At 52.1% G+C, this 57,671-nt stretch carries 46 protein-coding genes and 4 pseudogenes (1 of these 50 only partly in view); 38 read left to right on the plus strand and 12 right to left on the minus strand.

The window, feature by feature from the left end; translation table 11 throughout:
• Positions 1-88 precede the first annotated feature (88 nt).
• The 4 genes from I6G90_RS01000 to tesB all read left to right on the plus strand — a co-directional run bounded on the left by I6G90_RS01000 (position 89) and on the right by tesB (position 4,243).
• Positions 89-1,069 (plus strand): TRAP transporter substrate-binding protein, encoded by a 981-nt coding sequence (locus I6G90_RS01000; protein ID WP_197929310.1) that lies wholly within the window; start codon positions 89-91, stop codon positions 1,067-1,069.
• Between the two features lie 116 nt (positions 1,070-1,185).
• The gene (locus I6G90_RS01005; RefSeq protein WP_197929312.1) at positions 1,186-1,956 is read left to right on the plus strand and encodes an FCD domain-containing protein; all 771 of its coding nucleotides are present in this window, start codon (positions 1,186-1,188) and stop codon (positions 1,954-1,956) included.
• A gap of 84 nt (positions 1,957-2,040) precedes the next feature.
• Positions 2,041-3,228 carry a mannonate dehydratase gene (gene uxuA, locus I6G90_RS01010; protein WP_197929314.1) on the plus strand — a complete coding sequence of 396 codons (1,188 nt, stop codon included), beginning with the start codon at positions 2,041-2,043 and terminating at the stop codon, positions 3,226-3,228.
• Positions 3,229-3,376: 148 nt separating this feature from the next.
• Positions 3,377-4,243 carry an acyl-CoA thioesterase II gene (gene tesB / locus I6G90_RS01015; protein WP_058053101.1) on the plus strand — a complete coding sequence of 289 codons (867 nt, stop codon included), beginning with the start codon at positions 3,377-3,379 and terminating at the stop codon, positions 4,241-4,243.
• Positions 4,244-4,333: 90 nt separating this feature from the next.
• On the opposite strand, the gene aceK is transcribed toward tesB, so the two are convergent.
• Positions 4,334-6,061 carry a bifunctional isocitrate dehydrogenase kinase/phosphatase gene (gene aceK, locus I6G90_RS01020; RefSeq protein WP_058053100.1) on the minus strand — a complete coding sequence of 576 codons (1,728 nt, stop codon included), beginning with the start codon at positions 6,059-6,061 and terminating at the stop codon, positions 4,334-4,336.
• A gap of 184 nt (positions 6,062-6,245) precedes the next feature.
• Here aceK and I6G90_RS01025 point away from each other — a divergent pair, with 184 nt between their 5' ends.
• The 6 genes and pseudogenes from I6G90_RS01025 to I6G90_RS01050 all read left to right on the plus strand — a co-directional run.
• Positions 6,246-6,950, plus strand: coding sequence for a tRNA/rRNA methyltransferase (locus I6G90_RS01025; RefSeq protein WP_197929316.1), 705 nt, complete (start codon positions 6,246-6,248; stop codon positions 6,948-6,950).
• Positions 6,951-7,213: 263 nt separating this feature from the next.
• The gene (gene thrA, locus I6G90_RS01030) at positions 7,214-9,673 is read left to right on the plus strand and encodes a bifunctional aspartate kinase/homoserine dehydrogenase I (RefSeq protein ID WP_197929318.1); all 2,460 of its coding nucleotides are present in this window, start codon (positions 7,214-7,216) and stop codon (positions 9,671-9,673) included.
• A gap of 2 nt (positions 9,674-9,675) precedes the next feature.
• Entirely contained in the window at positions 9,676-10,671 is a 996-nt protein-coding gene (gene thrB / locus I6G90_RS01035; protein ID WP_197929320.1) for a homoserine kinase, read from the plus strand.
• Positions 10,668-11,942: a threonine synthase gene (gene thrC, locus I6G90_RS01040; RefSeq protein ID WP_197929321.1), complete on the plus strand. Its 1,275-nt coding sequence runs from the start codon at positions 10,668-10,670 to the stop codon at positions 11,940-11,942. The genes thrB and thrC overlap by 4 nt, the downstream gene beginning before the upstream one ends.
• A 337-nt stretch (positions 11,943-12,279) precedes the next feature.
• Positions 12,280-13,848 carry an ATP-binding cassette domain-containing protein gene (locus tag I6G90_RS01045; RefSeq protein WP_197929322.1) on the plus strand — a complete coding sequence of 523 codons (1,569 nt, stop codon included), beginning with the start codon at positions 12,280-12,282 and terminating at the stop codon, positions 13,846-13,848.
• A gap of 55 nt (positions 13,849-13,903) precedes the next feature.
• Positions 13,904-14,311 (plus strand): annotated as a pseudogene (locus I6G90_RS01050) (threonine synthase); the annotation flags it as partial.
• Between the two features lie 400 nt (positions 14,312-14,711).
• On the opposite strand, the gene I6G90_RS01055 reads toward I6G90_RS01050, so the two are convergent.
• Positions 14,712-15,902 carry a C40 family peptidase gene (locus I6G90_RS01055; protein WP_197929323.1) on the minus strand — a complete coding sequence of 397 codons (1,191 nt, stop codon included), beginning with the start codon at positions 15,900-15,902 and terminating at the stop codon, positions 14,712-14,714.
• Positions 15,903-16,862: 960 nt separating this feature from the next.
• Between I6G90_RS01055 and I6G90_RS01060 the strand changes: the two genes are divergently transcribed.
• The 5 genes from I6G90_RS01060 to tsgA all read left to right on the plus strand — a co-directional run bounded on the left by I6G90_RS01060 (position 16,863) and on the right by tsgA (position 21,547).
• Positions 16,863-17,813, plus strand: coding sequence for a LysR family transcriptional regulator (locus tag I6G90_RS01060; protein ID WP_139709032.1), 951 nt, complete (start codon positions 16,863-16,865; stop codon positions 17,811-17,813).
• A gap of 317 nt (positions 17,814-18,130) precedes the next feature.
• Positions 18,131-18,469 carry a YcgJ family protein gene (locus I6G90_RS01065; protein WP_197929324.1) on the plus strand — a complete coding sequence of 113 codons (339 nt, stop codon included), beginning with the start codon at positions 18,131-18,133 and terminating at the stop codon, positions 18,467-18,469.
• Between the two features lie 245 nt (positions 18,470-18,714).
• Positions 18,715-19,296, plus strand: coding sequence for a DUF1349 domain-containing protein (locus I6G90_RS01070; protein WP_197929325.1), 582 nt, complete (start codon positions 18,715-18,717; stop codon positions 19,294-19,296).
• A 331-nt stretch (positions 19,297-19,627) separates the two neighbouring features.
• On the plus strand, positions 19,628-20,329 hold the full coding sequence (gene deoD, locus I6G90_RS01075; RefSeq protein WP_197929326.1) for a purine-nucleoside phosphorylase: 702 nt from the start codon (positions 19,628-19,630) through the stop codon (positions 20,327-20,329).
• Between the two features lie 54 nt (positions 20,330-20,383).
• Positions 20,384-21,547, plus strand: a complete 1,164-nt coding sequence (gene tsgA / locus I6G90_RS01080; RefSeq protein WP_197929327.1) for an MFS transporter TsgA — start codon at positions 20,384-20,386, stop codon at positions 21,545-21,547.
• 78 nt (positions 21,548-21,625) lie between these two features.
• Here the strand turns inward: tsgA and I6G90_RS01085 are convergent, their stop codons facing one another.
• On the minus strand, positions 21,626-22,303 hold the full coding sequence (locus tag I6G90_RS01085) for a Crp/Fnr family transcriptional regulator (RefSeq protein ID WP_197929328.1): 678 nt from the start codon (positions 22,301-22,303) through the stop codon (positions 21,626-21,628).
• Positions 22,304-22,489: 186 nt separating this feature from the next.
• Complete coding sequence (gene rimO, locus I6G90_RS01090; RefSeq protein ID WP_197929330.1) at positions 22,490-23,818, minus strand: 30S ribosomal protein S12 methylthiotransferase RimO; 1,329 nt, start codon at positions 23,816-23,818, stop codon at positions 22,490-22,492.
• A gap of 292 nt (positions 23,819-24,110) precedes the next feature.
• On the opposite strand from rimO, the gene I6G90_RS01095 reads away from it, so the two are divergent.
• Positions 24,111-25,235: an HD domain-containing phosphohydrolase gene (locus tag I6G90_RS01095; protein ID WP_197929332.1), complete on the plus strand. Its 1,125-nt coding sequence runs from the start codon at positions 24,111-24,113 to the stop codon at positions 25,233-25,235.
• 161 nt (positions 25,236-25,396) lie between these two features.
• On the opposite strand, the gene I6G90_RS01100 is transcribed toward I6G90_RS01095, so the two are convergent.
• The 6 genes from I6G90_RS01100 to I6G90_RS01125 form a co-directional block, all read right to left on the minus strand.
• Complete coding sequence (locus I6G90_RS01100) at positions 25,397-25,582, minus strand: hypothetical protein (RefSeq protein WP_127008414.1); 186 nt, start codon at positions 25,580-25,582, stop codon at positions 25,397-25,399.
• Positions 25,583-25,624: 42 nt separating this feature from the next.
• A complete protein-coding gene (locus I6G90_RS01105) occupies positions 25,625-26,197 on the minus strand; it encodes a NifB/NifX family molybdenum-iron cluster-binding protein (protein WP_197929334.1) in 573 nt (190 codons plus the stop codon).
• Complete coding sequence (locus tag I6G90_RS01110; protein WP_111807368.1) at positions 26,194-26,508, minus strand: DUF134 domain-containing protein; 315 nt, start codon at positions 26,506-26,508, stop codon at positions 26,194-26,196. The genes I6G90_RS01105 and I6G90_RS01110 overlap by 4 nt, the downstream gene beginning before the upstream one ends.
• 235 nt (positions 26,509-26,743) lie before the next feature.
• A complete protein-coding gene (locus I6G90_RS01115; protein WP_197929336.1) occupies positions 26,744-27,934 on the minus strand; it encodes a dicarboxylate/amino acid:cation symporter in 1,191 nt (396 codons plus the stop codon).
• Between the two features lie 192 nt (positions 27,935-28,126).
• Positions 28,127-28,678 carry a methyltransferase domain-containing protein gene (locus I6G90_RS01120; protein ID WP_197929338.1) on the minus strand — a complete coding sequence of 184 codons (552 nt, stop codon included), beginning with the start codon at positions 28,676-28,678 and terminating at the stop codon, positions 28,127-28,129.
• A 108-nt stretch (positions 28,679-28,786) separates the two neighbouring features.
• Positions 28,787-29,425: a TetR family transcriptional regulator gene (locus I6G90_RS01125; RefSeq protein ID WP_197929340.1), complete on the minus strand. Its 639-nt coding sequence runs from the start codon at positions 29,423-29,425 to the stop codon at positions 28,787-28,789.
• A 140-nt stretch (positions 29,426-29,565) separates the two neighbouring features.
• On the opposite strand from I6G90_RS01125, the gene I6G90_RS01130 reads away from it, so the two are divergent.
• The 14 genes from I6G90_RS01130 (at position 29,566) to I6G90_RS01195 (ending at position 45,829) form a co-directional block, all read left to right on the plus strand.
• A complete protein-coding gene (locus I6G90_RS01130; protein WP_197929342.1) occupies positions 29,566-30,759 on the plus strand; it encodes an efflux RND transporter periplasmic adaptor subunit in 1,194 nt (397 codons plus the stop codon).
• Between the two features lie 17 nt (positions 30,760-30,776).
• Complete coding sequence (locus I6G90_RS01135) at positions 30,777-33,926, plus strand: efflux RND transporter permease subunit (RefSeq protein WP_197929344.1); 3,150 nt, start codon at positions 30,777-30,779, stop codon at positions 33,924-33,926.
• A gap of 582 nt (positions 33,927-34,508) precedes the next feature.
• A complete protein-coding gene (gene rfbB / locus I6G90_RS01140) occupies positions 34,509-35,594 on the plus strand; it encodes a dTDP-glucose 4,6-dehydratase (protein WP_197929346.1) in 1,086 nt (361 codons plus the stop codon).
• Positions 35,594-36,481 (plus strand): dTDP-4-dehydrorhamnose reductase, encoded by an 888-nt coding sequence (gene rfbD, locus I6G90_RS01145; RefSeq protein WP_197929348.1) that lies wholly within the window; start codon positions 35,594-35,596, stop codon positions 36,479-36,481. The genes rfbB and rfbD overlap by 1 nt, the downstream gene beginning before the upstream one ends.
• A gap of 117 nt (positions 36,482-36,598) precedes the next feature.
• The gene (gene rfbA / locus I6G90_RS01150; RefSeq protein ID WP_197929350.1) at positions 36,599-37,477 is read left to right on the plus strand and encodes a glucose-1-phosphate thymidylyltransferase RfbA; all 879 of its coding nucleotides are present in this window, start codon (positions 36,599-36,601) and stop codon (positions 37,475-37,477) included.
• Positions 37,478-37,539: 62 nt separating this feature from the next.
• Positions 37,540-38,082: a dTDP-4-dehydrorhamnose 3,5-epimerase gene (gene rfbC, locus I6G90_RS01155; RefSeq protein ID WP_197929352.1), complete on the plus strand. Its 543-nt coding sequence runs from the start codon at positions 37,540-37,542 to the stop codon at positions 38,080-38,082.
• Positions 38,083-38,085: 3 nt separating this feature from the next.
• Complete coding sequence (locus tag I6G90_RS01160) at positions 38,086-38,496, plus strand: sugar 3,4-ketoisomerase (protein ID WP_197929354.1); 411 nt, start codon at positions 38,086-38,088, stop codon at positions 38,494-38,496.
• Positions 38,483-39,328 carry a formyltransferase family protein gene (locus I6G90_RS01165; protein ID WP_113738826.1) on the plus strand — a complete coding sequence of 282 codons (846 nt, stop codon included), beginning with the start codon at positions 38,483-38,485 and terminating at the stop codon, positions 39,326-39,328. Before I6G90_RS01160 ends, I6G90_RS01165 begins: the two co-directional genes overlap by 14 nt.
• Positions 39,325-40,266 (plus strand): GNAT family N-acetyltransferase, encoded by a 942-nt coding sequence (locus I6G90_RS01170; protein ID WP_197929356.1) that lies wholly within the window; start codon positions 39,325-39,327, stop codon positions 40,264-40,266. The genes I6G90_RS01165 and I6G90_RS01170 overlap by 4 nt, the downstream gene beginning before the upstream one ends.
• Positions 40,244-41,362, plus strand: a complete 1,119-nt coding sequence (locus I6G90_RS01175) for a DegT/DnrJ/EryC1/StrS family aminotransferase (protein ID WP_232254395.1) — start codon at positions 40,244-40,246, stop codon at positions 41,360-41,362. Before I6G90_RS01170 ends, I6G90_RS01175 begins: the two co-directional genes overlap by 23 nt.
• Positions 41,359-42,609: an O-antigen translocase gene (locus I6G90_RS01180; RefSeq protein WP_197929358.1), complete on the plus strand. Its 1,251-nt coding sequence runs from the start codon at positions 41,359-41,361 to the stop codon at positions 42,607-42,609. The genes I6G90_RS01175 and I6G90_RS01180 overlap by 4 nt, the downstream gene beginning before the upstream one ends.
• A 78-nt stretch (positions 42,610-42,687) precedes the next feature.
• Positions 42,688-44,220, plus strand: a complete 1,533-nt coding sequence (locus I6G90_RS01185; protein WP_197929360.1) for a glycosyltransferase family 4 protein — start codon at positions 42,688-42,690, stop codon at positions 44,218-44,220.
• On the plus strand, positions 44,210-44,857 hold the full coding sequence (locus tag I6G90_RS21370; protein ID WP_197929361.1) for a CatB-related O-acetyltransferase: 648 nt from the start codon (positions 44,210-44,212) through the stop codon (positions 44,855-44,857). Before I6G90_RS01185 ends, I6G90_RS21370 begins: the two co-directional genes overlap by 11 nt.
• 39 nt (positions 44,858-44,896) lie before the next feature.
• Entirely contained in the window at positions 44,897-45,829 is a 933-nt protein-coding gene (locus I6G90_RS01195) for a glycosyltransferase family 2 protein (protein WP_197929362.1), read from the plus strand.
• 243 nt (positions 45,830-46,072) lie between these two features.
• Here I6G90_RS01195 and I6G90_RS01200 read toward each other — a convergent pair.
• Positions 46,073-46,867 (minus strand): annotated as a pseudogene (locus I6G90_RS01200) (IS630 family transposase); the annotation flags it as partial.
• 105 nt (positions 46,868-46,972) lie between these two features.
• Between I6G90_RS01200 and I6G90_RS01205 the strand changes: the two are divergent.
• Positions 46,973-48,391, plus strand: a complete 1,419-nt coding sequence (locus tag I6G90_RS01205) for an IS66-like element ISAs21 family transposase (RefSeq protein ID WP_004576012.1) — start codon at positions 46,973-46,975, stop codon at positions 48,389-48,391.
• 8 nt (positions 48,392-48,399) lie between these two features.
• On the opposite strand, the pseudogene I6G90_RS01210 reads toward I6G90_RS01205, so the two are convergent.
• A pseudogene (locus tag I6G90_RS01210) lies at positions 48,400-48,639 on the minus strand (helix-turn-helix domain-containing protein); the annotation flags it as partial.
• Between the two features lie 201 nt (positions 48,640-48,840).
• Here I6G90_RS01210 and I6G90_RS01215 point away from each other — a divergent pair.
• From I6G90_RS01215 to I6G90_RS01245, 7 genes and pseudogenes are all read left to right on the plus strand, one after another.
• Positions 48,841-49,890 carry a glycosyltransferase family 4 protein gene (locus I6G90_RS01215; protein WP_197929363.1) on the plus strand — a complete coding sequence of 350 codons (1,050 nt, stop codon included), beginning with the start codon at positions 48,841-48,843 and terminating at the stop codon, positions 49,888-49,890.
• Positions 49,891-49,900: 10 nt separating this feature from the next.
• Positions 49,901-50,950 carry an EpsG family protein gene (locus I6G90_RS21465; protein WP_197929364.1) on the plus strand — a complete coding sequence of 350 codons (1,050 nt, stop codon included), beginning with the start codon at positions 49,901-49,903 and terminating at the stop codon, positions 50,948-50,950.
• A 2-nt stretch (positions 50,951-50,952) separates the two neighbouring features.
• Positions 50,953-52,068: a glycosyltransferase family 4 protein gene (locus I6G90_RS01225; RefSeq protein ID WP_197929365.1), complete on the plus strand. Its 1,116-nt coding sequence runs from the start codon at positions 50,953-50,955 to the stop codon at positions 52,066-52,068.
• A 15-nt stretch (positions 52,069-52,083) separates the two neighbouring features.
• A complete protein-coding gene (gene wecA / locus I6G90_RS01230) occupies positions 52,084-53,136 on the plus strand; it encodes a UDP-N-acetylglucosamine--undecaprenyl-phosphate N-acetylglucosaminephosphotransferase (RefSeq protein ID WP_197929366.1) in 1,053 nt (350 codons plus the stop codon).
• Between the two features lie 491 nt (positions 53,137-53,627).
• The gene (locus I6G90_RS01235) at positions 53,628-55,361 is read left to right on the plus strand and encodes a PglL family O-oligosaccharyltransferase (protein WP_197929367.1); all 1,734 of its coding nucleotides are present in this window, start codon (positions 53,628-53,630) and stop codon (positions 55,359-55,361) included.
• Positions 55,362-55,537: 176 nt separating this feature from the next.
• Positions 55,538-56,256, plus strand: a pseudogene (locus tag I6G90_RS01240) (IS3 family transposase); the annotation flags it as partial.
• Positions 56,257-56,359: 103 nt separating this feature from the next.
• Positions 56,360-57,671: the 5' portion of an IS66-like element ISAs21 family transposase gene (locus I6G90_RS01245; protein WP_004576012.1), read on the plus strand. Its footprint extends 107 nt past the window's final position; 1,312 of the gene's 1,419 nt are visible here — the first part of the coding sequence; the start codon lies at positions 56,360-56,362; its stop codon lies beyond the right edge, outside the window.

The following is a 57,671-nucleotide window of genomic DNA, read 5'->3' on the forward strand; positions in this document are numbered from 1 at the left end:
CCGATAAACCTGAAACCCACTATTTGGTCAACCAGTCAGGGATGCGAGCAAACACAGGTTTGCTCTCTGGCTAATGGGAGAGTCACCTATGAATGCTGCTAAAACGTTGCTCGGTACTGTGATTGGAACTCTGCTCTTGTTTGGGCCATCACAAGCTATGGCTGTGACCACTTTGAAATTGAGTCACAACCATAACCGTGATCATGCTGTGCACAAGGCAATGTCTGATATGGCAAAAGAGGTTCGCGAAAAGACCAGTGGAGAGGTGGTGATCCGAATTTATCCAGATGCTCAGTTAGGGTCGCAACGTGAATCGATGGAGCTGATGCAAAATGGTGCCCTTGACATGGTCAAGAGCAATGCCGCTGAGCTTGAGTCTTTCGGGGCTGCTTATTCGGTATTTAATCTGCCATATCTGTTTCGAGATAAAGAACATCTATTCAAGGTCGAAGAGGGAGATATTGGTCGTGAAATACTGAATTCTACCAAGGGATCAGGTTTCGTTGGCTTGACATATTATGATGCTGGTGCTCGTAGCCTATATGCCAAGAAACCGATCACTTCGCCAAGCGATCTGAAGGGCATGAAGATAAGGGTTCAACCTAGTCCATCAGCCATTGCTATGGTAAAGGCCTTGGGCGGAAATCCAACCCCCTTGGCGTATGGTGAGTTGTACACTGCATTGCAGCAAGGTGTTGTTGATGCGGCAGAAAACAACATCCCATCATTTAGCTTGAGCCGTCACAGTGAAGTTGCAAAATTTTTCAGCCTTGATGAACACACCATGGTACCAGATGTGCTGGTTGTTTCGACAAAGACACTAGATAAATTGACTCCAGAGCAGCAACAAGTTTTATATAAGGCTGCTGCTAACTCTTCTGAGTTGATGAAAAAACTGTGGGTACAGTCAGAGGAAAAGGAACGAGCTGTTGCAGAAAAATCCGGGGTTATTTTTAACAATGTGGATAAAGCACCTTTCGTGCAGGCTGTTCAGCCAATATATACTGAAATACAGAAAAACGACCCTGAATTAAATGTCATGGTGGAGCGAATCAAAAACTTTAAATGATTATGAGTAGGGATGGGTACGTTCCAGCCATCCCTTCCTCGAACAATTGGTTGACCAGTTTGTTACGGTTGCTATGATAGCTACTATCACATCTATTATTGCTGGGCTTTATTCTAATGACTATTGAAATCAAACGACCATATCAAGAGGTTGGACAGTTTCTCCGTAACCAATTGTTGGATGAACAATACCAGGTTGGTGATCGTCTACCACCAGAACGTGACATTGCTGAGCAACTTGGCGTTGGTAGAACGGTGGTTAGAGAAGCATTGATCATGCTGGAGTTGGAAAATTTGGTTGAGGTCCGTAAAGGTTCTGGCGTCTATGTTATCCAGTTGCCGCAGCCAAAAAACAATGAATCTCTAAATGTGCCTCAAAGTATCGCTGGTCCATTTGAGATGTTACAAGCAAGACAATTATTGGAAAGTAATATCGCTGAGTTTGCTGCTTTGCAGGCTACACCTCATGACATATCTAAAATGCGAAAAGCGTTGGAAATAGAGCGGCAAGATTTGATTTCAGGGGAAGGTGAAGAAGGTGATCATATATTTCATCTAGCTATCGCCGAGGCTACTCAAAATAGTGTGTTGGTTGAGTTATTTAAACAGTCGTGGGATATTCGTGAAACCAATTCCATGTGGCAAAAACTGCATGCAAGAATTACCGATTTGACATATCGACAAGAGTGGTTTGTCGATCATCAAGCAATCCTATCGGCTATGATAAAAAAAGATCCGGAAGCAGCTAAAAAAGCAATGTGGCAGCATCTTGAGAATGTAAAAAACAGATTGATGGAGCTTTCTGATAGTGATGACCCAAACTTTGATGGGTATCTATTCAGCTCTTATCCAGTATTTCCATCAAGAAGATATGACATTTCACAGTAAATGAATTTTTTAAATTTTTGATGATATATCTAGTTTTTTATTAAAAGTAACTCGAGTCGCCACATATAAATTATAGGTGAGTGTATGGAACAAACATGGCGCTGGTATGGGCCTAATGACCCGGTAACCTTGAATGATATAAAACAGGCGGGGGCAACAGGCATTGTGACTGCCCTGCATCATATACCAAATGGTCAAATCTGGAGTAAAGGCGAGATCCTGGCTCGCAAAGCATTAATTGAAGAAAAGGGTTTAACTTGGTCGGTAGTTGAAAGTGTACCAGTACATGAAGAGATTAAGACACATTCTGGCCAGTATCAGCAATGGATAGATAACTATAAAGAGTCGATCCGTAATCTGGCTGCATGTGGCATTGACACGATATGCTATAACTTTATGCCGGTGCTGGATTGGACCCGAACCGATCTTGAATACGAGATGCCGGATGGTTCCCGCGCCCTGCGTTTTGACCATATTGCGTTTGCTGCCTTTGAGCTCTACATCCTCAAGCGTCCGGGTGCCTTGCAGGAATATTCACAGGAAGAGCAGCAACAGGCACTCAACTATTTTAATGAAATGAGCCAGGAGCAAATAGAGACACTTACCCGGAATATCATTGCAGGCTTACCTGGTGCCGAAGAGGGTTATACCCTAGAAGCATTCCAGGCGCAGTTGGACAAATACAAGGATATTGACAAGGAGTGTTTGCGGGAACACATGGCCTATTTTCTCGATGAACTCGTGCCGGTGTGCGAAGAGTCCGGAGTACGTTTGGCTGTTCACCCTGATGATCCTCCCCGTCCGATCCTGGGATTGCCGCGTATTGTTTCCACCATTGAAGATATCGAATGGCTGGTTAACCGGGTCCCTAGTCAAACTAATGGCATCACCATGTGCACCGGCTCTTATGGTGTTCGTGGCGATAATGATCTGGTTGATATGATTAAGCGTTACGGGGATCGTATCTATTTCACTCATCTACGCTCCACCAAACGTGAGGACAATCCCAAAACATTCCACGAGGCCGCTCACCTTGATGGTGATGTAGACATGTATAATGTGGTATTGGAAATTGTGCGTGAAGAGCAGCGTCGGTTGAAGCATGGCGATCATCGGTTGATCCCCATGCGACCAGATCATGGTCATCAGATGATTGATGACCTGCAAAAGAAAACCAATCCTGGATATTCATGTATCGGTCGACTGAAAGGACTGGCGGAAGTGAGAGGGTTGGAAATGGGCATCACCAAGGCACTTTTCAACAATAACTGATACCGATTACGTTTGAGTGAGTTGTAGATAAACAGGGGAGGCCATTGAGCCTCCTTTTTACATTCGACGCAGATTTTCGTACCAGCCAAAAGATTGCGCCCTGGATGAGCTCTTGTTAGCCTGTGCGGCTCTGACAGAGGAGTGAACAATGAGCAAGGTACTTGATGAGCTGCTGGCGTTGCTGGCGCTGGAAAAAATCGAGGAGGGCCTGTTTCGGGGCCAGAGCCAGGATCTCGGTCTGCGGGCCGTGTTTGGCGGACAGGTAATGGGGCAGGCCTTGTCAGCCGCCAAGCAGACGGTCGAGACCGGCCGTCAGGTTCACAGTTTTCACTCCTACTTCCTGCGTCCGGGGGATGTGACCCGTCCCATCGTCTATGACGTGGAGAATATCCGCGACGGCCAGACCGTCTCCACCCGTCGGGTCAAGGCGATTCAGGGTGGCAAGCCGATCTTCTATCTCAACGCCTCGTTTCAGGTGCCGGCCGACGGCTTCGAGCATCAGGCACAGATGCCCACCGGCATCACCCCGCCGGAAGAGCTCAAGAGCGAGCTGGAGCTGGTGCGCCCCTACGAGAACCTGATCCCGGCATCCTTGCGCGACAAGATCCTCTGCGAGCAGCCCATCGAGATGCATCCGGTGACCCTGGTCGATCCCATTCGCCCGACGGTGCAGGATCCGGTGCGTCACGTCTGGTTCAAGGCCAACGGCCAGATGCCGGACGATCTGCGGATCCACAAATACCTGCTGGCTTACGCCTCCGACTTCAACTTCCTGCTCACCTCGCTGCAGCCCCACGGGGTGTCGTACTGGGAGCCGGATATGCAGGTGGCCACCATCGACCACTCCATGTGGTTCCACCGGGATTTCCGCTTCGATGACTGGCTGCTCTACGTGGTAGACAGCCCGAGCGCCAGCGGCGGTCGCGGTCTGGTGCGTGGCCAATTCTTTACCCGTGATGGCATGCTGGTGGCGAGCACCATGCAGGAGGGGGTGATCCGCCGTCGCGGCAGTTAAGTTGCGCAGCGGAGTCAAAACGGGGTGGCTTGGGCCACCCCGTTTTCGTTGCTGCGATGTGCACGGGCTCTTTGTGCGGGCTCTGCGGGATCAGCCGCCACGCTGGTACTTGAAGCGCTTCTTGCGCCGGTAGGGATAGACATCCTCGAACACCCCCACCTTGATGTTGCTCTGCAGCATCTTCCAGTAGTTGGCGTCGAACATCTCTTTGTGAAGTTGCAACATGATCTCCCGTACCTGCGGCTTTTGCAGCAGGAAGGTGGCGAACTCCTCGGGGAAGATGTCGTTGGGGGCCACCGAGTACCAGGGCTCTGCGCTCCACTCATCCTCGGGGTAGCGCGGCGGCGGGATCTGGCGGAAGTTGCACTCCGTCATGTAGCAGATCTCGTCGTAGTCGTAGAACACCACCCGGCCGTGACGGGTGACACCGAAGTTCTTGAACAGCATGTCCCCCGGGAAGATGTTGGCCGCCGCCAGCTGCTTGATGGCGTTGCCGTACTCCTCCAGCGCGAGCCGTGTCTGCTGCTCGTCCGCCTTGTCCAGATAGAGGTTGAGCGGGATCATCTTGCGCTCGGTATAGAGGTGCTTGATCACCAGCTTGTCGTCGCTGATGGTGAGGGCCGAGGGCGCCACCGTTTTGAGTTCGGCAAGGAGCTCGGGTGAGATGCGATCCAGCGGAAACTCGAAGTTGGTGAACTCCTGGGTATCGGCCATGCGGCCCACCCGATCGTGCTGTTTAACCAGCCGGTACTTGGCCTTCACCTGCTCGTGGCTCACATCCTTGGGCGGGGTGAACTCGTCCTTGATCACCTTGAACACCACATCGTAGGAGGGGAGGGTGAACACACTCATCACCATCCCCTTGATGCCGGGGGCGATGATGAACTGATCCCGACTCTGGGCCAGATGGTGGCGGTAGTGGCGATAGAGCTCGGTCTTGCCGTGCTTCTGGCAGCCGATGGCGTTGTAGATCTCGTAATCGGGCTTGTGGGGCATGATCTGGCGCAGGAAGGCGACAAACAGCGCCGGTTCACGGGCATAAACCATAAAGTAGGCGCGGGCGAAGCCAAACACGATGGAGGCGAGATCCGGCTCGAAGATTACGGTGTCCACATAGATGCTGTGACCGGTGCTGAGCAGGGGCAGGATAAAGGGGAAGACCTGATCTCGGGCCCGGATCAGCCCCACCAGATAGGCCCCCTTGTTGCGGTAAAACACCTCTTTGAGCAGCTCGATGGCAAAGGGCTCGTCATGGAGGATTTGCGGGCCGTTCTCGGCAAGATGTCGGTGGATGTCGACAATATCCCGCTGCTTGTCCTCGTAGGGAAGGGTGAAGCTGTAATCCCCCAGCAGCTGGCTCAGGGTCTGTGGCAAATGGGCCAGATCGGTGCGATAGACCCGCAGCAGGGCGCTTAAATCCGGTTTTTCGCCACGGCTGACAAAGGGGTGGATATAGAGGTTCTCGTCGCGGATATTGCGATGACGAAAGATCCGGCGATAGACGGAGTTGAAGAAGGACTCCGCCACCTCGAAGTTTTCGCATTTTGGCAGCAGATCACTGAAGGCACTCTTGACCTGTTTGAGCAGCGCCTGGGTGGCGTGGTGCTCCCCCATCATCTGGCGGATGGAGCTGGCGGTGGCCCCCACATGGTGGTCATAGAGGCGAATCCGTTCCCGTCCGGCAAGTTGCACCCCCAGCCAGTCACTGTTCTCGAAGCGGCTCTTGCTGCCCTGGGTGATTTCGAGAAACCGGCTGTAAAACGACTCGAAGCGTTGCAGAATCGTCTCGGCGACGGCCTGTTCCAATGGCTGCTGCATCTCTCTCTTCCTTGTGATCTGTCGGGCCGATAGCGCGAAGGATTGGGTGTAATTTGTTCACACGTCAGGCCACTATCGCAACATTGAAACGTCTGTTCAAGTGGCAATTTTCGGGGATAAACGGTAGATTGCGCCCCTGTTTTTGCGACTGTTCAAGAGGCCGTCCGGCCTGTGAGGAAACCCGATGAAGCTCTATTTTGTCCTGGTGGCACCTGCCCGTCCTGCGAATGTGGGGGCGGCTGCCCGCGCCATGAAAACCATGGGATTCGATGCCATGCGACTGGTAGCGAGCCGGGTACACGAAGAGGAGGAGGCGAGCTGGGTGGCCCACGGCGCGCAGGAGATCCTGACTCAGGCCGAGGCGTTCGACACCCTGCCCGAGGCGCTGGCGGACATGGATCTGGTGATCGCCACCACCGCCCGTGAGCGCGGTCGCTACCAGCACTACCTCACGCCGGGGGAGATCCGCGAGCAGATCCGCGCCAAGCCATCGCTCGGCAAGGTCGCCATCGTCTTTGGCTGCGAGGAGTCGGGGCTCTCCAACGAGCAGTTGGCCGAGGTCGATCTCATCAGCTATCTGCCGCTCAAGGTGAGCTACCCGTCCCTCAATCTGGGGCAGGCGATCATGCTCTACGCCTACGAGATGAGTCAGCTGGTGGATGAGCTGAACGCCGACGGCGCCGCCGCGGTAGCAGAAAATTTTGATAACGCCGGGCAGGTTCGGGTGCTGAAAAGCAAAACAGCCGAATTGCTGGGTGAACTCGGGGTTTCGCAGGATGAAAAACTGCACCAATGGGTGATGGACCGGGTGCCCATGCTGCCGCAGCGGGATTTGAACATGCTTCACCTGCTCTGCAAAGACCTTGCACGCCGCTTTGGGCGCAAGTAGCAAAGAGGTTTAAGTTGACAGCCCGCTGCCCGCCGCGGTATTGCTAAAAGCCAGCTTCGTCAACGAGTGTTCGTCATGCAGTTATTCACCAACGTCATCACCACCACCATTATTACCGGTACCACCACAGGTGGCACTGGGGCCGGTTGATGCGCTGACGAACAAGCACAGAAATCAAAAAAGGCCCGTACCCACCCAGTACGGGCCTTTTTGTTGGATTGGTTTTTAGATTGAATTTCATAGATTTACAGGGAGAGAAAGCGATGAGAGTGTTGAAATTTGGCGGGTCTTCACTGGCCGATGCGATGCGTTTTTTACGGGTGGCCGATATCGCGGTCAACACCCACGGCCAATCTCAGGTAGCCCTGGTGCTCTCTGCACCTGCCAAGGTGACCAATCATCTGGTGGCGCTGGTGGAACAGACCAGCCGTGGCATGGATGCCAGTTCCACCCTGTTTGAAGTCAACGGCATCTTCTCCCGCCTCTTGGCCGGGTTGAAGGCGGCCTATCCGGCGCTCGATGACAAGGCGCTGCTGGCCCGTCTCACCGCCGAGCTGGATCAGGTGGAGCGGCTGATGCAGGGCATCCGTCTGCTGGGCCTCTGCCCGGACAACGTGCAAGCGCGCATTCTGAGCCGTGGCGAGAACCTCTCCATCGCCTTTATGCACGAGCTGCTGCGGGTGCGCGGTCTGGATCTGGAGCTGATCGTACCGGAAGAGTTGCTGGTCACCGACGGCGGTTATCTGGAAGCCCATGTCGACATCGAAGCCTCCCGCCTGCGCTTTGCCGCCAAGGGGCTGCGTAGCGATTGCCTCTACCTGATGCCGGGCTTTACCGGTGGCAGCGACAAGGGCGAAACCGTGCTGCTGGGCCGCAATGGCTCCGACTACTCTGCTGCCGTGCTGGCCGCCTGTGTCGATGCCGAGTGCTGCGAGATCTGGACTGATGTCGAGGGCTGCTACAGCTGTGACCCCCGTCTGGTGCCGGATGCTTACCTGCTGAAAACCCTCTCCTACAAGGAGGCGATGGAGCTCTCCTACTTCGGCGCCAAGGTGCTGCACCCGAAAACCATCGCGCCGGTGGCCCAGTTCCATATTCCCTGCCTGATCAAGAACAGCTTCAACCCGCAGGGGCCGGGCACCCTGATCGGCCCCGAGAGCGGCAACGATGACCTGAAAGTGAAGGCCATCTCCGACTTGTCCGGCATGTGCATGTTCAACGTCTCCGGCCCCGGCATGAAGGGGATGGTCGGCATGGCTGGTCGCATCTTCTCCGCCGTCTCCCGCGCAGGGGTCAGCATCGTGCTGATCACCCAGTCATCCTCCGAGTACAGCGTCAGCTTCTGTATCCACAGCTACGACAGCGAGAAGACCCGCAAGGTGCTGGAGCGCGAGTTCGAGCTGGAGTTCAAAAACCAGCTGCTGGAGCCGCTGGATATCATCAGCGATCTGGCCATCATCTCCCTGATCGGTGACGGCATGCGCACCAGCAAGGGGATGGCCGCCCGCTTCTTCACCTCGCTGGCACAAGCCTCCATCAATATCGTCGCCATTGCGCAGGGGTCGAGCGAACGCTCCATCTCGGCGGTGGTGCGGGATCGCAAGGTGGCGGAAGCCATCAAGGCGTGCCACCAGAACTTCTTTGGCAGCCAGCACTTTATCGATCTGTTCGTGGTCGGGGTCGGTGGCGTCGGTGCTGCGCTGGTGGATCAGATCGCCCGCCAGCAACCGGTGCTGGCCGAGCAGGGCACTGGCCTGCGGGTCGTTGCCATCGCCAACAGCCGCCAGATGGCGGTCAACAAGGATGGTCTGAACCTCGCCAACTGGCGCGAACAGCTGGTCGAAGCCCGCGACAGCTTCTCGCTGGAAGGGGTGAAAAAGCTGGTGGAAGACAGCCACATCATCAACCCGGTGATCGTCGACTGCACCTCCTCCGAGGCGGTGGCCGTCCAGTATGCCGACTTCCTCGCCGCCGGTTTCCACGTGGTTACCCCGAACAAGAAGGCCAACACCGGCTCGCTTGATTACTACAAGGCGCTGCGCCGCACCGCCCGCCAGACTCGCCGCAAGTTCCTCTATGAAACCAACGTCGGCGCCGGTCTGCCGGTTATCGAGAACCTGCAAAACCTGATCAAAGCCGGTGACAAGCTGCGCGCCTTCGACGGCATCCTGTCGGGGTCGCTCTCCTTTATCTTCGGCAAGCTGGACGAGGGGATGGCCTTCTCCGAGGCGACCCAAATCGCCCGCAGCAACGGCTTTACCGAGCCGGATCCCCGCGACGATCTCAACGGCATGGATGTGGCGCGCAAGCTGCTCATTCTGGCCCGCGAAGCCGGCATGGCGCTGGAGCTCGCCGATGTCGAGGTCGAGCAGGCGCTGCCGCCGGGCTTTGACGTCAGTGGCGACGTGGAAGCCTTTATGGCCCGTCTGCCCGAAGCCGACGGCTGGTTCCGCGACCAGTTTGCCGCGGCGCAAGCTCAGGGCAAGGTGCTGCGCTATGTGGGCTCCATCGAAGGTGGCAAGTGTAAGGTCGCCATCAAGGCGGTCGGTGGCGACGAGCCGCTGTTCAAGGTGAAAGACGGGGAGAACGCGCTCGCCTTCTTCTCCACCTACTACCAGCCGATCCCGCTGGTGCTGCGCGGTTACGGCGCCGGTACCGAAGTGACCGCGGCGGGCGTCTTTGCCGACGTGCTGCGCACCCAGAACTGGAAGCAGGAGCTATAAGCATGAGTTCAGAGATGTACCCCTCTTATATGACGGAAGGCGGCAGCGTGGTCGCCTACGCGCCCGCCTCCAGCGCCAACCTGAGCGTGGGATTCGATGTACTGGGGGCGGCGCTCGCCCCCGTGGATGGCTCCCTCTTGGGCGATCGGGTGCAGGTGAAAGCGGCTGACGTACCGTTCGCCCTCTCATCCGTGGGCCGCTACGCCCACAAGCTGCCGGATGATCCGAAAAAGAATATCTTGTTCGACTGCTGGGTTGCCTATGGCGAGGCGCTGGAGAAGCGCGGCCTGACACTCAAGCCGCTCGAAATGGTGCTGGAGAAGAACCTGCCGGTCGGCTCGGGTCTGGGTTCCAGCGCCTGTAGCGTGGTGGCGGCGCTGGAAGGGCTCAACGCCTTCCACGGCGAGCCGCTCAATGAGCACGACATGCTGCTGCTGATGGGGGAGATGGAAGGCAAGATCTCCGGCTCCGTCCACTACGACAACGTCGCCCCCTGTTATCTCGGTGGCATGCAGCTGGTGCTGGAAGAGCACGGCGTCATCAGCCAGGGCATTCCGGTGTTCGACGAATGGTACTGGGTGGTCTGCTATCCGGGCACAGTGGTCTCGACCGCTGCCGCCCGCGCCATCCTGCCCGCCCAATATCGCCGTCAGGATTGCCTCACCTACGGTCGTCGGCTGGCTGCCTTTGTCCACGCCAGCTACACCGGGCAGGAGGGGCTGGCCGCCAGCGTGCTGAAAGACGTGATTGCCGAACCCTACCGCGCGGCGCTGATCGAAGGCTTTGCCGAGGTGCGGGCGCAGGCGGCCCAGAACGGGGCGCTCGCCACCGGCATCTCCGGCTCCGGTCCCACCGTGTTTGTGGTGATGAAGGAGCTGGCGCAGGCCGAGCGGATGAAGGATTGGATGGAAGCACATTTCGTGCAGAACGAAGATGGATTTGCCCGGGTCTGCAAACTGGACATGGCCGGGGCACGGGTAACAGGAAGCGAGCTATGAATCTCTACAACATCAAGGACAACAGCGAACAGGTGAGCTTCGCGCAGGCGGTGCGTCAGGGCTTGGGTCGCGAACAGGGGCTCTTCTTCCCCGAACAACTCGAACCGCTCGCCGATGTGGATGCCCTGCTCGATCTGCCGCTGGCCGAACGCTCTGCCCGCATCATCAGCCACCTGTTGGGGGATGAAGTGCCCGCCGCCAAGGTCAGCGAGCTGATCAATGCCGCTTTCACCTTCCCGGCGCCGCTAGTGAAGCTCAAGGATGGCACTTATGCCCTCGAGCTTTTCCACGGCCCGACTCTGGCGTTCAAGGATTTCGGCGGCCGCTTTATGGCCCAGTGCCTCGCCACCTTTAGAACAAATGACAAGATCACTATCCTCACCGCCACCTCCGGCGACACCGGCGCCGCCGTGGCCCACGCCTTCTACGGGCTGGAGGGGATTGAAGTGGTGATCCTCTATCCCAAGGGCAAGATCAGCCCCTTGCAGGAGAAGCTCTTCTGCACCCTCGGCGGCAATATCCGCACCATCGCCATCGACGGCGACTTCGATGCCTGTCAGGCACTGGTGAAACAGGCCTTTGACGACGAGGCGCTGAAAAAGGCCATTGGCCTCAACTCCGCCAACTCCATCAATATCAGCCGTCTGCTGGCGCAGGTTTGCTACTACTTCGAGGCGCTGGCCCAGCTGCCCAAAGCCGACCGCGCCAAGGCGGTGATCAGCGTGCCGTCCGGCAACTTCGGCAACCTGACCGCAGGTCTGATTGCCAAGGCGCTGGGGCTGCCGGTGAAGCGCTTTATCGCCGCCACCAACGCCAACGACACCGTGCCGCGCTATCTCAAGACCGGTCAGTGGGAGCCGCACCAGACGGTCGCGACCCTCTCCAACGCCATGGACGTGAGCCGCCCCAACAACTGGCCACGGGTAGAAGAGCTCTGTTGTCGCAAGGGCTGGGCACTGGAAACTCTGGGTTCCGGCATGCGTGACGATGCCCAGACTCGCGATGCGCTCAAACGCCTGCACCAGCTGGATTACCTCTGTGAGCCCCACGGGGCGATTGCCTGGGATCTGCTGGGGGAACAGCTGGCAGAGGATGAAGTGGGAGTGTTCCTCTGCACCGCCCATCCCGCCAAGTTCAAGGAGTCGGTGGATGAGATCTTGCATCTCGATGTGCCGCTGCCCGGCCCGCTGGCCAAGCACGCCGAGCTACCGCTGCTCTCTCATAACCTGCCAGCCGAGTTTGCCCGGTTAAGGGCGTTTTTGGTGGGTTAAGCTGCGGCGGTGAGATAACAGATGTGAATGAAATCCCCCGATATCGGGGGATTTTTTATTCAGGAAGTCAGCCTTGCCCATCTGCGGACAAGTTGACAGCGCCTCGTGCGCTGGATTACCGTCATGGCTCGTTTGTTTAGAGAGTACCTCCTCCGATGCGCATTTAACCTGTCCGCACCCCGCTTTTGATTCCTCTCCCGCTCGGGAGATCGGGTGCGTCTTACCGTGACAGGTTGATGCTGATTCCTCTTTGTTTTTCCAATCCGTGGACACGTGTCCCTGTCATTTGGCTATGGCTCTTGGTCTGTTGCTCCGGCATCGGCCCAAAGGAGTTCAGATGACCCATATTGCATGTCATATCAAACAGTTGCAGCTGCCCTTCGGTGGATGTACTCAGCCCCTTACCTTTTCTCTGCCCACTGCGGGTGCAATCCTGCTTGGTCGCAACGGCATCGGCAAGAGCCTGCTGCTTGAACTGCTGGCGGGCCAGCGCCGTCCGGTCGCAGGCAAGATTGAGTGGCACCGGCCCATCGGCTGGTTGTCCCAGTTTGTGCCAGAAGGGGAGCGCAGCGTTGGCGACTTTATCGGTTGGGGAGAGCCGCTACGCGCCCTTGAGCGGATTGAGCAGGGCAGCACGGATGAGCGTGATTTCGATCTGCTGGCGGAGCGCTGGTCCTTGCGCAGTGATCTTGCCGCCCTGTTGGCTCAGGCCGGTCTGGCGCTGGATGCTCACCAGCCGCTCGACCGGTTAAGCGGGGGCCAGCTTGGTCGTTTGCGCTTGTTGGCCCTGTTCGCTAATCCGGATCACTTTCTGTTGCTCGATGAGCCGGACAACCACCTTGATGCCGCTGGCATCGACTGGCTGAGCCAGCAATTGGCCAGCCATCGCGGTGGCTATCTGCTGGTGAGCCACGATCGGCGTCTGCTTAATCAGGCGAGCCAGATCTTTGAGCTCGGTGAGGCGGGGCTGCAACGTGCCGAACTGTCGTTTGCGGATTATCTCGCCCAGCAGGCCCACGAGCAGGCGGCCCGCTCGGCCCGGTTGACACAGGCCGTGCGCAATGAAAAGGCTGCGGCGCGCAGCTTGCAAAAGGTGCGCGAGCAAGCGGCCAGACGGGCCGGTCAGGGGCGGCGCGAGCGCGGCTCCCAGGCCAAGGTGGTGCTTGATTTTAAAAAGGATCAGGCAGGCAAATCCCTTGGCAAGGTGCTGGAGCGCCACGAGCGGGGCCACAGTGCGCAGGCGGATGCCAGAGCCGAGGCGACCGCTGCGTTGGCTGCGGTGCAACCACTGGTTATGCAGTGGCCTGCGGGGAGCGAGAGCAAGGGGGCGGCCCAGCCGCTGGTGATCACGGATGCCTGTCACCCGCGTTGGCATGGTCAGCCAGTCACGCTGGTACTGCAACGGGGTGAACGCTGCCTGCTGAGCGGTTGCAGCGGCAGCGGCAAATCGAGTCTGCTGCAGATGCTGCGCGGGGAGCTGGTGCCCGATTTCGGTACTTTTCGTATCAATGGCCGGATGGCCTGCCTCGATCAGGGGCTCGGCCTTATTGCGCGTGATCTCAGCCCGCTTGCCAACCTGCTGGCAGTGGCGCCCAAGCTGGCCGAAAGCGACGCAAGAACCCGGTTGGCAGGGATTGCCCTGCGTGGCGATCGCGCCTTAAAGCCCTGTCATGGTCTGAGCGGTGGCGAGCGGCTAAAACTGGGTTTGCTGATGGTGTTGGCGCAACAGCCCGACCTGTTGTTGCTCGATGAACCGGACAACCATCTGGATCATGCCTCGCGTCAGCTGCTCACACAGGTACTGGCCGACTACCCGGGCACTCTGCTGTTGGTCTCCCACGATCCCGACTTTGTTGCGGGTGTGGGGATTGAGCGGGAGTATTGGTTGGTGGGGGAGGGGAGCTAACCTGTGAACCAGCAACGGCGCGTCAAGTGAGGTGGGTGTCCTCGATTTGCTGTTCCAGACTGTGGCAACCCTCTCTAACGCCATGGATGTCAGCCGCCCCAACAACTGGCCTAGGGTAGAGGAGCTGTGTCGCCGCAACGGCTGGGCGCTGGAGACCTTGGGCTCCGGCATGCGTGACGACGCCCAGACCCGCGCTGCCCTTAAACGCCTGCACCAGCTGGATTACCTCTGCGAACCCCACGGCGCCATCGCCTGGGATCTGCTGGGCGAGCAGCTGGCCGAGGACGAGGTAGGGGTGTTCCTCTGCACCGCCCATCCCGCCAAGTTCAAGGAGTCGGTGGACGAGATCCTGAATCTGGATGTGCCGCTGCCCGGCCCGCTTGCCAAACACGCCGAGCTGCCGCTGCTCTCTCATAACCTGCCAGCAGAGTTTGCCCGGTTAAGGGCGTTTTTGGTGGGTTAAGCTGCTGAGCTGAGATAACCGATAGAAATAAAAATCCCCCGTTAGCGGGGGATTATTGTATGGGTAAAGTTGATTCACGTTCGGTCTGCTGTGCAATAAGGCGGATAACTATCTGGGTTACCCCTCACATTAGCTGCTAAGTGACTGATCTTAATAGAGCTATATCTTGCCGGACGCTCTGTGGTGTCAGGCATTTGTGCTATCTGGTGACAAAGCCTGAAGTGAAAGGGCTTCAGCGCATGATGCGTACTCCATGTCACATGTAAAAGCTTCACGAACGCAATGACATACTATTCGGAATAATGGAATGGACCCGTACGGTTTTTTCGACTGAGGTGGGGATTAAACTTGAGCCAGCCAAGTAATTGCTGGCTCAGAAAAATGGATATTCCAGATTTTTTCACGAAAATGGTGGAGTTTGTGAAAAAAGGTTGTCTCCACACTGTATGACACGATCAAGTGACTGAATCATGATCATTTCATCGGATGTCATTGGTAGTTTTACACTCGCATAGATGCAGTACTCAATCAAAACCTTTAGTCTTTCATTGAGTGCTTTTATCATGTTTAGGTCTATTTCAAAGCAAACTTTGAATGTTGGACTATTCAAGTTATCCTTTAGATTATTATATGAGGCAAAATAATTATGAGGTCTGTGTTTAAGCTCATGTTTCTCTCTGGTATATTCTTTATTTAAATTGAACTCACGCTCGTCTAATGGTATGTCGTTATAAACAGAATGGAATTTTGGAATTGAATATCTATAAGGGTTCCTTTCGATATCATCAAATGGCCCAAGATTATACCCCGTAGATATCATGGCGGCTGCTATTTGTTCATCTATAGTTCTATTTGCTTTATTTTGATAAACAGCCATTAATATATCATTGATTGTGGCTATGTCGCTATTTTTATTTGATTTTTGATCAAAAACTGTTTTAATTTTTTCTTTTGAGAGGATTTTTTTAGATTTTCTAACCCATTTCACCGCTCTTTTTTGATGTTGTTCATGGGTGCTGTTCTCATAAGCAAAGTCAGCTTGCTCCTTTGTGCCTTTATAGATAAGGCCTGTAATCTCCTCTAAAAAAGAGCTTTTTTCTATATCGGCAGGTGAGCAGAAATCTATGTTTGAGGATAAATTTATACCAATAGATGCATACGCCTGCGCAACCAATCGAGAACAAAATTGACCTCGTGTCAGAGAATATTGAGGTTTATTGTCATTCGTAACAATCAATGCTTCTCGGATGCTATATGCGCTCCCACACATATTTCTGGCATATGTACATAAATTCTTTTTAGATTCATCATCTAAGTATGCTTTTGGGCGGAGAACTCGTAGATAATTTTCATTAGGCACTACAATTCTATTTGGGACTCGACTGTAGACGCCTCCTTGTACGGTAGCTTCAATGAGGGTGCCCCCTACATATATCATTGCATGAGAAAAACTACCCTGTGTTTTTTCCATGATTAACTTTGAGTGAATACCTAGCCCGCGTTCAAGGATTATATCACCAGGGATTAGTTTTAGTTCGTTTAAAAAATAATACTCATCATCGTTTTTATCTTTTCTATTTAATATGTTCATAAGTTACGTGGCTGTTAATGGTGGGAATTAGCCTGTCGAGCTAAAGAGGAATTAATCCCCTGAAATAAAACAGGTGCTATGAAAAAATTGATGATGCAACATCCTCCTAAACAAGGCGTGTTTTATCCATTACGTATGTTGGGCTGTGCTCAGCACCAACCTACGAATTGCATTAATTACTGTGCAAAGACCACGGTACTACCCGTGGATTAAAGCTTCCAAAATGCTCCATTAACCAGCGGGGGCAGCAACCCATCGCAGCAATAGGCACCGGATGGCTATGATAAGCCAATCGAATCTGGCCGCACCAGTCAGAAAGTGGCGTAACTGTCAGTAATGATTGGTTTTTTGCGCTGGCTCAACAAATCGCCCTGACCGGGCACCGGATTCCCATGGCCCTTGATTTTATTGGGGTTGGCGGGTGGGACGGGGAAGAGGGTGGTTGGTTTGCCGTTAGGGAAGGGTTGGCCGGGGGCAACCCCGCTCTGCCAATCGGCGCTATAGTGCGGGCGATGGTTGCCCAGCTTCCGGTTGTTCTTGCTGGCGATGCACTGTCATTGTGGTGAAAACCGGTATGTTTTGAGCCTCTCTTCAGGCTGCATCACACCCGAGATGGAGTCTTTGTGTGGTGTCGTTGCAGGGTTTTGAACGAATGAGCCCGATCTGTGATGAACAATATTGTTCATCCCCACGGTAATGCCGTGCTTCCGGCTTTCAACGTGAATGGTCGCACTGAAAGCGCATAACCCCTCCACGACAAGAGGAACCCACGCCACACAACAGCGCACCTTGTCGGTTGCCGATGTCAGCCGGGTTGCTTTAATGCCACTTCTTTCCTATTGCTTGACCAGAATATAAAAATACAGAGCGTCATATCTAAAACCGCAGCCTTGCCAGGGGGCTATATTCGCCGGGCATCTATCTGTCACAAGAATTGGCATCTGACCGGAGCAAGTGGGCATGAATGTATCACTGAGGCATCTGAGGGCGTTTGTTGCTGTCGCAAAAACCGAGAGTTTCACTGCTGCGGCGGGGATCCTTCATCTGACCCAACCAAGTTTGACCAAGGCGATCAGGGAGCTGGAAGAGGAGTTGGGGCTCTCGCTGTTTGAACGCACGACCAGAAAGGTGTTGTTGACCCCCTACGGGATGGCCTTTTTGCCCAGCGCCCAGCAGTTGCTTAACAAGCTGGATCTGGCACTGAAAAACCTGCAGGAGCAGGCCAATGGTTTAAGAGGCACCATCAGGGTGGCCGCTGGTGCCGCCATCTCCACGACATTGTTGCCCGTCGTTATCTCTACGTTTGCACGCCGTTACCCCAATATCACCATCCATCTGTTCAATGACACCAGTGGTGGCGTTATGCGTCGGGTGGGGGCTGGTGAAGTCGATCTCGGTATCGGTTCTTACACGGGGAGTGCGGCGGCTCATGATGTTGCTGCCCGCTATTTGCTGAGTGCCCGCTTGGGGGTGCTGTTTCCCCCTGGCTATCCTGTCGATGATGCCCTCATCGCTGAAAACGATCTGAAAAAAATCCCGCTACTGCGTGACGAGGGCGACACCAGTATTATGTCGGTATTGCACCAAGGGAGTCCTAATTTGTGGGCCGCCCACAATTACCAACTGGTCGTGACAGACTTGATCAGTCAATTCGCCATGGTAAAAGCCGGGGTGGGGGCCTGTATCTTGTCGGCCCTTGCCGCATCTCATCCCTTGTCAGAAGATCTGGTATACAAGTTGATTGATTCCACTCGTCTACGCAGAGAGCTTTATCTTTTCTCCAGAAAAAATGCGGTACCTTCTGCAGCGTTATCACTGTTTATTGATGTGATATATGAAGTATTACCCTCGGTCTATTTCAGGGAGGGCGTTACTATCGAGTCTGGATTGAAGAGCGAAATGTTTATCTAAGCCACATAAAATATTGCCCGATTAATTCTTGCCATGCGCCGAGTGGGGCATACATGGGGCCCTGGCGGTTCAAGAGGATGTATCCAAGCCGTGACAGCGGTTTTATTGACCGCATATTCTGGCGCTGGCGATAGTGGGTGGGTGATGTGTGGATATGACTTCTGCATGGGATCGTAAATAGAGATGGGTGTATCATTCCTCCCCTTATCTGGGGATATTAATTTACTGAGATATCAGCAGTGATGTCACCTCGTATATTCGGAAACGAAAACCGGTGATGGAATTGTCTAATCATCTGGGGCTATGAAATGCAAAAGATGTCAGTTGTGTTTGCTGTGCTGTTTTTTTCCGGGCTGGCTCAGGCTGCGCCCGCGATCTTCTCCCCCGAGGCGGGTGTGTTGTGCGACAAGAAGGCGGGGTTTTGTGCCGACAGTCAGGGGATCTCCATGGGGTTGACCCAGGTCCATCTGGGCGACAAGGCGCAGGCCAAACTGCTGAAAGTGTTCGGCTCGGCCGACGGGGTTGATATGGGCAGCTACACCCTGAGCAATGGTGTGCACTGCGAGAGCAGCGAAAAGCAGTGTTACAAGGATCGCTACTTTCCGCGCACCAAAGAGAGCAAATACAGCGCCATGCTATTCAAGCAGGGCAAGTAATCGTAGCAAGGTTGGCAACGGGGGAGCATGGCTCCCTTTTTTCTTGTCCGATTGCCAAGCCGATCGCAAGGCTGGCGTAAACGGCTTGCCCGTGAGCCATGATGGCGACACTATTGACTCCCTTTGATAAACAGGCTGGTCGCAGCGGTTCGTGACAGCACGGCCAGAGACAAGGTGGGCGTGACCGACCCGGTGCATGCTGGCGATGGCGGGATCATTCGCGGGATAAGAGGAGTAAAGCAGGAATGATGGAAGGGACGGAATGGCGCTGGCTCAATGAACCGGCCGAATGGCACCAGACAGACGGCGGTTTGCAGGTGGTAACGGACAAGCAGACCGATTTTTGGCGCAGCACCTGGTATGGCTTCGAGCGCCACAGCGGGCATCTCTATGGTTGTGAGGTGGCGGGGGAGTTTACTTTTCAGGTCTGCGTCGAGGGGGAATTCACCACCCTCTACGATCAGGCGGGATTGATGCTGCTGCAAGACGAGGTGCACTGGCTCAAGGCGGGGATCGAATATAACGATGCCCAGCCGATGATCGGCAGCGTGCTGACCAATCCGCGCTCTGACTGGGCCACCGGCATTTTCAGCGGCAATCCGCGCCGCTTCTGGCTGCGGCTGACCCGGCTGGCAGACTGTCTGCGCCTGCAATACTCCACCGATGGCAAGGTGTGGCCGCTGTTGCGCCTCGCCCCGTTCCCGCCAAGCGAGCGCTGCTTTATCGGGGTGATGTGCTGCACGCCGGAGCGGCAGGGGCTGGCGGTGCGCTTCTCTGACTTGCGCCTCACGCCGCCCCTTGGCAAGGCGCTCCATGATTTGAGCTAGGCCAGCGTTTGTTGGCGCAGTGAAAGCGTTAACCGGCAGAACCAACAATGTCATCGGCCCGTTGCGCCAGTGGCAGGGTCTATCGAGCGGGAGGGCAGTCGCCCTCCTGCTTTTTTATGCCGGTTGTCCGGTAGGTCAGGAGTGGCGGGTGACTGTGATGGGCAAGCCGTAACAAGCCACGTTGAAAAGCATGCGGTACGAGATGTGGCAGACAACAAGTTGCCGGAACTGGGATCTCGATCGGGGCAACAGGACTTTTGTCCTGCAAGGGGAGGCTAGGCGGGGGCTAGGATGCGCTCATCCACACGAGTCAAACTGGAGCACAACAATAATGACCGCTCATATCAATGCCAACCCGGGCGATTTCGCCGAGACCGTCATCATGCCGGGGGATCCGCTGCGGGCCCGCTATATCGCCGAGACCTTTCTGACCGACGCGCGCGAGGTGACCAATGTGCGCAACATGCTGGGCTACACCGGCTACTACAACGGCCAGCGTATCTCGGTGATGGGCCACGGCATGGGGATCCCCTCCATGGTGCTCTACGCCCACGAGCTGGTGAACGACTTCGGGGTCAAGCGCATCATCCGCATCGGCAGTCTGGGGGCGACCCAGCGCCACGTGCAGATGCGCGACGTGATCCTGGCCCAGGCGGCGGGCACCGACTCCCCGACCAACGCCAAGCGCAGCGCCGGTTACCAGATGGCTACCTCGGCCAACTTCGCCCTGTTGCACAAGGCGTTTACCAAGGCGCAGGAGAAGGCCATTCCGGTCAAGGTGGGCAATATCTTCACCGGCGATCTCTATTACGATCCGGACGACAACCTCATTCCGGCGCTGGAGAAGTTCGGCGTGCTCGGCATCGACATGGAGGTGGCAGGTCTCTATGGGCTGGCCCATCAGCAGGGGATCGAGGCGCTCGCCATCCTGACTGTCTCCGACCACTGCCTGACCGGTGAAGAGACCACTGCCGAAGAGCGACAACTCTCCTTCAACCAGATGATCGAGCTGGCGCTGCACACCGCGCTGTAAGCGCCGCAGCCCGCCCAACCCTGCACGCACCCTGACCCCTATGAGAGATCCAATATGAACAATAAGCTCTCCCTCACTGCCATCAGCTTCCTGGCCAACTTTGTGATGGCCGGTTTTGCGACCCAGTTCGGCATGCTGATCGAACCCATCGCCGCCAAGTTTGGTGCCGACGTCAATCAGGTGGCCTCCATCTTCTCCCTGCTCAATGGCGGGGCGCTGGCGGGCACCATTGCCGCCTTCTTCCTCATCGAGAAGGTGGGTCTCAAGCGGATGACGCTGCTCTGCTATGGCCTGATCGCGCTGGCGGCGGCATCGCTCCATCTGACCGGCTCGCTCTATGTGGTGATGGCGGCCATGACGGTGATTGGCCTGTGCGGCGGGGTGGGGCTCTGTATTGCGGGAACCCTGGTGGTCAGTGTCTGGAAGGCGCGGATGCAAAGCACCATGCTGGTGGTGCAGGATGCCACCTTCAACGTGGCCGGGGTGGTTTTCCCGCTCATCACCACCTACACCCTGACCCACGCCATGGCGTGGAGCTGGAGCTATCTGGCGGTGGGCGTGGTTGCGCTGGCCACCATGCTGGTGGCTGTGCTGACCAACTTCCGCAGTTGCGAGGCGGGCGGCGAGAGCGCCGGTAACGAGCACTCCGAGTGGAACCTTGGCATCATCAGCGGCGGGCTGGGGCTCTTTCTCGGCATGCTGGCGCTCTACACCTTCCTCACCTGGGCGCCCATGTTCGTGAAGAACAAGTTCGGCATCCCCTTCGAGGAGGCGGGTAACATCATCACCCAGTACTGGACGGCGGCCCTGCTCGGCGCGCTGGTCTCCACCGCCATCGTGACCCGCATTGCGATCCGCACCTTCCTGCTGGTGATCATCACCCTGGCGATGGGGATGACGGCGTTTATCGTCACCACCGACAACCTGAGCCAGCTGCCTTACCTCACCTACGGTTACGGCTTTGTCTGCGCGGCGCTCTACAACGCTTTTATCGCCTACGGGGTGTCATTTGTGCGCCAGGCATCGAGCAAGAACGTCTCCTACATCCTGATCAGCGGCAGCGCGGGGGCCATGTTCAGCCCGGCCATCAGCGCCATGTTCGAGCAGGTGATCGGCTTGCAGGCTGTGATGTACGCCATCCCGATGATCTATGGCGTGATCCTCGCCATGCTGGTGGCGTCGCTGCGCATGGCTCGTCCTCAGCCCTGTCTCGCCTGAGCGGGAGAATAAACAGCAAGAGGGGCGGTATCGACCACCCCTCTTTTTTGTCTTTAACCGGCAACTGATGCCTGCGACTTATGGCTGCTCCAGAAACGCCTTGAGCCCCGCCAGATCGCGGATCCGCAACCCCTCTTCGCCGCGCTCCACCAGTCCCTTTTCCATCAGCTCCTTCACCGCCCGCCGGTAGACCCGGTCCGTGGTGCCGAAACGCTCTGCCTCCTGATACCCCTTGCGAAAGCCGCTCACCGGATTGTCATGACAGTGGCTGTGATAGAGGTCGAGGGCAATGTTGTAGCTGATGGGGTAGAGCATGCGGCAGGTGAAGATATCTACCGTATCCTGATAGTCGATGGCAATGGCGGTGGCAAAGAAGAGCGCCACCTTGGGGTGGGCGACCAGCGCCTGCTCCAGCTGCTCGCCGTCGATGCGGGCCACCTCAAGGTGCTCCTCGGCGATGATGTCGAGCTGGCAGCGATAGCCGGTGAAGAACTCCATCTCGCCAAACAGCTGGTTATCGCACTCCAGCGTGCCGAGCTGAAAGCGGCGGCCATTCATGGCGGTGTGGCCCATGGCGATGCGGCCGCTTGGCACCAGCACCAGATCCCGCAATAGCTCCCCCTGACGCATCAGGGGTTCCCCTTCCGGGATAAGGCGCCGCTCCGTGATGCAGGATTCTACTACTTGCACGATAAGATCGTGGCTGGCCTGCCAGTGGGGCTGAAAGCGCCCCTTGAGAAGGGGTTTTAGTTGCATGGAGTGTGCGCACCTGCTGAAAACAAACGGCTATTACACACCCTTGCATCGGGATATGCCAGCCCTGCACTGCGCAGTGGCGCGCCCCGATATCGGGAGGTCACATAGAGAGCAAAAGTGAGACATAAAAAAAGCGCCCGCAGGCGCTTTCATTTGGCTGTTTCAGCCTGGGTTGGCCAAACAGGCTTAGCCGATCAGGCTGGCCCACAGGTCATATTCGTCGGATTCGTCGATCCGTACCTTGACCATGTCGCCCGGCTTGAGGCCGGTTTCGCCGTTGAGGTAGACCAGACCGTCGATCTCCGGCGCATCGGCGAAGGCGCGGCCAGTTGCGCCCTCTTCGTCCACTTCGTCGATGATGACAGTCATCTCCTGACCCACTTTGCGGGCCAGCTTGCGGATTGAGACCTGCTGTTGCAGCTCCATAAAGCGCTGGAAGCGCTCTTCCTGTACCTCTTCTGGCACTGGATCCGGCAGCTCGTTGGCCAGCGCCCCTTCGACCGGGCTGTATTTGAAGCAGCCGACGCGATCCAGCTCCGCCTTGTCGATGAAGTCCAGCAGCATCTGGAACTCTTCCTCGGTCTCGCCCGGGAAGCCGACGATAAAGGTGGAGCGCAGGGTGATCTGCGGGCAGATCTCGCGCCACTTCTGGATCCGCTCCAGGGTACGCTCGACCGTACCCGGGCGCTTCATCAGTTTCAGGATGCGCGGGCTGGCGTGCTGCAACGGAATGTCGAGGTAGGGCAGCACCTTGCCGTCGCGCATCAGCGGGATGACGTCATCCACGTGCGGATAAGGGTAGACGTAGTGCAGACGTACCCAGATATCGAGCTTGGCCAGCTCTTCGCACAGGGCGACCATGCTGGTCTTGACTGGCATGCCGTCGTAGAAACCGGTGCGGTGCTTCACATCGACGCCGTAGGCGGAGGTGTCCTGAGAGATCACCAGGATCTCCTTCACGCCGGCTTCTTTCAGGCGCTTGGCTTCCGCCAGCACTTCGCCGATGGGGCGGCTCACCAGATCCCCGCGCATGGAGGGGATGATGCAGAAGGTGCAGCGGTGGTTGCAGCCTTCGGAAATCTTCAGATAGGCGTAGTGGCGCGGGGTCAGTTTGACGCCGTGGGCCGGCACCAGGCTGGTGAAGGGGTTGTGTTCCGGTTTGGCCACATATTTGTGGACGTGACCCAGCACCTCTTCGTAGGCGTGGGGGCCGGTGATCTCGAGCACCTTGGGGTGGATCTCGCGGATCTGGTTCTCTTTGGCGCCGAGGCAACCGGTGACGATCACCTTGCCGTTCTCGGCCAGCGCTTCGCCGATCGCTTCCAGCGACTCTTGCACCGCGCTGTCGATAAAGCCGCAGGTGTTGACGACGACCAGCTCGGCATCGTCATAGCTGGGCACCACATCGTACCCTTCGGTACGCAGCTGGGTCAGGATGCGTTCTGAATCGACCAGGTTTTTGGGGCAACCCAAGGAGACGAATCCTACTTTGGGGGCCTGTTTTGTGTTGGACATCGCTCAATCACTCTTAGGTGGCTCTTATTCAAGGGCGCGGATTTTACCGGAATGGTTAACCAAAAACTATACAGCCAGCATGGCAGAACCGAACAATATCTCCGGGCAGGCAGGATTGGGTCGTACCAATGGCCGGAAGTGACGCGTCCTTGATGAGGCTATTGCCCCTGTCGCGCGGGCCTGTTACGGGGATCCCGCTTTGTTGGCTTTCCTGTCATTTTCGGCTCAATGGCAGGGAGGGTTGCAACGGGAGTCACTATACTCCCACCACGGGGATACGGTGGAGAAGACGATGGAAAGTTCATTTGGCGAGAGAATGCAGAGCGTGCATGCCACGCTGCGCGAGCGTTTTGACAAGCTGAGCCGGGTGGCCATCGCGATTTATGATCCCCATACGGATCAGCTCAAGACCTTCGCTCACAGCACCGAGGGGCACTCGCCGCTGGTGCAGTATGAGGTGAAGCTGAGCGATGTTCCCTCCCTGCGCTATCTGGCGGAGCACAAGCAGCCCCGGGTGCTCGGCAATCTCGACGCCCTGCGTGGCTCGGCGTCGGAGCACAGCCGCAAGCTGCTGGAGGCGGGCTATGCCTCCAGCTATACCGAGCCGCTGTTGTTCAATAGCAAGCTGTTTGGTTTTCTGTTTTGCGATGCCATGGAGCCGGGCTACTTCAACGAGCCGATCCGCAGCGAGCTGTCGGCCTATGCCCAGGTGTTGTCGGCCATCATTGCGGTGGAGTTTTTCTCCATCCAGACCCTCGGCGGTGCGCTAACTACGGCGCGGGAGTTCAGCCGTTATCGGGATGAGGAGACCGCCAACCACCTGCACCGGATGTCGGCCTACTCCCGGCTGATCGCCAGGACACTGGCACCGAGTTGCGGCTTGAGCGATGAGGAGGTGGAGTTTATCTATCTCTTCTCGGAGCTGCACGACATCGGCAAGATCGCGGTGCCGGATGCCATTTTGCTCAAGCCGGGCAAGTTGGCGCCGGAAGAGTTTGAGGTGATGAAGAGCCACCCCGGCAAGGGGCAGGAGATGATCAACCTGATGATCAACGAGTTTGGTCTCGATGGCATTCACCACACTGACATGCTGACCAATATTATTGCCTATCATCACGAGCGTTTTGACGGCACTGGTTACCCGCAAGGATTGGCGGGGGAGGCAATTCCGCTGGCAGCCCGCATCGTGACGGTGGCCGATGTGTTTGATGCCCTGACCAGCGAGCGCCCCTACAAGCAGGCCTGGCCGTTCGAGACGGCGTTTGCCTATCTGGAAGAGCATGCCGGCAGCCAGTTTGATCCCGCCTGTGTTGCCGCGGCCCTGCACAACAAGGCCGAATTTTATGCCATCTATCAGCAGTATCAGGATCCAGCCCGTTCGGCGGGAGAGGCGGCCAGCGGTGCTGAGCCGGGTTGAGCGGTCGTGGTGAGTGCGGGGGCAAGCGGCGGTTCAAGCATGGCGAGGAACAACAAGAGAGGGGGCACCAGCAGGTGCCCCCTCTCTTTTAGGCGCCTTTCTATTCCATGCGCCTTCATTTTGCCGACCTTGTATCTGCGGCTATGGCGGCCGCGGCCAGGTTACTTTTTGGGCGTCGGCTCGCTGATCTGGTGGAGGTGATCGGCGCAGGCGCTGGAGCAGCCACAGGGGCGCACCTCTTTATCCTCTCGCTTCTGGGCAAGCTGGTATTGGCGCCACCAGATGATGGTGCCCATGGCCAGGATCAGCACGAACGAGGCGAGCAGGCTCAACAACCAGATGGACATGATCTCTTCTCCTTGATGGTGATGACATGCACGGCGATGGCATCAGTGATGATGGCAGCAACCGCCCTGTTGGCCTGCGCCCTCACTGTCGTGACAACAAGTATGGCCTTGCCGTGGGCTATCTGCCTGATGGCCACCACTGGCGCAACAGTGACCTGAGCTGCTGTTGCAACCACCATGACAATGGGCATGGCTGTGGCCAGCGCCAACAGGCTGGATGGCACGGATCGCCGCCTTGCTCTGATGACGGCGAGACGGGCGGCCCTGACTGGCCTCGGTGAGAGGTTGCAGATTGGCAGGGGCCAGCAGCGCGGGTAGCGGCAGGCGGGTAGAGCGGCACTGCAGTACCCGGATATTGGCTGCCAGCAGGCGGCCCAGCATCCGCTCGCCGATATTGCGCACCACCACCTGACCCACCTGATGATGGGCGAGGGCGTCGAGCAGCCCCTGCTTGCCGTGGCAGCCTTCGGCTGCGGCCGGGTTGGCCAGGGTGGCGATGACGCTCCCTTCGGGGCTGAGGATCTGCAACTGCTCGGCACGGGTAAAGTGGCCGGCCAGCAGGCCCTGACTCAGCATCAGGGCGCTGTTACAGGGGATGTTTGTGACAGCATTCATTTCGGATCTTCTCCACTGGTTTGGTGGTCGGGCTCGGCGGGTTGCATCATCAATGCCTTGCCCAGACTCAGACACTCCACCACCTTGTAGCGCCCTTTTTTCAGGATATTGGCCAGGGTCTGACGGGAGACCCCCATCACCAGAGCGGCCTCCTGCTGCTGCATTCCTTGAAGGTCGACGAGGCGCAGCGCCTCGAACTCGTCAGGGGCCAGGGTGACCTGCTCCAGCTGTTGCATGGGGCGGCCATTGGGTTTGAAGCAGCTGTTGGCGGGGCGGCCACAGATCTGGCGGGCAATCTTGGGTCTTGGCATGGTGGCTCCTAATTGGCATACGCCACTTATACGCTTGTATGTGGCATATGCCAATAATTTTGTCGGGTGCAGCGGGCAGCGCCAGTGCGGTTTACGGTAGAGAGAGGTAAAGGGGGAAAGAGAAAAACAGAGAAGAACAGGGAAGAGGAGAAAAGGTGGCAGAAACGACGCAGGCCCGAACATGGTTCAGGCCTGCGGTTTTTTACAGCGGATGGCGGTTGCCTTCCCAGCGCGCTTACGCCTGTTCGGCCTCGGCCACAGGGGCTGCACCTTCTGTGCTCTCGCTGCCGTTGGCGAAGCGATCGGCCCACAGGGCGATCACGCCGTCACCGGTGACGTTGCAGGCGGTGCCGAAGCTGTCCTGCGCCAGATAGAGGGCGATCATCAGGGCGATGGAGGCTTCACCGAAGCCCAGCATGGAGGTGAGCAGGCCCAGTGCCGACATCACGCCACCACCCGGCGCGCCCGGGGCGGCTATCATGATCACCCCCAGCATCATGATGAAGGGGAGCATGGTCTCGATGCCCGGAATGGCCAGATGCTCGGAGAGGAACATCACCGCGGTGGCGCAGGTCACCAGCGTAATGGTGGAGCCACAGAGGTGAATGGTGGCGCACAGCGGCACGGTGAAGTTGGCGATGCCGTCGCTCACCCCGTTGTTCTTGCTCGACTGCAGGGCGACCGGAATGGTGGCGGCGCTCGACATGGTCCCCAGTGCGGTGAAGTAGGCGGGCAGCATGTTCTTGATAAGCTGGGCCGGTGAGCGGCCAAGGGCCAGACCGGTGCCGATAAACAGCACGGAGAGCCAGATCCAGTGCATCAGGATCGCCATCACCAGCACCACGCCGAAGGTTTTCAGAGTGGCGAATACGGTGCCTTCCACCGTCATCTCGACAAAGACCCCGGCGATATAGAACGGCAGCAGCGGAATGATCACCTTGGCCAGCAGGCGGTCGATGATGTCACGGCCCTGATCGGCGACCCGGCGCAGATCGGTGGCCTGGGTCGCGCTGATGCCGATGCCGAACACAAAGGCGGCGGCCAGTGCCGACATCACGCCAAACAGCGGCGGGATCTCCAGATTGACGTAAGAGGCGAGCTTGATGGCCGTGGCCGTGGTGGGTTCGGCGGCGGTGGTGAGCTGCGGGATCAGGTGGCTTGCCACGGTAAAGGCGAACAGCCCCGCCAGAATGGTGGAGCAGTAGGAGAGGGCCACGGTTTTGCCCAGCAGCTTGCCGGAGTTTTTCGGCAGGCTGGCGATGCCGCTCATGATGAAGAACAGAATGATGAGCGGAATGGTGAAGGTGATCAGCTGACCTATCACTGTCTTGGCCGTAAACAGCACGCGCGCCACCCACTCAGGGGCGTAGAGACCGAGCAAGAGACCGGCAAGGATGCCAGCAATGAGTTTCAGGACAAGTTTCATAAGGAAATCCGGAGTTGGTTGTATTGTCTGTTTTGTTATTAAATTTTGATATTAATCACACTTTCTAACACATAAACCGTGTTATGTCTGCCTTTGCCGCGTTAACGCCGAGTTAAATTTTGTCGATAGTCAAGATCGCCGACTGGTAGTCTGTTTGGCGTTGAACTGGAAAATCCGTGATGAATTAGCCCGTTAGGAGGCCCGATGATCGCCACGCAGCAAGATGACGTATTGGCTGGCGTTTTGGCTTGCGGATTGTGGCGTGTTGGTTGGTATGGTTTTGATCGGCGCCAGTTGCAGCGCTATCCCGGATGTGGTGACCAGTTGCTGTAACTGAGCGTGGCTCATCTCGCCGCTTGGCTGCAGGGAGAAGCAGAGCGGAGCGCCTGCTTTGAGCAGGGCAGCCAGCTGTTGCAACAGGGGGACAAGAGTGGCTGCATCGCTATCAAGCGGGCGACTCAGCCAGATGCCATCGTAAGGGAGCACCGAGTGCATCCGCGCCAGCGGGCAGACCCGTACCGCTTGTCCGGATTGCTGCGAGGCGACTTTGGCGTCGGCCAGCACAGCGTCACAGGCGGTGACCACATACCCTTTGGCACGAAGCCAGCACAGATCCTCCCCTGTACCGCACTGACCATTGAGCAGATGGGCACCGGGTTTGAGGCGCGCCACAAAGGCGACCCGGATGCGGGCGTGCTGATCGTTCAAAGGCTGGGGAGCGGGGATGGCGTCGGAGTGTGGCACAGGGGTTACCTCAAGCAGGGGGCGCACATTTTAACAAATCGGGGCCTGACTACCAAAGCGAGCGGTCAGACCCCGGTTGTTTAGATGTGTGGGAGTTGCCGGAGCCGGTTAGCGGCCACAGGCGGGCCCGTGGGGCTGGGCCAGCATGGTGAACATGCTCTCTATCAGGAAGGCTGATTCACTCTGCAGGTCGATCCGTCCCGGAAAGTGCAGCCAGTTGATGATGTAGCCATCCAGGGTGCAGTGGAGCAGGGTGGCGGCACGCTGCAAGTTAAGGTCAGCCGGCAGCTGGCCCCGGCGTACCGCATTGGCCAGGGTCGTCTCCAGATCCTGAAAAAAGTGGGCTGACTCGCTGCGGATATGCTCGCGCAATGAGATGGCTTCTCCCTCCAGCGATTCGAGATTGAACAATAGGGTGAACATCTGCCGTTGCGCCGGATTGTGAATGAAGCTGTGGAGCACCCCTTCGAAGAAGATACGCAGTTGCCCCAGCGGATCCGGCTCGTCGGTATTGAGGCAGGCATCGAGCTGGTGGGCGAGGGGGCTGCAGAGCTCTTTCCAGAGCGAAATGAAGAGTTCGTCCTTGTTCTTGAAGTGCCAATAGATGGCCCCGCGCGTCAGGTCTGCCGCCCTGGCGATGTCGGTCAGGCTGGTCTTGGCCAGGCCCTGAGAGCAGAACAGATCCAGCGCCGTGCTCATGATGTGGCAGCGGGTTTGCTGCGCCTCTTCTTTGGTTCGTCTGGCCATCGAAATTAGTGCCTCATGCAAGCAAAAAGTCACTTACATACATTTATGAATGTATGTATATTGCCTCATCTTGCGAATATTTACCAACAGGGCCCATGTGGCCCTGATTGTTCATTGACTGGCAAAGGCTCAGGTGTTTCATGCATAAACATATTCTTGCTCGTTCAGTTGGTCTTGCCTTGCTGGCAACAGGCTTGCTGGCAGGTTGTGGTGACAAGGGCGGTGCGCCCCAGGGACAGGGCGGCATGCCCCCCGCGGCGGTCAACGTGGTGACCCTGCAGAGCAGCCCGCTGATGTTGACCTCCGAATTGACCGGCCGCAGCGCCCCGCTGCGAGTGGCCGAAGTGCGTCCGCAGGTGAGCGGCATCATCCTCAAGCGCCTCTTTACCGAGGGGAGCGATGTGAAGGCGGGTGATCTGCTCTATCAGATCGATCCGGCTGTCTATCAGGCGGCGGTTGCCAGCGCCAAAGCCAATGTGGCCAAGGCCGAGGCCAACGAGCAGAGTGCCCGCCTCAAGGCGCAGCGCTATCAGGAGTTGCTCAAGGTCAAATCCATCAGCCGTCAGGACTATGACGACGCCGACGCCAGCTGGAAGCAGGCCAAGGCGGAGATCATGGCGAGCAAGGCGGCCCTGCGCACTGCCGAGATCAATCTCGGTTACACCCGCATCACCGCCCCCATCAGTGGCCGCATCGGTAAATCCGCGGTGACCGAGGGGGCGCTGGTGACTGCCCAGCAGGCTGACAGCCTGACCGCCATTCAGCAGCTAGATCCCATGTATGTGGATGTGCGTCAGTCCACCGCCGATCTGTTGCGCCTCAAGCGACTGGTCGCCGAGGGCAAGCTGACCCAGGACGAGCAGAAGGGGGCCAAGGTGACCTTCCAGCTGGAAGATGGCTCCACTTATGGCGAAGAGGGCTCGTTGCAGTTCTCCGATGTGACCGTGGACGAGACCTCCGGCATGGTGACCCTGCGGGTGATTGTGCCCAACCCTCATCAGTTGCTGCTGCCCGGCATGTTCATGCGCGCCACCCTGCAAGAGGGTGAGCGGGCGCAAGGGCTGCTGGTGCCGCAAACTGCCGTGACTCGCACCCCCAATGGTGGCGCGACCGTGATGGTGGTGACGGCTGACAACAAGGTGGAGCTGCGCAACGTGCAGCTGAGCCGGGTCGTCGGCAGCAACTGGGTGGTGGAGACCGGCCTCACCTCCGGCGAGCGGGTAATTGTGGCTGGCTTGCAGAAAGTACGACCGGGCGCCGTGGTCAATCCCGCTGAGCAGGGCGCCGATGCGCCGTCTGCCCAGGCTGCGTCCAGCACCCCGGCCAACAAGTAGGATGGAGTAATCGCCTCATGGCTCGATTTTTTATAGACAGACCCATTTTTGCCTGGGTGATCGCGCTGGTGATCATGCTGGCGGGTAGCCTGGCCATCATCAAATTGCCGGTCGCCCAGTATCCGAGCATTGCGCCGCCCGCTGTCGGCATTTCCGCCAGCTATCCGGGTGCCTCTGCCAAAACGGTGGAAGACTCGGTGACCCAGATCATCGAACAGAACATGACCGGGCTGGATCACCTGCTCTACATGTCCTCCCAGTCTGACTCCGCGGGTCGGGTGTCGGTGACCCTCACCTTCCAGCCGGGGACCGATCCCGATATCGCCCAGGTGCAGGTGCAGAACAAGCTGCAGCAAGCCATGTCGCTGCTGCCGCAAGAGGTGCAACAGCAGGGGATCCGGGTCCAGAAGACCTCCAGCAGCTTCCTGATGGTCGCGGCCTTCATCTCCAGTGATGGCAGCATGAACAACGACGATCTGGCGGATTATGTGGTCTCCAACATCAAGGAGCCCCTGAGCCGTCTGGACGGGGTAGGGGATATCACCTTGTTCGGCAGCCAGTACTCCATGCGGGTGTGGCTCGATCCCAACAAGCTCAACCGGGTGCAGATGACCCCGGGTGATGTGCAGGCGGCCATCAAGGCGCAGAACGCCCAGGTGGCCTTCGGCAAGCTGGGTGGCACCCCGTCGGTGGAAGATCAGCAGTTCACCGCCACCATCATGGGGCAGACCCGACTCTCCACCGTGGAGCAGTTCAACGACATCCTGCTGCGGGTGAATCAGGATGGCTCCAAGGTCCGGCTCAAAGACGTGGCCCGGGTCGAGCTGGCGGGCGAAAGCTATGACGCCGAGGCGCTCTACAATGGCCAGTCCACCGCGGCAGTCGCCATCAAGCTGGCCACCGGTGCCAACGCGCTGGATACCGCCGAGAAGGTGCGCGCCAAGCTCGACGAGCTGTCGGACTACTTCCCGGCCAACATGAAGATCGTCTACCCCTACGACACCACGCCGTTTGTGAAGATCTCCATCGAGGAGGTGGTGCAGACCCTGATCGAGGCGATCTTCCTGGTGTTCTGCGTCATGTATCTGTTCCTGCAGAACTTCCGCGCCACCCTGATCCCGACCATTGCGGTGCCGGTGGTGCTGCTCGGTACCTTCGGGGTGATGGCGGCGTTTGGCTTCTCCATCAACACCCTCACCATGTTCGGTATGGTGCTGGCCATCGGCCTGTTGGTGGATGACGCCATCGTGGTGGTGGAGAACGTGGAGCGGCTGATGAGCGAGGAGGATCTCTCCCCGCTGGAAGCGACCCGCAAGTCGATGACCCAGATCACCGGCGCACTGGTGGGGATCGCCCTGGTGCTCTCCGCCGTGTTCGTGCCGATGGCCTTCTTCGGTGGCTCGACCGGTGCCATCTATCGCCAGTTCTCGCTGACCATCGTCTCGGCCATGGTGCTGTCGGTGCTGGTGGCGTTGATCCTGACCCCGGCGCTCTGTGCCACCCTGCTCAAGCCGATGAAACATGGCGAGTTCGGTGCCAAGCGTGGTTTCTTTGGCTGGTTCAACCGCGCCTTTGATGCCGGTACCAACCGCTATCAGCGCGGCGTGCGCAAGGTGATCAAGCAGGGTGTGCGTTACAGCCTGATCTACGGCGCCATGCTGGCGGTACTGGCAGTGCTGTTTATGCGGATGCCTACCTCTTTCCTGCCGGAAGAGGATCAGGGGGTCATCATGTCCATGGTGCAACTGCCGGTGGGGGCGACCAAGCAGCGCACCGAGGTGGTGCTGGCGGACATGCGCGACTACTTCCTGAAAAACGAGAAGGATAATGTCGACTCCGTACTGACCGTGTCGGGCTTCAGCTTCGCCGGTAGTGGCCAGAATGCGGGCATGGCCTTTATCAAGCTCAAGGACTGGAGCGAGCGCAAGAGCCCGGATCGCAGCGCAAATGCCATCATCGGCCGCGCCATGGGCTATCTGTTCAGCATCAAGGAGGCGCAAGTGTTCGCCTTCAACCTGCCTCCGATCCCGGAGCTGGGTACGGCGACCGGTTTTGACTTCTTCCTGCAGGATCGCGCCGGCATCGGTCACGACAAGCTGATGGCGGCGCGCAACCAGCTGCTCGGCATGGCGGCGCAGGATCCCAATCTGGTGCGGGTGCGCCCGAACGGGATGGAAGATACGCCGCAGCTCGATATCAAGATCGACTACGAGAAGGCGCTGGCGCAGGGGCTCTCCATCGCGGATATCAACAACACCCTGGCCGCAGCCTGGGGCTCGTCCTACGTCAATGATTTCGTCGACCGGGGCCGGATCAAGAAGGTCTACCTGCAGGCGGATGCCCCCTTCCGGATGAACCCGGAAGATCTCAAGCTCTGGTATGTGCGCAACGCTGCTGGCCAGATGGTGCCCTTCTCCGCCTTTGCCAGCACCGAGTGGAGCTTTGGCTCGCCGCGCCTGGAGCGTTACAACGGCGTACCGGCGATGGAGATCGTCGGGGAAGCGGCGCCCGGCAAGAGTACCGGTGATGCCATGGCCGCCATCGAGCAGATGGTGAAACAGCTGCCTGAAGGGGTGGGCATCGAGTGGACCGGGCTCTCCTTCCAGGAACGTCAGGCCGGTTCACAGGCTCCTGCGCTCTACGCCATCTCCTTGCTGGTGGTGTTCCTCTGTCTGGCGGCCCTCTATGAGAGCTGGAGCATTCCGTTCTCGGTGATGCTGGTGGTGCCGCTCGGGGTACTGGGGGCCATTCTGGCCGCTACCCTGCGCGGGCTGGAGAACGATGTCTACTTCCAGGTGGGTCTGCTCACCACCATCGGCTTGTCGGCGAAGAACGCGATTCTGATCGTGGAGTTTGCCAAAGAGCTCTATGACAAGGGGATGGGGCTGGGCGAGGCTGTGGTGGAGGCGGCGCGGCTGCGTCTGCGGCCGATCCTGATGACCTCGCTTGCCTTTATCCTCGGGGTGCTGCCGCTGGTGATCAGCTCCGGCGCCGGTGCCAGTAGCCGTAACGCCATCGGTACCGGCGTGATGGGGGGGATGATCAGCGCCACCGTGCTGGCCATCTTCTTCGTGCCGCTCTTCTTCGTGCTGGTGATGCGCTACTTCACCAAACACAGCAGCAAAGAAGAACGTCTGACCCATGCCCATGAGTCAAAACATGACTGATGGCATGCAGGTTGAGCTAATTTGAACAGAGTTCAATAAATCGCCAGTCTGCTTTGATCCGGCAGACAATCAAACAGGGCAACCCTATGGGTTGCCCTGTTTTTTACTGAAATTGACACTCAGCGCGCTTCACTAGATGTTTAAAGAAACAGCAACCGGTGCAGTGTGGCTGTGATCAGCCTCGTGTTCAGCCTCAAGTTACCCCCTCTATGGGGTAGTTTTAGCTGTTCATTTTGGGGGGATACGGGATAGAATTCGATGATAAAATCGGGTCTATATGATGAGTTATGTCACGACCATGCTGTGATTGCGTATTGTGATATTCATTACCAAAAACATAATAGAGCTGGAGGACATGATGGCCAACAGCGTGAGCAATATGGTGAAAAGCAGCAAGCTGGGGGCTGTAACTCAATGCGGTAGCCTTAGCCTTTACAAATTTCTGTATAAAATATGAGCGTATCGATATGTCTGTGATATTGCTAATATTGATGCTTCTCATTAAGTTCCAAGTTGTATTCTCCCCTGATTAGTTCAGTCCGATTTAATTGAACTCCAATCTCTCGCAAGAGTATAATTTATATGAAAATTCTCGTTACCGGTGGCGCAGGCTTTATCGGCTCTGCCGTGGTACGCCATATCATTCGTGATACCCAAGATTCCGTTATCAATCTCGATAAACTTACCTATGCTGGCAATCTGGAATCCTTGGCCGATGTATCGACAAGCGATCGTTATGCCTTTGAACAGGTGGATATCTGCAATCGTGCCGAACTGGATCGGGTGTTTGCCCTGCACCAGCCGGATGCCGTGATGCACCTGGCCGCCGAGAGCCACGTTGACCGCTCCATCACAGGGCCGGCTGACTTTATCGAGACAAATATCGTCGGCACCTATATGTTGCTGGAAGCGGCTCGCGCTTACTGGAACGGTCTGGATGAGGTGCGCAAGGCGGCCTTCCGCTTCCACCATATCTCCACCGACGAGGTATATGGTGATCTGCCCCATCCCGATGAAGTCGCCGCCGGTGAGCCATTGCCGCTCTTTACTGAAACCACCCCTTACGCCCCCAGCAGCCCCTATTCGGCCTCCAAAGCCTCCAGCGACCATCTGGTGCGTGCCTGGCGCCGTACCTACGGCTTGCCAACCATCGTCACCAACTGCTCCAACAACTACGGGCCATATCACTTCCCCGAGAAGCTGATCCCGTTGGTGATCCTCAACGCGCTGGATGGCAAGCCGCTGCCGGTCTATGGCAAGGGCGACCAGATCCGTGACTGGCTCTATGTGGAGGACCACGCGCGCGCGCTCTACAAGGTGGTGACCACCGGCTTGGTCGGGGAGACCTACAACATCGGCGGTCATAATGAGAAACAGAATCTGGAGGTGGTACACACCATCTGCGATCTGCTGGACGAGATGGTGCCGAAGGCTGACTCTTATCGTGAGCAAATCACCTATGTGGCGGATCGCCCTGGCCACGATCGCCGTTATGCCATCGATGCCAGCAAGATGAGCGCTGAGCTCGCCTGGCAACCGCAAGAAACTTTCGAGTCGGGCATTCGCAAAACCGTGCAGTGGTATCTGGATAACCAGCAGTGGGTCGGCAACGTCAAGAGCGGTGCCTACCAATCCTGGATTGAGCAGAATTACGGGGAGCGTGCCTGATGCATATTTTGCTGTTTGGCAAAAACGGTCAGGTAGGCTGGGAGCTGCAACGAGCACTGGCGCCGCTGGGACGCATCACGGCCGTTGATTTTGACTCCACCGACTATTGTGGTGATTTCAGCAACCCGACCGGTGTGGCCGACACGGTACGACTGGTCAAGCCGGACGTGATTGTCAACGCCGCTGCCCACACCGCAGTCGACAAGGCCGAAAGTGAGCGGGAGTTTGCCGAGCTGCTCAATGCGACCAGCGTGGCTGCTATCGCCAAAGAAGCGGAAGCATTGGGTGCCTGGTTGGTGCATTACTCCACCGACTATGTGTTCGATGGCAGCGGTGAGCGCCCCTGGGTGGAAACTGATGCAACCGCCCCGCTCAACGTCTATGGCGAAACCAAGCTGGCGGGTGAGCAAGGGGCCGCGCTTTGTCCCCGTCACCTGATCTTCCGCACCAGCTGGGTCTATGCCGCCCGGGGCGCCAACTTTGCCAAGACCATGCTGCGCTTTGGCAAAGAGCGTAGCGAGATGTCAGTCATCAATGACCAGTTCGGCGCCCCGACCGGGGCCGAGTTGCTGGCCGATTGCACCGCCCATGCGATCCGTGTGGCGCAGAGCAAACCCGAGGTTTCCGGGCTGTATCATCTGATAGCCTCCGGTACTACCACCTGGTTTGACTACGCCCAGCTGGTGTTTGCCAAAGCCAGAAAAGCCGGTGTTGAACTGGCGGTGACGCAGCTCAATGCGGTGCCGACCAGCGCCTTCCCGACCCCGGCCAAACGCCCCCATAACTCCCGCCTTGATACCGGAAAATTCCAGCGCACCTTCGATCTGGTGCTGCCGGACTGGACCGTCGGCGTGGAGCGGATGTTGACCGAGATCCTCGGCAAGTAAATTACTGGCCAGGGATGTAGTGACTGCCTCCCTCCCTGGCTGGCAGGGATAAAACGTAAAAGGTGTGGCCGCAAGCCACCCTTTTCTTTTGCAATTTAAAAATAAGAAACAAGCATCATGACCAAACGTAAAGGCATTATTCTGGCCGGTGGCTCAGGCACCCGTCTCTATCCAGTCACCATGGCAGTGAGCAAGCAGCTGCTGCCAATCTATGACAAGCCGATGATCTACTATCCGCTCAGCACCCTGATGCTGGCCGGTATTCGCGATATTTTGATCATCAGTACGCCGCAAGATACCCCCCGTTTTGAGCAATTGCTGGGTGACGGCAGCCAGTGGGGCCTGAATTTGCAATACAAGGTGCAGCCAAGTCCGGACGGGTTGGCACAAGCCTTTATTCTGGGTGAAGAGTTTATCGGGTCAGACTCCTGTGCACTGGTGCTGGGCGACAATATCTTCTACGGCCACGATCTGCAGAAACAGCTGCAGGCGGCAGCGGCCAAGGAGAGCGGTGCTACCGTCTTTGCCTACCACGTGCATGACCCCGAGCGTTATGGGGTGGTGGAATTTGATAAAGAGGGCACCGCTATTTCTCTCGAAGAGAAGCCACTGGTGCCCAAGAGCAACTATGCGGTGACCGGCCTCTATTTCTACGATAACAGCGTGGTAGAGATTGCCAAGCGCCTGAAGCCATCTCCCCGTGGTGAGCTGGAAATCACCGATGTGAACCGCATCTATCTGGAGCAAGGCAATCTGTCGGTGGCGATGATGGGCCGAGGATATGCCTGGCTTGATACTGGTACCCATGAAAGCCTGATTGAAGCGAGTAACTTTATTCAGACCATCGAGACCCGTCAGGGGTTGAAAGTGGCTTGTCCGGAAGAGATTGCCTATCGTCAGAAGTTTATTACTGCCGACCAGATCCGTGAACTTGCAGCTCCGTTGGCAAAGAATGCGTATGGCCAATATTTGCTAAAAATGGTTGCCAAAGCCTGATGTGATATGGGGGGAGGGAAGATAGTCTCTCCAGAAAGATTGAATTGAATGCGGATAGACAGATGAATGTAATCAAAACAGCAATCCCTGATGTGCTTATTTTTGAGCCAAAAGTATTTGGTGATGAGCGTGGTTTTTTCTTCGAGAGTTTCAACCAAAAATTGTTTGAAGAGGCGGTAGGATATCCGGTTAACTTTGTGCAGGATAATCACTCCAAATCGTCGAAAGGGGTATTGCGTGGGTTGCACTATCAGTTGCCGCCCCATGCCCAAGGCAAGCTGGTGCGTTGTGTAGCCGGTGAAGTATTTGATGTGGCGGTAGATATCCGCAAAAGCTCACCGACCTTCGGTCAATGGGTGGGTGTTCATCTTTCAGCAGAAAATAAACGTCAATTGTGGATCCCGGAAGGATTTGCACATGGTTTCGTAACACTGAGTGAGAGTGCTGAATTTTTATATAAAACAACTGACTATTATCATCGTGAGAGTGAAGGCGCTATCGGCTGGAATGACCCTGATATTAGCATTGAATGGCCTGTGGAAAGGGTATTGCTTTCGGAAAAAGATAAGACTGCCCTGAGCTTTGCAGCATATAAAAAGGGTTGATAGATGTTAATTAAATTGGTTGATTTCAGGGTGCTTGGGGATGAAAGAGGATCGTTGATTGCTCTAGAATCCAATAATCAAATACCTTTCGATATCCAGAGAGTGTATTATTTATACGGTACCAAGCCTAGCGTTGCTCGCGGTTTTCATGCCCATAAAAAGTTAAAACAACTTGCTGTTTGCATTAAAGGGTCATGCCGCTTTGTTATGGATGATGGAACTAATAAGCAAGAGGTAGTATTATCAACACCAGATAAAGGGCTGTTCATTGATGCAATGCAATGGCATGAAATGTACGATTTTTCTGAGGATTGTGTACTAATGGTATTGGCTGATCAACTTTATGATGAGTCAGACTATATACGAGACTATATAAAATTTATTGAAGCGGTTAGAATCAATGAGAAAAAATGAAATAATTTTGGCCGCAAATGGCCATGGTGGAATTGTTGCATTTACGTCATTGGCGAAATTTTTCTATAAAATATATTTGATATCTGATGATGATGATTTAGTTGGACTTCTCAGGAGTCAAGATGAAAAGATTAACAATTTTAATGATGTAGATGTTAATATCGTAGTTTGTGCTGCTTACGTTAAAATAATACCAAGTGATGTGTTGAAAGATAGAATTGTTATAAATACGCACCCATCATTACTTCCAACGTATAGAGGGTTTCATAGCCTAGCATGGGCAATGCTAAATAATGAGCCAGAAGTTGGGTTTACCATTCATATTATGAATGAAAATATTGATGATGGTGATATTTTAGCACAGTATAAAGTTTCTGTTGATAGTAAGACATCTAAACAAATAATGGATTTGTTTGATTTGTATGTTCTTGATAATTTGGGTGGCGTTGTTTGTGATTTTTTGGCTGGTAACTTAATTCCAGTTAAGCAAGATTTTTCTAAAGCAACGTGGTGTTGTAAAAGAAATATAAATGATTGCATACTAGACTACACATTAGATTTTGATAGTTTGAATGCAACAATAAGAACTCTTGTTGAACCTTACCCATTGCCAATGTTATCTATAGAAAATAACTTATATGAAATAGTGGAGTCTGAAGTTTTACATCATCCAATAAAAATGCACCTCGGTCGCGTAGTTAATATACAAGGTGGGTGCACATATATTAGTTTTAATCAATGCATATTAAAAGTAAAGAAAGCAAAGCTTTATCAAGGTAACGAGGTTGAATTTCATCGAATGTTTAAAATTGGAAAAAGGCTGCTTAAATGAAAATAAAGAAGTACAACGACTCAGATAAAAAAATATGGGATGAGTTTGTCTCTCTTGCTAAAAATAAGCACTTTTTATTTTTTAGAGATTTTATGGAGTATCATTCCGATAGATTCAATGATCATTCTTTAATGTTCTTTGATGATAGTCAAAAATTACTAGCTATTTTACCTGCCAATAGTGCCGAGGGGGTATTGTTTTCCCATCAAGGGTTGACATTTGGTGGGCTTGTAATCAAAGCGTCAGCCAAGCAAAACGAAGTCAATGAAATATTTAATGCAATACCTCCGTATCTTAAGATGAATGGCTTTTCTAGCCTGATATACAAAAAAATGCCGTATATTTATCATTCTTTCCCCTGTGATGAAGATTTGTACTCTCTTTTTATGGTAAACGCGACTCTCATTCGCCGAGATGTATCATCAACCATAAAGATGAGTAATCCGATAAAATATTCGGAAGGAAGGAAAAGGATTATAAAGAAAGCAAATGCAAGTGGCATTTCTTATCAAGAGTCGGATGACTTGCTCGGCTTTTGGGATAATTTAACGAATGTACTTATGTCGGGGCATGGGGCCAAACCAGTTCATTCATATGATGAAATAGTTTCTCTTAAGAAAATGTTTCCAGAGCAAATAAAAGTTTATGCCGCATATATTAATGAGATGCAAGTTGCAGGTGTGGTAATATTTTTAGCTGATAATGCTGCGCATACTCAGTATCTCTATAACACCGATATAGGAAGAAACATAGGTGCTTTAGATGGGTTGATTGATCATTTGGTTAAAACGGTATTCTTTGATAAAGAGTATTTCGACTTTGGAATCTCTAACGAAAATCAAGGTCGTTACCTCAATGAGGGATTGATTTCTCAAAAGGAGCGTTTTGGCGCTAGGGCTATCGTGCATGATTTTTATGAGATTAAAGCAAATGATTAACTTCCTCGATTTAAAAGCTATCAACAACCAATACCAACAAGAACTAAAAGATGCCTGTGCACGCGTTATTGATTCCGGTTGGTATATCATGGGTAATGAGTTAAGCCAATTTGAAGTCGAATTTGCCGCTTACTGCGGAACCAAGCACGCCATTGGTGTGGCCAATGGGCTTGATGCGTTAATCCTTACCCTACGCGCGTGGAAAGAACTGGGCAAACTGCAAGCCGGTGACGAGGTGATTGTCCAGGCTAATACCTATATTGCTTCTGTGCTGGCCATCACTGAAAATGACTTGGTGCCGGTATTGGTTGAGCCAAACCCTGCAAGCTATAACCTCGACCCCGACACGCTGGCCGCCGCCATTAGCCCCAAAACCAAAGCCATTCTGCCGGTGCATTTATATGGTCAGCTGTGTCCGATGCAAGAAATTATGGCCATAGCCAAACAGCATAATTTATTGGTGCTGGAAGATTGTGCTCAGGCACATGGCGCCGAGATTAATGGCCAACGAGCTGGTAACTGGGGCGATGCGGCTGGATTTAGCTTCTATCCAGGTAAAAATCTCGGTGCCCTTGGTGATGCTGGTGCGATCACGACCAATGACCATCAACTTGCGCAGACACTGAAGGCCTTGCGCAATTATGGTTCTCATAAGAAGTATGAAAACCTGTATCAGGGGGTGAATAGCCGCCTTGATGAGATTCAGGCGGCAATGTTACGTGTAAAGTTGCCGTATCTGGAAGGAGAGACCATTCGTCGCCAGCAAATTGCTCAAGCTTATCGTTCGGGGATCACAAATCCACGGATAACATTGCCTGATGTTATCGATGAGCTGGCACATGTTTGGCACCTGTTTGTTGTGCGCTGTGAAAAGCGTGAAGCATTACAAGCTTATCTAGCCGAGCAAGGTATTCAGACCCTGATCCACTATCCGGTTTCGCCACATAAACAGCAGGCATATAGCCAGTGGAACACTATATCCCTGCCATTGACGGAAGAGATCCATCAGCAAGTTCTTTCTCTTCCGCTTGATCCTACGATGAGTGAAGCGACGGTTGCACAAGTCATTGCGGCTGTTAATGGATTTAATGCATGAAGCGTTTGCTCAAAGTCACCGCGATGACAGGGTTATTGACCCTGCTTAGAATGGCGATGGGATTTGTCATTGCTAAGGTGATGGCTATATATACTGGCCCAACTGGTTTGGCCATGCTTGGGCAGGTGCAGAGCATGGTAGCAAGCTTGAATGGTATTATTAATGCACCGGTAGGAAATGGGGTTGTTCGTTACACAGCTGAGCATCAGGCACAAGGTATAGAAGCCTGCTCACCATGGTGGCGTGCTGCATGGCAATGGGTATTACTTCTCTCTTCTATAATAATCCCAATAGGCTTGCTTTTATCTGAAAGAATCGCTTTCTGGTTATTTCAAGAAAGTGGATTTTATTGGGTTGTTGTAATGACTATTATTGTCTTACCATTGTCAGCTATTGGTACACTATTTAATTCTATCATTAATGGTAAACAACAATACCGCCGTTATGTATGGCTTGGCATGCTCTCTGCAATGGTATCTGGTGGTGTTATGCTGGGTATGATAGCTTTGTATAATATTCAGGGGGCATTATTAGCTGTAGCCGTTCAGTCTGCATTAATCGGTATTGTCATGTTATGTTTCAACTTCCGTGAACCTTGGGCTAATGTTCGCTATTGGTGGGGACATGCTGATGTAAGAGTTCGTAGAGACATTGGTAGTTACATGTTAATGGCTATAACTTCAGCATTAACTGTTCCAATATCTATTATATTTGTCAGGAACATAATTATTGACATAGTCGGATGGGATGCAGCAGGTCAGTGGCAAGCGGTTTGGAAGATATCTGAAGTTTATTTAAGCGTGATTACTATGGCATTAAGTACCTACTATCTGCCTAGATTATCCTCTTTAAAGGGAATTGATGCTATAACAATAGAGATAAATAAGACAGCGAAAGTCGTTATCCCTATAGTTATCGTTATGGCTATAGGTATTTATCTATTACGTGATGTGGCTATTTCACTGCTTTTTACTGAAGCGTTTCGTAGTGCTCGTGACTTGTTTGCTATCCAACTAGCTGGTGATGTGATAAAAATTTTTGCGTGGCTTTATGCATATCCAATGGTATCTCGTGGTGCCACTAAGTGGTTTGTTTTTTCAGAAGTGTTTTTTTCATTTTCCCTTGTCGTTATAACATATATTATGGTCACGTTATATGGAACGATTGGTGCTTGTTTGGCATATTTAAGTAATTATCTTATTTATTTTTTATTTGTTTGCTTTGGATTTAATAAATATTCATCATAGTTCTTTATTTCTTAAGTGGTTGAGTTGAAAGCTTCGACGTGTTTCATAATAAGATATATGTTTTTTATGGGGGGGGGGATGAGAGATAATAAATTATCTGATTTTGAAAAAATAAAGTATATTGCCAGTAAGGAATATCAGTCTGGGAATTATGAGAATGCGCTTAAATGTATTACCTTGGCAGCGGAATTAGCTTATAGATTTAACTTTAGATATGCAGATGATGAATTAGAGAATCTGTGTGTCAAAATAGGGGCGGAGTTTAAATTATCACAAAAAGAACTTACTTACACAGACCTTGTAAAATTTAATAACGCAATTATATTTTATGATTGTTTCGCTTATGATTCACGCGGGTTAACTCAACAATATATTAGAGCTCTTTTGAAATGTAAAGTGCCATTGGTTTTCATTTTAAATAGCGGGAAATCGCTTTGCAATAGTAAAGATATATTTCTAGAGCTAGATGGAAATCCTCTAGTGAGGGTTATAGAGATAGAAAAAAATATATCGTTGATTAATAAAATAGAAGTGATATGTTCAATAGTCAATCAAATCAGTCCCAGTAAAGCATTCCTTCACATGGCGCCGAATGATGCTGTAGGCGTTTCTGCTTGGTCACAGTTTGAGTCTGTAACGAAGTTTCAAATTAATCTCACTGATCATGCATTTTGGTTGGGAGTCTCTTGTCTTGATTATTGTCTTGAGTTTAGGCCATATGGACGTCAATTATCAAAGTATCAAAGGCACATTTCAGAAAAAAAATTAATATATATGCCTTACTATCCAATCATTAAAAGTGACTCCAATTTTGATGGTTTTCCATTTAAGGATTTTACGGGAAATATAAAAATATTTTCAGGTGGTTCCCTGTATAAGTTTTATGGTGATGGTGGGTTATATTTTAGGGTCATGAAGAGAGTGTTGGATAGATATCCAAACACGATACTTATTATTGCCGGTGATGGGCAAAGATCACCATTTAATGAGTTTATATCATCTAATAATTTCTCTGACAGAGTATATTTACTTGGTAATCGTCAAGACTTAAATGCTATATTTAATCACGTAGATATTTACGTGGGCTCATACCCTATTTCTGGTGGATTGATGTCACAAATAGCTGCGTCATCAGGTGTTCCTGTAGTTCAATATTCAAGAGAAGACTTGCCATTAAATATTGTTGAAGCTCTATTACCTAATATCTCACCAGATAATAAAATTACTTTTTTTAACGAAAGCGACTTTTTTAATGAAGTGTCGCGCCTGATAGAAAATTCTGAATATAGACAGAATAGATCATTGTCAATTAAAAACACGCTAATTTCTATAAAAGACTTTGATGAGAGAGTGAGGGTGTTGTTGGATAATCCTTCATGCGCTAGCTTTAATAATGAACCTATTGAATATAAAATAAACACTGTAAAAATCCAAGAAATATACAATGAGTCAGAAATTGAGCAATGCTTGGATTATCGGATGTCATTCATCTCTATTTATAAGATTTTAATTAAAAATGACATGACTTTTTTTATACAAATAGCCTTGTATTTGATTACGTCAAAGCTGGTTATAAAAAAAATAATGAAGAGAATTCTGCATGCAATCTGAATATAAGCCACTCAATCTAATCCTAGATAAAATAAAAGGTGCTGTATATTCCTTTATTTTTGAACTTCGTTGGCGTAAGCACAATCGACATAATTATACATGTGCAAATAGTATATTTGACACTACAAGAGTAAGTGTTGGAGAATATACATATGGCAATTTAAATGTCATGTCATGGGGGCATAATAATGAGCTATTAAAAATTGGCTCATATGTATCTATTGCTGATAATGTCTATTTTATTCTCGGCGGAAATCATGAAGTTCGAGGCTACATGACATACCCAGTAATGGCAAAACGAGGATTAGATAAATTTCTTGATGCAAAATCAAAAGGACCAATTATCATAGAGAATGACGTATGGATTGGATTTGGCGTTATAATATTATCTGGTGTAACAATAGGTAGGGGATCTGTTGTCGCTGCGGGAAGCGTAGTTACTAAGTCCTTCGAGCCTTATTCTATAATAGGTGGAAATCCAGCCAAATTAATTAAACGTCGTTTTGAAATTCCCGAATATGAAATTATGATGAATGTTGATGTCGGTTGTCTAGATATAAATTTATTGAGTAATGAACAGATAACTATCTTATATGATAAGCCTTGTGTTGAAAATTGTAAAAAATTAGAATTGTAAATATTTTAAACTAAAACTATTATTAATAATAGGTGCAATATGATAGATATTGTTATCGCTACATATAATCCTAGCGTGTATCTACTAGAACAAATAGACTCAATTCTATCTCAAGAAGCTATACATAAGGTTTCTAGGATTATAATCGTCGATGACAGCTCAGTAGATACAAAATATTTGAAGTTGGCGATTAAAAAGGATTCTCGCATAGAGTTTTATAACAATGACTCTGGTAGAAATGGCGCAAAAAATAACTTTTCTTATGGGCTTTCTTTAACATCCGCTGCTTTTGTTATGACCTGTGATCAGGATGATGTGTGGCTACCACATAAAGTTGAGCTTAGCCTTGATACTATAATGAAATTGGATGGAAACTACCCCTGTTTAGTTTCAACGGATGTAATGGTCGTTGATAGTGAGTTATCTGTAATACATGAATCATTTTTAAATTATAAAGGTGTAAAGCTACCGCAAGATGCACGATCTAATAATATTTTGTATCGTAACATATTTCCAGGATGCTCGATGATCTTCAATAGAAAACTATTGGATATTGCGCTGCCTATCCCCGAAGAGGCCATTATGCATGATTGGTGGTTAATATCGGTGGCCTCTCTTATTGGACAAACATCTTATTGTTTACAACCAACAATGTTATATCGACAACATGATTCTAATTGTATAGGTGCAAAGCAGAGCTCTCTTCTTTCTGCTTTCAAGGCAAGAAGTATAATGGATAATTTAAGCTTGTTAGAAAAGCACTATCTCAGTATTAAAATGCAAAATCGAGTTATTTATGAGCGATTTATGTTAGGGGAGAATAAAAGTGTTAACTCTGAGCTAGAGACATTTTTGCATACAGAAGGAATTCTTTATGAATCACTAAAATTCTCTAAATATTTGAGAATGGGGTTTGTTAAGTCATTGCTGTACTTTTGTTTCATTTCTTATAAAAAGATTTTTCGACAATAAACATAATTTTCATAGTTAAATCAACGAATGAAATTCTATACTGATAAATAGACCCAGTTCCCCATCTATACGGCTATCCTTGAACTTCTATTTTGCCTATTTTTCATAGTGAAATTCGTTTGGTCAGATTTATTGGGCCGGTAATCAATATTAACCATATGTTGGTAATGACTTTTTTATTGTTCTACTTCTATCTTTCAGGGCCCATAATTTGAGGAGGCTAAATAACTGATCCCAATAGTGCTACACCTTCGCTGTGCCATAGCCATTACTCGGGAAAGGAGACACGGTATCCATGAAGTGTTTTCGGGCCAGCAGGCTGGCCATTCCTCTGCATTGATGATTGCGCGTGATGGTTTCATGTAACTGGTGCCACAGCCGTTCTATGTGATTAACCCAAGGACTGTAAACTGGCTGGAACACCAAGCAGAACTTGGGGTTTTTCTTCAACCATCGCTCGGTCTGTTTGCTTTTGTGAATGATGTAGTTATCGAGGATCAGCGTGATGGTTTTAGCTCGTCGGTAGTGGCGACGCAGCTTTCCCAGCATGGCGATAAACAGGGATGAGTTTTTCTTTATCCCACTGACGTAAAGCACTCTTCCGTTGCCTGCATGGAGAACGCCTGCCATGTAATGTTTCGCGTTCTGTCCCGGTGTGACAACCCGCTTTTGCTGCGCTCTGAACATCCAGTCGGCCCCTAATTTGGGATTGAGGTCTATATCGACTTCATCCTCATAAAACACCGGATTATCGGCATCACAGCGGGCCAGCGCAGCGTCGATATCCGCCATTTTTTCCTGATAGGAAGGGTCTTTTATCCGCAAGGTCGGCACGGGCCTTCGCCAGACAATGCCCATACGCGGTAACCATCGACGGAGCGTGGAGGCTGCCATATTGAGGCCTGTTAACCGATTGATTTTGATAGCCAATAGCTCAGTACACCAGCGGCTGCGCTGATAACCAAAATCTTGCGGAGAAAACTGCATGAGCAGCACCAGTAAGGTGACAATCTTGGCGACAGGTAAGACCGGGGCACGGCGTAACTGTTCACCCAGATGGCATTGACAGGAAAAAGTGAGACGATCATCCCTTGATCCACTGTTGCCCCTTGCCTGATCCCGCCAGCTTGGCACCATCACGTCATGAGCAAACCCATTACGCCACCACCCGGCCTGCCGCTGACCCTCGAGCAAGCCAACGAGCTGATTTACAAGCTGATGGCGCGCATCGCCGAGCTTGAAGACCGCCTCAACCAAAACAGCAATAACTCCTCCAAGCCCCCCTCCACTGATGGCTCGGGGACCCCGCCTGCGCGCAAGCGCCCCGCTTCCGGCAAGGCTCGTGGTGCCCAGCCTGGCCACAAGGGGCAGCGGCGTGAACGTCATCCTGAGGACGACCGACTGACGGCAATACCACACTATCCTGCCCGGCAGTGCGCCTGCTGTGGTGAGCAGGTGGTGTCCCATGACAAGCCCTACCGGGTTCATCAGGTGTTTGACCTGCCCGAGGTCAGCTATGTGGTGACAGAGCATCAGCTGTATCGGGGCACCTGCCGTGGGTGCGTCACCACCAGTGAAGCAGCCCTGCCCGATACGGTGAGCCACAGCCAGATGGGGGCTAATCTGCTGAGCTATATCGCTTTGCAGAGTGGTCAGTTCCACCAGAGCATCAGCAAGATACAGCAGCAGCTCAAGCAGCACTTCGGTTTGAGCTTTAGCCGAGGCGCCATCAGTGAAGCGCAAGGCCGGGTCAGCGCCATGCTCACCCCGACCCACCAAGCCATCAAACAGCAAGTGCAGTCTGCCGCCATCATCCATGCCGATGAAACCCGGCACCAGCGGGGCGGTGAGCGACGCTGGATGTGGCTGGCCCTGAGCAAGGTCGCGGTCTGCTTCATGACGGCGTTTGGCCGCGGTCAGGAGGCAGCGAAGCGGTTGCTGGGCAGTGAGCTTGATGGGGTGCTGGTGACCGACCAGTATGCGGGATACCGCTTCATCGACAGCGCCCAGCGCCAACTGTGCTGGGCGCATGTGCTGCGCAACGTGGCGGCGATTGCCGAGAGTAGCGACGCCGTCAACCAGCCTATCGGAGCCCGGCTGGTACTGCTGGCTGACACGGTGTTCAGAACCCGGCATGGCTATGAACAAGGCTGCTTAAGCCGGGAGCAGTACCAGCGAAGGTTGCAGCGATGTCGGCAAAGCTGGCGAAGGCAGCTGGAGCGGGGCAGTGTACTGTGTTCCAAGCGCTACCGTGGGCGCTGCCAGTTACTGCTCAAGGACGATGAGATGCTATGGCGTTTTATGGAAAACGACGAGATAGCGCTGACCAACAATGAAGCGGAGCGGGCGCTGCGTGGCTATGTGCTGTGGCGCAAGGGAAGCTATGGCGTCTGGTCGCATCGAGGCGAGCAGTTCAGGCAGCGTATCCTATCGTTGGTGGAGACGGCCAAGCGATTGGGCCGCTGCCCGCAGGAGTGGCTGAGGGCAGTTGTCAGGTCCTGCATCGAGAAAACCGACTACCCGTTCCCGGAGGAGTTGGTGCTGTCAACACCGTCCCGGTGAACGGTTACGGCACGGCCAGCCGGTAAGGCTTCTAACGCACCCACACCTTCATCCCGATACCACCGAAGCCAACGGCCGATGGTCGAGCGAGCCGCGCCGGTAAGGTGATGAACATCAGTGATCGTGCGACCTTCATGTAACAGCAAGATGGCCATCAAGCGACGAGCATGCCCTTTATCACGCGTGGCATGGATGATTTTGTGAATGCGGCGCCGTTGTGGTCGTGGCAGGGGTGGTAGGATAGGCATCAACTCAGTCCTTTGGGTGTGACTTGTTTTGTTTGGCGACTAATGAGATCGCACAAACTGGACTGAGTTCCCTTCCTCCAGTGATCTACTATTCGGAACAGCTATTTAGTAATAAATAGATTTTATTGTGTTTTACTATCGAGTATATTTATTTTTTGAGATTAATCTTTAGGGGCGAGAATGAGAAAAAGAATTATGGTTATGAGTCGTTACCCTGCTGAAGGCGCTAGCTCAAGACTACGATTGTTACAATACTTACCTTTTATCACTACTGGCCATGATGATTTTTATGTAGCATCGTTCTTTAACGAAAAGTATATGCTATTTCTTAATGGAAAGAGAAAACTACCATATCTCAATATTATTTGGTGTTATATAAGGCGTTTTTTTCATTGTTTATCATGTGTTTTTTTTGACACGATATGGGTAGAAAAAGAGATCTTTCCCTATTTACCTAGTTGGTTTGAGCGTTTTTTTGTCCTTGTAGGGAAAAGAGTTGTTGTTGACTATGATGATGCGGTGTATCTACAATATAAAAATGGTAATTTAAAAAAGTTTCTATTGGGAAATAAAATTGAAAAGGTGATGAAGCATGCATCACTAGTTATTGCAGGAAATAGAAATTTGGCGGATAAGGCAAAGTTATCCGGTGCTGAAAACGTTTTGATTATACCTACAGTGATTGACATCCGTCGTTATCCTCAAGATCCAAATTACAATTACAGAGATAAAGTCTCTTACATCGGATGGATCGGCTCTCCATCAACGGAGAAATATCTAATTGAAATGAAAGATGCTCTGTCATCTATCTGTGAAAAATTTTCTGTAAAACTCTTGGTTGTTGGTGCTAGTGATAAGATTTTAAGTCATTTTAAGAATAATCATATTGAATTGGTTTCATGGTCTGCAGATAGTGAAGTGGAGCTAATTAAAAAAATGGACATTGGGATCATGCCATTAATAGACAATGAGTGGGAAAAGGGTAAGTGTGGATATAAAATAATTCAGTATATGGCCGTCGGCATTCCAGTAATTGCTTCCCCAATAGGAGTTAATGTTGATATTGTAAATGACTCGAAATCAGGATTGCTAGCATCTACACAAGATGAGTGGATTTCTGCATGTTCTACGCTCATATCGTCAAGTGCTCTCCGTGAAATGTATGGAAAAAATGGACGTGCAGCGGTCGAAAATATATATTGTGTTCAACAACAATACAAGTCGATAAAAGAGTCATTAATAATCAACTGAGCGTTATTTCATGGGTTCTTATATTGCATATATATTTCCTTATATTATTTTATCATTGTTTGCAATTAGGCATAATGGAATATTACGAGGTAAGTTCCCGTGGATACTTTTTTATGTTTTTTTATGTTTATTCATTGGGTTTAGAGAGTCTATTGGCGGGGACTGGCTGCTATATAATAAATTCTTTATTGAGATATCAAAGCTTTCATTTTTTGATGCGATCAGGTATACAGACCCAGCATATGCGGCTATAAACTGGATTGTTGGAAGAACATTCGGGACTATATATATAGTTAATTTTATCTGTGCGCTTATTTTTTTTAGTTGTATATTCATTTTTTGCTCCAAGCAGCCATATCCATGGTTGTGTTTAGCTGTTTTATATCCATACTTAATTGTTGTTGTGGGAATGGGTTACACTAGACAGTCTGTAGCAATTGGATTGTCCTTATTAGCAGTTTCATTCTTCTTGGATGGTAAAGTATACAGATCACTTCTGGTTATTATGCTATCTGTGCTTTTTCATAAGTCTTCACTATCATTTATTCCTGTGTTTATATTAGGACTTAATAATAGAAAAGTTATTTTTTCTATGTTGTTATTTTTTATTGCAATGATGACTTATATATATCTTTTTTATTGGGGTCATATATCAGAACTATATATAAAAAATTTAGTCTATTCGCAGGGTGCAGTTTTACGTGTCGGTCTAGGGGTTTTTATCTTATGTCTATATTTTATGGTGAATCCATCTCCATCATTTTTTTTGTTTGCGGATAGACAGTCTGATTTACTAAGAAGTGGAGTTATAGTTACATGCATATCTATGATTCTAGTTTTTTACTATCCAACACTAGTGGATAGATTTTACTTGTACTTTATATATTTTCAACCACTTTTATTGATGCTGGTTTTAGATAGGATTCATGATTCTAAATATTTTCGTCACGTCGTGGCATTTTTTTTGTTGCTATATTTTTCTGTGTTACTTATTTGGTTATACCTCTCTCCATTCGCAAATTTGTTTTGGCTTCCATATAAAAACATCTTGAGTATTTAAATGTGAAAATATTATTAATTGGTAATACAATGTGGTCATTCTATAACTTCAGAGTGGATTTGATTAAAAACATTATTGGTCTGGGGCATCAGGTTTACATTTTGGCGCCAATGGATAGTTCTGTCAATAATCTAAAAAATATACCTGGGTGCAAGTTGTTAGATATAAATATTTCAAGAAAAGGAATAAATCCAATCTACGAAATATTACTTCTTTTTAAAATTTATTCAAAAATAAAAGAGGTTAAACCAGACCTTATCTTCAACTATACTATAAAGCCAATAATTTATGGCTCAATTGCTTCATGGTTAGCTGGGGTTAAAAATATAGCTGTTACAACTGGCTTAGGTTATATAGCTATAAATAAAAATTTAGTATCAACAATATCTCGTTATTTATATAAATTATCATTGATTTTTTCAAATGAAGTTTGGTTCTTGAATGATGATGATCAGAGCTATTTTATTTCATTAAGGCTGGTAGATAATAATAAAGCTCGAATCCTCCCAGGTGAGGGCATTGATGTTGATTATTTTTCGAACCATCATTTTAAACCATTTTTTAGTGAGAGTTTTTCATTTCTTTTGATTGCCAGAATGCTTTCAGATAAAGGTATTTTTGAATTTGTTGAAGCAGGAAGACGAATTAAAAATTGTTTTCCAGGGTGTAAATTCATATTGATGGGAGATATTGATACTGGTAATCCTAATTCGATAAAGAAAGAACAACTGGAGGCATGGAAAAAAGAAGGGGTGATTGATTATTTACCATTTGAGCATGACGTTAGACCGTTCATAAATAAAGCAAACTGTGTTGTATTACCATCATATAGAGAGGGGATTCCTCGGACCTTACTTGAAGCTTCAGCTATGTCGAAAGTAGTGATTGCATCAAATGTCCCAGGGTGTAAGGATGTCGTGATAAATGGGGAAACCGGCTTCCTTTGTGAACCAAAAAATGTAGATAGTTTAGTCGATACATGTACCTATGTGCTTGGATTGAAGCCTTCTGAATTATTGTTGATCGGACGTAATGGAAGAAACTATGTAACCAACAAGTACGCAAATGAGATAGTTTTTGATTTTTATAAAAAAGTCATAATGAAATATAAAGTGTAAAGTGACGGTAATAGCATGAATTCAAACATATTATTTTTCTTTATTTTTATTGGCGTGGCATCATTTATATTCTCTCTTTTGTTTAGCAAGCTAGCACATATATTTGGCTTGGTTGATAAACCCACACAGAGAAAACAGCACATAGGTAATGTCCCGTTAGTCGGTGGTTTATCAATATATACATCAGTGATGCTAGCCCTTTGGTGGAAACAAGAGTTATTAGTGCACTCTGATATTTATGTACTATGCGCTTCAATACTTGTTATGATCGGTGTGATTGATGATAAGTATGACGTTGATTATAGAATAAGATTAATCGTTCAAATAATTGTTTCTTGTCTCATGATTTTTGGTGCTGGTCTTTCATTGAAAAGTCTTGGATATATACTCTTTGGTTCGGAATTGGTTTTAGGGCCTCTTGGGTATATTGTTACTATACTTGCTGTTTTAGGAGCAATAAACGCGTTTAACATGGTTGATGGTATCGATGGTTTATTGGGGGCATTATCACTAGTCGCATTTTCAGGGCTTTTTTATATACACTATGAAGACGAACAGTTTAATATCGCATGGTTCTGTTTGCTTTTCATTATAGTTACCTTGCCGTATTTACTATTAAATCTTGGTGTTATACTAAAAGACAAATGCAAAATATTTATGGGTGATGCAGGAAGTATGCTGCTTGGCTTCACAATAGTATGGATATTATTGCAGGGCACACAAGGTGCCACTTCTCAGATGAAACCGGTAACGGCCTTATGGTTGATTGCCATTCCTCTTATTGACATGATTTCGACAATGACAAGGAGAATAAAAAAGAAGCAATCTCCATTTAAAGCTGATAGGGAACATTTGCATCATATTTGTTTGAGAGCTGGATTTTCATCACGAAAATCTTTAGCCTTAATCTCTTTTATGGCCGCATCCCTCGCCATTCTTGGTATATTTATGGAGTATAGTGGCATGTCAGATTTTATGGTTATGATAATTTTTTTGTTTGTTTCATTGTTGTATTATGTAATGTTGAGCTACATATGGAAAATTATTTCTTGGTTGAGAAATAATTAATGGCTAAGATATTTATGTTATTAAATTACCTTCAATTTAGCTTCAAGATTCGCAACCTAAAATTCATTTTTAGGGGTGATGCCGAGCTCAATGTCAATGCTGTATAGTGGTCCATTAAATTCGGGTACTTGGTTAGGTTGAGCCTCGGATGTCTCGGATGTGACTGGCAGTATCCCGTCATTGTGTTGACATGGGTTCCAGCCCTTGGATTTTCTGCTGTTTCGGAGTCAGTGCTGTGCTTTTTGGTGTTGTGCCACTGGGTTAGGATTGAAGCTACTGAGTCCGGTGATAAAGTATGGCTTCATAAATGACTTGCTTTGGTGACAGAATATCCTTGAATGGAGAAGCAAGCATGACGGCCCTAGCTGTGTATAAGCGATGTAACCTCGTCATTGAACTCCTCTGGTCATGCTGGTGAATGTACCTCGTACAATGGTGTTTGGGATGATTAGACTAGTGCAAACCAGACCACTACATGATGAATCACAACTATGACTTTAAGACGAATTATGATTGGTTTAAGTGTATTTTATTGGGTGTTGGGTATGCACTTTTTTATGCACAACCCAGGTGGTGCCGGGCTGTATCTGCCCTTTAATGCATGGGGATGGTTTTTTGCTAGCCTAGCTATAGGGTTGGGGTTGTGGCAAGTGACGTTACGCCAGCGTCTGGTCTTTTCTTCATTGCAAGCTGGTTTATGGATAGGGGCACTCTTGCTGCTGCTTCCCATGCTCTATCCTGGGTTTGCACTCAAGGATTATGCCATTCCCAGATTACTGGGGCTTTTTGCTGGTTTGCTGTTTTTGTTTGGGCTCTATCAATGGCGCTTTGATAAGTTGCAGCGTGATCGCTTGCTCTATCTGATCCTGATTGCGATCGCGATCGAAGCTGTTCTGGGGTTGGTGCAGTTCTATCTGCTGACGCCAGGTAACTGGATTGGCTATGACACCAAAGCCAATCGCCCTTACGGGATCTTTCAACAGTCAAACGTGATGGCGACGTTTATGGCGACCGGTATTGCCCTTGCCATCTGGCTGGAACTGCGTAGAGAGGGTGGTCGCTTGCTGATGGTACTGCGCTATGGCGTCATTCTATCTGCATCACTGTTACTGGTGGTTTTACAATCCCGAGTGGGGCAATTAGGCGGCCTGTTAGCCCTGTTTTTATTGATGCCTCAGCTTTATCGACAACGGTTGCTATGGCGGATATTGGGTCTGGTTATCCTGGCTGTTGCCATCGGCCTGTTATCACAATATTGGATGGCTGGAGCAAAGCGTGGGCTGGAGATCTATCAGTCTGGTGGAATGCGGTCTATTTATTGGCCCTATGCTGCAAAACTGATTGCGCAGGCTCCCTGGAGTGGTTGGGGATACGGCAGTTTTGAATCTGTTTTTCTCCATCACTACATGGCTGATAAAATGCTGAATCCTTCGATGGTGCAGATTGAGTACAATCTCGACCACCCTCACAACGAGTTTCTCTATTGGGCTGTTGAGGGGGGCATTGCACCCATGGTAGGTATGGTGATCATGGGAGGCGCATTATTATGGCGTCTGGCGAGTGTGCGTTGGGTTAATGCCATGGGGCTGCTTGCCCTGGTTACCCCGATATTGCTCCACACCCAAACGGAATATCCTCTCTACCATGCAATCGTGTTGTGGTGGTTGTTGCTGACGCTGATTTATATCATCGATACCGAAATTGAAGAGACCAACCTGGCGAGTTATGGTCGCTCATCATGGTGGGATATGGAGTGCCGCCCTTGGTTGTTACTGCGATTTATGGCGATTGCTATTCCGCTGCTGGTTGTCCCCTTTATGCTCACGGCCATTCATACCGCGTGGGTAGTCACCAAGTATGAACGGGGTGGGTATAAAGAGCCGACCTTGCTACTTGATATTATTAACCCCATGGCTTGGTTGACCCGAGTTGAGTTTGATGTGAACTCGGTTCGTCTGATGGTGGGTCTGCAGACAAACAACAAGAGCGAACTGGAAGCTTATCTGGAGTGGGGGCAGGCATTCGTACGCCATACACCACGTGCCAACATCTGCGCCAATATGGTGATCGCGCTTAACGCATTGGGTCGTACAGAGGAAGCCAATGCGATGCGGGCAGAAGCACTTAAGCTCTATCCAACCGAGCCCCTTTTAACTGGAGCGGTTTCACAGGCAGTGATTACTAGTGTTGATCAATCAGGAAAGAATATAACCAAAAATAAATAGTGCTATTTGGCTACGTAGAAAGCCAGCCCATTAACAATGGCTGGCTTTTTATAGTCTATCTTCTGAATTGCTAAATAGCTGTTCCGAATAGTAGATCACTGGAGGAAGTGTAGTGGTCTAATCATCCCGGACACCATTTTAGGTGGTACAGTCGCCACCATGACCTGAGGTGTTCAATGACAAGATTACGTCGCTCATTTACTGCCGAATTCAAACTCGAAGCCGCATCCCTGGTGCTCGACCAGGGATATTCTGTCCCCGAAGCAAGCCGTTCACTAGATGTCGGTGAAACCGTGCTTCGCCGCTGGGTTCAGCAACTGCAATCCGAACGAACCGGCACCACGCCTATCAGCAAAGCACTGACTCCTGAGCAGCAGAAAATCCAGGAGCTGGAAGCCCGCATCCATCGGCTCGAGCGCGAAAAGGACATTCTAAAAAAGGCTACGGCTCTCTTGATGACGGACGAGTTCACACGTACGCGCTGATAGACCAATTAAGAGAGTAAGCCCCCATCACCCTGGTCTGCTGCGCTTTCGATGTTCCCACGTCCTGTTTTTACGACTATCTGGCTCGCAAGCGGACGATTAACCGTGAGCGGATACAGCAACGCAGCGAGTTGCGCCGGTTGTTCAAAGAGAGCCGAGGCTCTGCAGGCAGCCGCGCCTTGATGTCGATGATGCTGGAGTTGGGGTATCAGATTGGTCGATTCAAAGTACGTAACCTGATGAAGGAAGCCGGGCTGGCATCCAAACAGCCGGGCGCACACCATTATAAGGTGGCACAGTCTGAACGACCGGACATTCCCAATCTGCTGGCCCGCGAATTTGATGTCCCGCAACCCAATCAGGTGTGGTGTGGCGATATCACTTACGTCTGGGCCGGTGGTCGTTGGCATGTAACTGTTCACCCAGATGGCATTGACAGGAAAAAGTGAGACGATCATCCCTTGATCCACTGTTGCCCCTTGCCTGATCCCGCCAGCTTGGCACCATCACGTCATGAGCAAACCCATTACGCCACCACCCGGCCTGCCGCTGACCCTCGAGCAAGCCAACGAGCTGATTTACAAGCTGATGGCGCGCATCGCCGAGCTTGAAGACCGCCTCAACCAAAACAGCAATAACTCCTCCAAGCCCCCCTCCACTGATGGCTCGGGGACCCCGCCTGCGCGCAAGCGCCCCGCTTCCGGCAAGGCTCGTGGTGCCCAGCCTGGCCACAAGGGGCAGCGGCGTGAACGTCATCCTGAGGACGACCGACTGACGGCAATACCACACTATCCTGCCCGGCAGTGCGCCTGCTGTGGTGAGCAGGTGGTGTCCCATGACAAGCCCTACCGGGTTCATCAGGTGTTTGACCTGCCCGAGGTCAGCTATGTGGTGACAGAGCATCAGCTGTATCGGGGCACCTGCCGTGGGTGCGTCACCACCAGTGAAGCAGCCCTGCCCGATACGGTGAGCCACAGCCAGATGGGGGCTAATCTGCTGAGCTATATCGCTTTGCAGAGTGGTCAGTTCCACCAGAGCATCAGCAAGATACAGCAGCAGCTCAAGCAGCACTTCGGTTTGAGCTTTAGCCGAGGCGCCATCAGTGAAGCGCAAGGCCGGGTCAGCGCCATGCTCACCCCGACCCACCAAGCCATCAAACAGCAAGTGCAGTCTGCCGCCATCATCCATGCCGATGAAACCCGGCACCAGCGGGGCGGTGAGCGACGCTGGATGTGGCTGGCCCTGAGCAAGGTCGCGGTCTGCTTCATGACGGCGTTTGGCCGCGGTCAGGAGGCAGCGAAGCGGTTGCTGGGCAGTGAGCTTGATGGGGTGCTGGTGACCGACCAGTATGCGGGATACCGCTTCATCGACAGCGCCCAGCGCCAACTGTGCTGGGCGCATGTGCTGCGCAACGTGGCGGCGATTGCCGAGAGTAGCGACGCCGTCAACCAGCCTATCGGAGCCCGGCTGGTACTGCTGGCTGACACGGTGTTCAGAACCCGGCATGGCTATGAACAAGGCTGCTTAAGCCGGGAGCAGTACCAGCGAAGGTTGCAGCGATGTCGGCAAAGCTGGCGAAGGCAGCTGGAGCGGGGCAGTGTACTGTGTTCCAAGCGCTACCGTGGGCGCTGCCAGTTACTGCTCAAGGACGATGAGATGCTATGGCGTTTTATGGAAAACGACGAGATAGCGCTGACCAACAATGAAGCGGAGCGGGCGCTGCGTGGCTATGTGCTGTGGCGCAAGGGAAGCTATGGCGTCTGGTCGCATCGAGGCGAGCAGTTCAGGCAGCGTATCCTATCGTTGGTGGAGACGGCCAAGCGAT

Origin of the sequence: Aeromonas allosaccharophila, from assembly GCF_016026615.1 — a bacterium.
GTDB classification, from domain to species: Bacteria; Pseudomonadota; Gammaproteobacteria; order Enterobacterales; family Aeromonadaceae; genus Aeromonas; species Aeromonas allosaccharophila.

Coding starts and splice junctions, on each gene's coding strand:
- I6G90_RS01000 (WP_197929310.1), top strand. CDS start 89: ATGAATGCTGCTAAAACGTTGCTCGGTACTGTGATTGGAACTCTGCTC.
- I6G90_RS01005 (WP_197929312.1), top strand. CDS start 1,186: ATGACTATTGAAATCAAACGACCATATCAAGAGGTTGGACAGTTTCTC.
- uxuA (WP_197929314.1), top strand. CDS start 2,041: ATGGAACAAACATGGCGCTGGTATGGGCCTAATGACCCGGTAACCTTG.
- tesB (WP_058053101.1), top strand. CDS start 3,377: ATGAGCAAGGTACTTGATGAGCTGCTGGCGTTGCTGGCGCTGGAAAAA.
- aceK (WP_058053100.1), bottom strand. CDS start 6,061: ATGCAGCAGCCATTGGAACAGGCCGTCGCCGAGACGATTCTGCAACGC.
- I6G90_RS01025 (WP_197929316.1), top strand. CDS start 6,246: ATGAAGCTCTATTTTGTCCTGGTGGCACCTGCCCGTCCTGCGAATGTG.
- thrA (WP_197929318.1), top strand. CDS start 7,214: ATGAGAGTGTTGAAATTTGGCGGGTCTTCACTGGCCGATGCGATGCGT.
- thrB (WP_197929320.1), top strand. CDS start 9,676: ATGAGTTCAGAGATGTACCCCTCTTATATGACGGAAGGCGGCAGCGTG.
- thrC (WP_197929321.1), top strand. CDS start 10,668: ATGAATCTCTACAACATCAAGGACAACAGCGAACAGGTGAGCTTCGCG.
- I6G90_RS01045 (WP_197929322.1), top strand. CDS start 12,280: ATGACCCATATTGCATGTCATATCAAACAGTTGCAGCTGCCCTTCGGT.
- I6G90_RS01055 (WP_197929323.1), bottom strand. CDS start 15,902: ATGAACATATTAAATAGAAAAGATAAAAACGATGATGAGTATTATTTT.
- I6G90_RS01060 (WP_139709032.1), top strand. CDS start 16,863: ATGAATGTATCACTGAGGCATCTGAGGGCGTTTGTTGCTGTCGCAAAA.
- I6G90_RS01065 (WP_197929324.1), top strand. CDS start 18,131: ATGTCAGTTGTGTTTGCTGTGCTGTTTTTTTCCGGGCTGGCTCAGGCT.
- I6G90_RS01070 (WP_197929325.1), top strand. CDS start 18,715: ATGATGGAAGGGACGGAATGGCGCTGGCTCAATGAACCGGCCGAATGG.
- deoD (WP_197929326.1), top strand. CDS start 19,628: ATGACCGCTCATATCAATGCCAACCCGGGCGATTTCGCCGAGACCGTC.
- tsgA (WP_197929327.1), top strand. CDS start 20,384: ATGAACAATAAGCTCTCCCTCACTGCCATCAGCTTCCTGGCCAACTTT.
- I6G90_RS01085 (WP_197929328.1), bottom strand. CDS start 22,303: ATGCAACTAAAACCCCTTCTCAAGGGGCGCTTTCAGCCCCACTGGCAG.
- rimO (WP_197929330.1), bottom strand. CDS start 23,818: ATGTCCAACACAAAACAGGCCCCCAAAGTAGGATTCGTCTCCTTGGGT.
- I6G90_RS01095 (WP_197929332.1), top strand. CDS start 24,111: ATGGAAAGTTCATTTGGCGAGAGAATGCAGAGCGTGCATGCCACGCTG.
- I6G90_RS01100 (WP_127008414.1), bottom strand. CDS start 25,582: ATGTCCATCTGGTTGTTGAGCCTGCTCGCCTCGTTCGTGCTGATCCTG.
- I6G90_RS01105 (WP_197929334.1), bottom strand. CDS start 26,197: ATGAATGCTGTCACAAACATCCCCTGTAACAGCGCCCTGATGCTGAGT.
- I6G90_RS01110 (WP_111807368.1), bottom strand. CDS start 26,508: ATGCCAAGACCCAAGATTGCCCGCCAGATCTGTGGCCGCCCCGCCAAC.
- I6G90_RS01115 (WP_197929336.1), bottom strand. CDS start 27,934: ATGAAACTTGTCCTGAAACTCATTGCTGGCATCCTTGCCGGTCTCTTG.
- I6G90_RS01125 (WP_197929340.1), bottom strand. CDS start 29,425: ATGGCCAGACGAACCAAAGAAGAGGCGCAGCAAACCCGCTGCCACATC.
- I6G90_RS01130 (WP_197929342.1), top strand. CDS start 29,566: ATGCATAAACATATTCTTGCTCGTTCAGTTGGTCTTGCCTTGCTGGCA.
- I6G90_RS01135 (WP_197929344.1), top strand. CDS start 30,777: ATGGCTCGATTTTTTATAGACAGACCCATTTTTGCCTGGGTGATCGCG.
- rfbB (WP_197929346.1), top strand. CDS start 34,509: ATGAAAATTCTCGTTACCGGTGGCGCAGGCTTTATCGGCTCTGCCGTG.
- rfbD (WP_197929348.1), top strand. CDS start 35,594: ATGCATATTTTGCTGTTTGGCAAAAACGGTCAGGTAGGCTGGGAGCTG.
- rfbA (WP_197929350.1), top strand. CDS start 36,599: ATGACCAAACGTAAAGGCATTATTCTGGCCGGTGGCTCAGGCACCCGT.
- rfbC (WP_197929352.1), top strand. CDS start 37,540: ATGAATGTAATCAAAACAGCAATCCCTGATGTGCTTATTTTTGAGCCA.
- I6G90_RS01160 (WP_197929354.1), top strand. CDS start 38,086: ATGTTAATTAAATTGGTTGATTTCAGGGTGCTTGGGGATGAAAGAGGA.
- I6G90_RS01165 (WP_113738826.1), top strand. CDS start 38,483: ATGAGAAAAAATGAAATAATTTTGGCCGCAAATGGCCATGGTGGAATT.
- I6G90_RS01170 (WP_197929356.1), top strand. CDS start 39,325: ATGAAAATAAAGAAGTACAACGACTCAGATAAAAAAATATGGGATGAG.
- I6G90_RS01175 (WP_232254395.1), top strand. CDS start 40,244: ATGAGATTAAAGCAAATGATTAACTTCCTCGATTTAAAAGCTATCAAC.
- I6G90_RS01180 (WP_197929358.1), top strand. CDS start 41,359: ATGAAGCGTTTGCTCAAAGTCACCGCGATGACAGGGTTATTGACCCTG.
- I6G90_RS01185 (WP_197929360.1), top strand. CDS start 42,688: ATGAGAGATAATAAATTATCTGATTTTGAAAAAATAAAGTATATTGCC.
- I6G90_RS21370 (WP_197929361.1), top strand. CDS start 44,210: ATGCAATCTGAATATAAGCCACTCAATCTAATCCTAGATAAAATAAAA.
- I6G90_RS01195 (WP_197929362.1), top strand. CDS start 44,897: ATGATAGATATTGTTATCGCTACATATAATCCTAGCGTGTATCTACTA.
- I6G90_RS01205 (WP_004576012.1), top strand. CDS start 46,973: ATGAGCAAACCCATTACGCCACCACCCGGCCTGCCGCTGACCCTCGAG.
- I6G90_RS01215 (WP_197929363.1), top strand. CDS start 48,841: ATGAGTCGTTACCCTGCTGAAGGCGCTAGCTCAAGACTACGATTGTTA.
- I6G90_RS21465 (WP_197929364.1), top strand. CDS start 49,901: ATGGGTTCTTATATTGCATATATATTTCCTTATATTATTTTATCATTG.
- wecA (WP_197929366.1), top strand. CDS start 52,084: ATGAATTCAAACATATTATTTTTCTTTATTTTTATTGGCGTGGCATCA.
- I6G90_RS01235 (WP_197929367.1), top strand. CDS start 53,628: ATGACTTTAAGACGAATTATGATTGGTTTAAGTGTATTTTATTGGGTG.